Origin of the sequence: Vibrio sp. S234-5, assembly GCF_000960595.1 — a bacterium.
GTDB lineage: Bacteria > Pseudomonadota > Gammaproteobacteria > Enterobacterales > Vibrionaceae > Vibrio.
On record NZ_JZAM01000033.1, the window covers coordinates 115,344 to 173,014 of the forward strand.

The 57,671-nt window shown below is 47.6% G+C and carries 50 protein-coding genes and 2 pseudogenes (1 of these 52 only partly in view); 33 read left to right on the plus strand and 19 right to left on the minus strand.

Annotation, left to right across the window (positions count from 1 at the left end; translation table 11 throughout):
- The first annotated feature begins 194 nt into the window (after positions 1–194).
- Positions 195–749, plus strand: a complete 555-nt coding sequence (locus tag UF06_RS00595) for an outer membrane beta-barrel protein (RefSeq protein ID WP_045568706.1) — start codon at positions 195–197, stop codon at positions 747–749.
- A 218-nt stretch (positions 750–967) separates the two neighbouring features.
- Here UF06_RS00595 and phnR read toward each other — a convergent pair whose 3' ends face one another.
- The 3 genes and pseudogenes from phnR to UF06_RS00605 all read right to left on the minus strand — a co-directional run bounded on the left by phnR (position 968) and on the right by UF06_RS00605 (position 2,766).
- Positions 968–1,672, minus strand: a complete 705-nt coding sequence (gene phnR, locus UF06_RS00600) for a phosphonate utilization transcriptional regulator PhnR (RefSeq protein ID WP_045568707.1) — start codon at positions 1,670–1,672, stop codon at positions 968–970.
- Between the two features lie 37 nt (positions 1,673–1,709).
- Positions 1,710–1,893, minus strand: a pseudogene (locus tag UF06_RS23365) (putative 2-aminoethylphosphonate ABC transporter permease subunit); the annotation flags it as partial.
- Between the two features lie 3 nt (positions 1,894–1,896).
- Complete coding sequence (locus UF06_RS00605) at positions 1,897–2,766, minus strand: GyrI-like domain-containing protein (protein ID WP_045568708.1); 870 nt, start codon at positions 2,764–2,766, stop codon at positions 1,897–1,899.
- 132 nt (positions 2,767–2,898) lie between these two features.
- Between UF06_RS00605 and UF06_RS00610 the strand changes: the two genes are divergently transcribed.
- Both UF06_RS00610 and UF06_RS00615 read left to right on the plus strand, forming a co-directional pair.
- Positions 2,899–4,053, plus strand: coding sequence for a PLP-dependent aminotransferase family protein (locus UF06_RS00610; protein ID WP_045568709.1), 1,155 nt, complete (start codon positions 2,899–2,901; stop codon positions 4,051–4,053).
- Positions 4,054–4,124: 71 nt separating this feature from the next.
- Complete coding sequence (locus UF06_RS00615; protein WP_045568710.1) at positions 4,125–4,826, plus strand: lipoate--protein ligase; 702 nt, start codon at positions 4,125–4,127, stop codon at positions 4,824–4,826.
- Here the strand turns inward: UF06_RS00615 and yjjG are convergent.
- Complete coding sequence (gene yjjG / locus UF06_RS00620) at positions 4,823–5,497, minus strand: pyrimidine 5'-nucleotidase (protein WP_045568711.1); 675 nt, start codon at positions 5,495–5,497, stop codon at positions 4,823–4,825. The genes UF06_RS00615 and yjjG overlap by 4 nt on opposite strands.
- Before the next feature lie 112 nt (positions 5,498–5,609).
- Here yjjG and UF06_RS00625 point away from each other — a divergent pair, with 112 nt between their 5' ends.
- The 3 genes from UF06_RS00625 to UF06_RS00635 all read left to right on the plus strand — a co-directional run bounded on the left by UF06_RS00625 (position 5,610) and on the right by UF06_RS00635 (position 7,611).
- Positions 5,610–6,515: a LysR family transcriptional regulator gene (locus UF06_RS00625; protein ID WP_045568712.1), complete on the plus strand. Its 906-nt coding sequence runs from the start codon at positions 5,610–5,612 to the stop codon at positions 6,513–6,515.
- Between the two features lie 69 nt (positions 6,516–6,584).
- Entirely contained in the window at positions 6,585–6,896 is a 312-nt protein-coding gene (locus UF06_RS00630) for a hypothetical protein (RefSeq protein ID WP_045568713.1), read from the plus strand.
- 25 nt (positions 6,897–6,921) lie between these two features.
- Positions 6,922–7,611 (plus strand): YafY family protein, encoded by a 690-nt coding sequence (locus tag UF06_RS00635; protein WP_045568714.1) that lies wholly within the window; start codon positions 6,922–6,924, stop codon positions 7,609–7,611.
- Here the strand turns inward: UF06_RS00635 and UF06_RS00640 are convergent.
- Together UF06_RS00640 and UF06_RS00645 are read right to left on the minus strand one after the other, a co-directional pair.
- Positions 7,604–8,149: a sugar O-acetyltransferase gene (locus UF06_RS00640; protein WP_045568715.1), complete on the minus strand. Its 546-nt coding sequence runs from the start codon at positions 8,147–8,149 to the stop codon at positions 7,604–7,606. The genes UF06_RS00635 and UF06_RS00640 overlap by 8 nt on opposite strands.
- Positions 8,150–8,260: 111 nt before the next feature.
- Positions 8,261–8,659 (minus strand): OsmC family protein, encoded by a 399-nt coding sequence (locus UF06_RS00645; protein WP_045568716.1) that lies wholly within the window; start codon positions 8,657–8,659, stop codon positions 8,261–8,263.
- 145 nt (positions 8,660–8,804) lie between these two features.
- Here UF06_RS00645 and msrB point away from each other — a divergent pair, with 145 nt between their 5' ends.
- Positions 8,805–9,944: a peptide-methionine (R)-S-oxide reductase MsrB gene (gene msrB / locus UF06_RS00650; RefSeq protein WP_045568717.1), complete on the plus strand. Its 1,140-nt coding sequence runs from the start codon at positions 8,805–8,807 to the stop codon at positions 9,942–9,944.
- Between the two features lie 300 nt (positions 9,945–10,244).
- Positions 10,245–11,261 carry a GGDEF domain-containing protein gene (locus UF06_RS00655; protein ID WP_045568718.1) on the plus strand — a complete coding sequence of 339 codons (1,017 nt, stop codon included), beginning with the start codon at positions 10,245–10,247 and terminating at the stop codon, positions 11,259–11,261.
- 138 nt (positions 11,262–11,399) lie between these two features.
- On the opposite strand, the gene UF06_RS00660 is transcribed toward UF06_RS00655, so the two are convergent.
- Positions 11,400–11,975 carry a malate synthase gene (locus UF06_RS00660; protein ID WP_039441250.1) on the minus strand — a complete coding sequence of 192 codons (576 nt, stop codon included), beginning with the start codon at positions 11,973–11,975 and terminating at the stop codon, positions 11,400–11,402.
- A 183-nt stretch (positions 11,976–12,158) separates the two neighbouring features.
- Here UF06_RS00660 and UF06_RS00665 point away from each other — a divergent pair, with 183 nt between their 5' ends.
- Positions 12,159–13,679 carry a DUF3612 domain-containing protein gene (locus tag UF06_RS00665; RefSeq protein ID WP_045568719.1) on the plus strand — a complete coding sequence of 507 codons (1,521 nt, stop codon included), beginning with the start codon at positions 12,159–12,161 and terminating at the stop codon, positions 13,677–13,679.
- A gap of 576 nt (positions 13,680–14,255) precedes the next feature.
- Here UF06_RS00665 and UF06_RS00670 read toward each other — a convergent pair.
- A complete protein-coding gene (locus tag UF06_RS00670; protein WP_045568720.1) occupies positions 14,256–15,638 on the minus strand; it encodes a diguanylate cyclase in 1,383 nt (460 codons plus the stop codon).
- 143 nt (positions 15,639–15,781) lie between these two features.
- On the opposite strand from UF06_RS00670, the gene UF06_RS00675 reads away from it, so the two are divergent.
- The 3 genes and pseudogenes from UF06_RS00675 (at position 15,782) to UF06_RS00685 (ending at position 20,383) form a co-directional block, all read left to right on the plus strand.
- On the plus strand, positions 15,782–16,396 hold the full coding sequence (locus UF06_RS00675; RefSeq protein ID WP_045568721.1) for an alpha-ketoglutarate-dependent dioxygenase AlkB: 615 nt from the start codon (positions 15,782–15,784) through the stop codon (positions 16,394–16,396).
- A gap of 71 nt (positions 16,397–16,467) precedes the next feature.
- Positions 16,468–17,567: pseudogene (locus UF06_RS00680) on the plus strand (DUF3541 domain-containing protein).
- Between the two features lie 332 nt (positions 17,568–17,899).
- Entirely contained in the window at positions 17,900–20,383 is a 2,484-nt protein-coding gene (locus tag UF06_RS00685; protein WP_045568722.1) for a cache domain-containing protein, read from the plus strand.
- Between the two features lie 52 nt (positions 20,384–20,435).
- Here UF06_RS00685 and UF06_RS00690 read toward each other — a convergent pair whose 3' ends face one another.
- Complete coding sequence (locus UF06_RS00690) at positions 20,436–21,155, minus strand: UTRA domain-containing protein (protein WP_045568723.1); 720 nt, start codon at positions 21,153–21,155, stop codon at positions 20,436–20,438.
- A 220-nt stretch (positions 21,156–21,375) separates the two neighbouring features.
- On the opposite strand from UF06_RS00690, the gene UF06_RS00695 reads away from it, so the two are divergent.
- The 6 genes from UF06_RS00695 to UF06_RS00720 are packed head-to-tail and all read left to right on the plus strand — an operon-like array spanning position 21,376 to position 27,770.
- Positions 21,376–22,518, plus strand: a complete 1,143-nt coding sequence (locus UF06_RS00695; protein WP_045568724.1) for an HDOD domain-containing protein — start codon at positions 21,376–21,378, stop codon at positions 22,516–22,518.
- 10 nt (positions 22,519–22,528) lie between these two features.
- A complete protein-coding gene (locus tag UF06_RS00700; protein ID WP_045568725.1) occupies positions 22,529–22,894 on the plus strand; it encodes a response regulator in 366 nt (121 codons plus the stop codon).
- Positions 22,891–23,475, plus strand: a complete 585-nt coding sequence (locus tag UF06_RS00705) for a chemotaxis protein CheX (RefSeq protein WP_045568726.1) — start codon at positions 22,891–22,893, stop codon at positions 23,473–23,475. Before UF06_RS00700 ends, UF06_RS00705 begins: the two co-directional genes overlap by 4 nt.
- A gap of 11 nt (positions 23,476–23,486) precedes the next feature.
- Positions 23,487–24,797, plus strand: coding sequence for an ATP-binding protein (locus UF06_RS00710; protein WP_045568790.1), 1,311 nt, complete (start codon positions 23,487–23,489; stop codon positions 24,795–24,797).
- Positions 24,798–24,814: 17 nt separating this feature from the next.
- Positions 24,815–26,428, plus strand: coding sequence for an EAL domain-containing protein (locus UF06_RS23115; protein WP_052702481.1), 1,614 nt, complete (start codon positions 24,815–24,817; stop codon positions 26,426–26,428).
- A gap of 10 nt (positions 26,429–26,438) precedes the next feature.
- A complete protein-coding gene (locus UF06_RS00720) occupies positions 26,439–27,770 on the plus strand; it encodes an HD domain-containing phosphohydrolase (RefSeq protein ID WP_045568727.1) in 1,332 nt (443 codons plus the stop codon).
- Between the two features lie 35 nt (positions 27,771–27,805).
- On the opposite strand, the gene UF06_RS00725 is transcribed toward UF06_RS00720, so the two are convergent.
- The 4 genes from UF06_RS00725 to UF06_RS00740 form a co-directional block, all read right to left on the minus strand.
- A complete protein-coding gene (locus tag UF06_RS00725) occupies positions 27,806–29,353 on the minus strand; it encodes an ATP-binding protein (protein ID WP_226972211.1) in 1,548 nt (515 codons plus the stop codon).
- 87 nt (positions 29,354–29,440) lie between these two features.
- Positions 29,441–30,250: a phosphate/phosphite/phosphonate ABC transporter substrate-binding protein gene (locus UF06_RS00730; RefSeq protein WP_045568729.1), complete on the minus strand. Its 810-nt coding sequence runs from the start codon at positions 30,248–30,250 to the stop codon at positions 29,441–29,443.
- A 152-nt stretch (positions 30,251–30,402) separates the two neighbouring features.
- Positions 30,403–32,316: a bifunctional diguanylate cyclase/phosphodiesterase gene (locus UF06_RS00735; RefSeq protein ID WP_045568730.1), complete on the minus strand. Its 1,914-nt coding sequence runs from the start codon at positions 32,314–32,316 to the stop codon at positions 30,403–30,405.
- A gap of 3 nt (positions 32,317–32,319) precedes the next feature.
- Positions 32,320–32,814: a hypothetical protein gene (locus tag UF06_RS00740; RefSeq protein WP_045568731.1), complete on the minus strand. Its 495-nt coding sequence runs from the start codon at positions 32,812–32,814 to the stop codon at positions 32,320–32,322.
- Positions 32,815–33,018: 204 nt separating this feature from the next.
- On the opposite strand from UF06_RS00740, the gene UF06_RS00745 reads away from it, so the two are divergent.
- The 10 genes from UF06_RS00745 (at position 33,019) to UF06_RS00790 (ending at position 45,534) form a co-directional block, all read left to right on the plus strand.
- Entirely contained in the window at positions 33,019–34,086 is a 1,068-nt protein-coding gene (locus UF06_RS00745; protein ID WP_045568732.1) for an ABC transporter substrate-binding protein, read from the plus strand.
- A 13-nt stretch (positions 34,087–34,099) separates the two neighbouring features.
- A complete protein-coding gene (locus UF06_RS00750) occupies positions 34,100–34,906 on the plus strand; it encodes an alkaline phosphatase family protein (RefSeq protein ID WP_045568733.1) in 807 nt (268 codons plus the stop codon).
- Positions 34,903–35,805 (plus strand): ABC transporter permease subunit, encoded by a 903-nt coding sequence (locus UF06_RS00755; protein ID WP_045568734.1) that lies wholly within the window; start codon positions 34,903–34,905, stop codon positions 35,803–35,805. The genes UF06_RS00750 and UF06_RS00755 overlap by 4 nt, the downstream gene beginning before the upstream one ends.
- Positions 35,792–36,580, plus strand: coding sequence for an ABC transporter permease (locus UF06_RS00760; RefSeq protein WP_045568735.1), 789 nt, complete (start codon positions 35,792–35,794; stop codon positions 36,578–36,580). Before UF06_RS00755 ends, UF06_RS00760 begins: the two co-directional genes overlap by 14 nt.
- Positions 36,577–37,596, plus strand: coding sequence for an ABC transporter ATP-binding protein (locus tag UF06_RS00765; RefSeq protein ID WP_045568736.1), 1,020 nt, complete (start codon positions 36,577–36,579; stop codon positions 37,594–37,596). The genes UF06_RS00760 and UF06_RS00765 overlap by 4 nt, the downstream gene beginning before the upstream one ends.
- Position 37,597: 1 nt before the next feature.
- The gene (locus tag UF06_RS00770; RefSeq protein WP_045568737.1) at positions 37,598–38,257 is read left to right on the plus strand and encodes an HAD family hydrolase; all 660 of its coding nucleotides are present in this window, start codon (positions 37,598–37,600) and stop codon (positions 38,255–38,257) included.
- Positions 38,258–38,402: 145 nt separating this feature from the next.
- The gene (locus tag UF06_RS00775; RefSeq protein ID WP_045568738.1) at positions 38,403–38,843 is read left to right on the plus strand and encodes a PTS sugar transporter subunit IIA; all 441 of its coding nucleotides are present in this window, start codon (positions 38,403–38,405) and stop codon (positions 38,841–38,843) included.
- A gap of 11 nt (positions 38,844–38,854) precedes the next feature.
- Positions 38,855–40,258, plus strand: coding sequence for a fructose-specific PTS transporter subunit EIIC (locus UF06_RS00780; protein ID WP_045568739.1), 1,404 nt, complete (start codon positions 38,855–38,857; stop codon positions 40,256–40,258).
- 98 nt (positions 40,259–40,356) lie between these two features.
- A complete protein-coding gene (locus UF06_RS00785; RefSeq protein WP_045568740.1) occupies positions 40,357–42,777 on the plus strand; it encodes a GH92 family glycosyl hydrolase in 2,421 nt (806 codons plus the stop codon).
- A gap of 48 nt (positions 42,778–42,825) precedes the next feature.
- Positions 42,826–45,534 carry a GH92 family glycosyl hydrolase gene (locus UF06_RS00790; RefSeq protein WP_045568741.1) on the plus strand — a complete coding sequence of 903 codons (2,709 nt, stop codon included), beginning with the start codon at positions 42,826–42,828 and terminating at the stop codon, positions 45,532–45,534.
- Between the two features lie 107 nt (positions 45,535–45,641).
- Here UF06_RS00790 and UF06_RS00795 read toward each other — a convergent pair whose 3' ends face one another.
- Positions 45,642–47,507 (minus strand): fructose-specific PTS transporter subunit EIIC, encoded by a 1,866-nt coding sequence (locus tag UF06_RS00795; protein WP_045568792.1) that lies wholly within the window; start codon positions 47,505–47,507, stop codon positions 45,642–45,644.
- A 229-nt stretch (positions 47,508–47,736) separates the two neighbouring features.
- Between UF06_RS00795 and UF06_RS00800 the strand changes: the two genes are divergently transcribed.
- Both UF06_RS00800 and UF06_RS00805 read left to right on the plus strand, forming a co-directional pair.
- Positions 47,737–48,036: a PTS fructose transporter subunit IIB gene (locus UF06_RS00800; RefSeq protein ID WP_015727454.1), complete on the plus strand. Its 300-nt coding sequence runs from the start codon at positions 47,737–47,739 to the stop codon at positions 48,034–48,036.
- 8 nt (positions 48,037–48,044) lie between these two features.
- Entirely contained in the window at positions 48,045–48,824 is a 780-nt protein-coding gene (locus tag UF06_RS00805; protein WP_045568742.1) for a PTS sugar transporter subunit IIA, read from the plus strand.
- Here UF06_RS00805 and UF06_RS00810 read toward each other — a convergent pair.
- Positions 48,816–49,649 carry an AraC family transcriptional regulator gene (locus tag UF06_RS00810; protein ID WP_045568743.1) on the minus strand — a complete coding sequence of 278 codons (834 nt, stop codon included), beginning with the start codon at positions 49,647–49,649 and terminating at the stop codon, positions 48,816–48,818. The two genes, UF06_RS00805 and UF06_RS00810, sit on opposite strands and share 9 nt — an antisense overlap.
- 416 nt (positions 49,650–50,065) lie before the next feature.
- Here UF06_RS00810 and UF06_RS00815 point away from each other — a divergent pair, with 416 nt between their 5' ends.
- Both UF06_RS00815 and manA read left to right on the plus strand, forming a co-directional pair.
- Positions 50,066–51,967, plus strand: coding sequence for a fructose-specific PTS transporter subunit EIIC (locus UF06_RS00815; RefSeq protein WP_045568744.1), 1,902 nt, complete (start codon positions 50,066–50,068; stop codon positions 51,965–51,967).
- A 109-nt stretch (positions 51,968–52,076) separates the two neighbouring features.
- On the plus strand, positions 52,077–53,294 hold the full coding sequence (manA, locus tag UF06_RS00820; RefSeq protein ID WP_045568745.1) for a mannose-6-phosphate isomerase, class I: 1,218 nt from the start codon (positions 52,077–52,079) through the stop codon (positions 53,292–53,294).
- Between the two features lie 58 nt (positions 53,295–53,352).
- Here the strand turns inward: manA and UF06_RS00825 are convergent, their stop codons facing one another.
- Positions 53,353–54,969 (minus strand): NAD(P)/FAD-dependent oxidoreductase, encoded by a 1,617-nt coding sequence (locus tag UF06_RS00825; protein ID WP_045568746.1) that lies wholly within the window; start codon positions 54,967–54,969, stop codon positions 53,353–53,355.
- A 288-nt stretch (positions 54,970–55,257) separates the two neighbouring features.
- Here UF06_RS00825 and fdxA point away from each other — a divergent pair, with 288 nt between their 5' ends.
- Entirely contained in the window at positions 55,258–55,581 is a 324-nt protein-coding gene (fdxA, locus tag UF06_RS00830; protein WP_045568747.1) for a ferredoxin FdxA, read from the plus strand.
- A 111-nt stretch (positions 55,582–55,692) separates the two neighbouring features.
- Here fdxA and UF06_RS00835 read toward each other — a convergent pair whose 3' ends face one another.
- The 3 genes from UF06_RS00835 to UF06_RS00845 all read right to left on the minus strand — a co-directional run.
- Positions 55,693–56,427, minus strand: coding sequence for an RNA methyltransferase (locus tag UF06_RS00835; protein ID WP_045568748.1), 735 nt, complete (start codon positions 56,425–56,427; stop codon positions 55,693–55,695).
- Between the two features lie 68 nt (positions 56,428–56,495).
- On the minus strand, positions 56,496–57,269 hold the full coding sequence (locus UF06_RS00840; protein WP_045568749.1) for a siderophore-interacting protein: 774 nt from the start codon (positions 57,267–57,269) through the stop codon (positions 56,496–56,498).
- Between the two features lie 226 nt (positions 57,270–57,495).
- Positions 57,496–57,671, minus strand: partial view of a GNAT family N-acetyltransferase gene (locus tag UF06_RS00845; protein ID WP_045568750.1) — the end only. 331 nt of this gene lie beyond the right edge of the window; 176 of the gene's 507 nt are visible here — the last part of the coding sequence; the start codon falls outside the window, past its right edge — the gene reads right to left on this strand; the stop codon is at positions 57,496–57,498.

Genomic DNA, 57,671 nt, shown 5'->3' on the forward strand with positions numbered 1-57,671 from the left:
AATGCACAGCGTTCAAAATTTACCGCTTATGCTTTAAACCGTACAGGCGAGACGCTTTGGTGAGTTGACCGAAACATGGCTTTCATCATCAAGCCATTCGAAAAGGACAATCGGCAGTTATGCCAGAAAGCAACACAACGACGTGGACCCAATATACGCTGCACAACTAAATTATTCGAGAATTCGGAGATCTTATGTCTTACAAATACGCTTTCGCTGGTTTGCTGTCTGTCCTTTCCTTAGCGGCGCACGCTACGCCTAACAAACACGTGATTGGTGGCAGTTTAGGCTATGGTGACGTTAGCTATAGCACCAAAGTTGGCGACCAAGATGGCGATATGTTTCTTGGCGATATCTACTACCGCTACATGTTCAATGAGTACTTCGGCATCGAGCCAGGTTTAAAAGGGGCGTTTAATGGCATTGGTTCAACGCTGATAAGCCCCATTAGCGAAGTGAAAGATGTCAGCTATGGTGGAGAGAGAGTGAGTGGCTACGCCAGTTACCCACTGGGAGCCGGTTTTGAGCTCTACGGAAAAGGCGGCCTCACTTACTACACACTGAGCTACACAGTGAAAACCAGTGGTCAGAGCAACACAGAGTACAAAGAATCAAGCCTTGGTGGTGAAGCGGCGGCGGGGGTCGCTTGGGCCTACAAACACTTCGGCTTAAACCTCGAATACAACTACGCCAAAAACAGCGACTTTTCTTCCGGCGGGGTGATGCTTGGCGCTCAAGTGCGCTTTTAACCTGTTGTCATTCAGAGATCAGTGTCATTAAGAGATAGGCTAGGTAGCTCCCCATCTTCCCCCAGCGAGAGCTATCTGGCCATTTACAACCTGCTAGCCCAAACCAAGCGAGAGAAGAATTTCCAGCAGGATCAGTATCACGCCTCGGGTAAAAAATCCATTCAATCTCCTTAAACAAAAGGCTCCCAAACAGGAGCCTTGCTAACCCACCTTGGGTTCTATTGAGACAGTTGCGCTAACGATTCAATACACAATGCATCATGGCGCCAGTACTGAATATGGCAGTCAATCAACTCGCCTTGCTGGCTGTAGTTGACTCGCTCAACCACCATCGCTGGCGTACCCGATGTAGCGCGCAGCGCTTGAGCCACCTCGCCTAATAAACTGCTGGTGGTAATGCGGTAACGAATTTTCTGATACACCACGCCAAAGTGATCGCGGTAAATGTCCGTCAGCGATTGCGACAAATCGAAATCCAAAAGGTTAGGGAAGCGCTCTGGGCGCACATAATTGGTCACGTACGCCACTGGGCGATCTTCAAGATAACGCACACGATCAACACGATAAACATCGGAGAACGGCTGTAAATTCAGCAGACGTGAGGCCACTTTATTGGCCAAGATGGCTTTTGCCAGCAGCAGTTCGGTTTTCGGTTGGCGATTTTGCGCCAAAGCCATATTGGTAAAATTGAGTGTTTGCGTCGGGTCATAACGCAGCGGCGCAGGCGAGATAAACCAGCCTCGGCGATCTTCGCGGTAGATGCGCCCTTCCGCTTCAAGCAGGCCCAGCGCCTCACGCAAAGTCACGCGCGTGGTATCAAACGATTCCGCCAATTTACGCTCTGCGGGCAGTTTCTGCCGAGGTGATAACATGCCCGCTTCAATCTGCTCTACGATGGCATCTTTAATTTTTACGTATTGCACTGGGTGTCCTTATTTTTTCGCCATGGCTGCCAGAGCTCGTTTGACCTGCATCGCCCATATTTAATATCGACACAGAGACGGTAATAGTGTCGCTCCGCAGGGAATACTACCGCAGAAGTGGTGGCTAATGCATTAACAAACAAATAGCTAGCGATATCGAGCAGTGCTGGTAAACAAACGGGTTAGGTCACATTGAAAAACCGTTTGTACTGCGACAATCTGGCTTAGAAAAAGCTGATTGGCAGATAGAAATCGAGTTCAAACGCTTCGTTTTCATCGACAAAATGGTTGCGGTGATAGTGCACGTAAGCCGGGGTTGAGCGCAGTTTAAAGCCCGAATCGGGCAGCCATTTTTCCAGTACTTGACTGATTTGCGGCAGCAACTCCCCATACACACCGTGCAAACGAAAGACCGCATGCAGCCCGCCAGGAATGACCATCTGGTTGACGATACCTCGATATTTCAGCGGTTTATCGATGCCGATACAGGCAACATAGCGACATTTATCCAGTTCGACCCAAGCTGGATTGGAGTGATGTAAGCCAAATTGCGCCGCAAATGGCCGCCCTTCCGCACTCGCCCACGCTTTTAAAATTAGCCACGACTTCTTGATTGAACGGTTGTAGCCGACATGGCGCACATACGCAGCCAATCTTTGCGGCACCTCTACAATTTTCGGCTCAGGCAAACTGCGTTTCGCGACCCGATGGTAGCCCGCCGCCACTTCTGGATCTTTCAGGTAGGGTTTGTCCGAGACATGCGGATCGTGCCCTCGCCACTCCCCCGGAGCCATATGAAAAGTGGCTTTAAATGCGCGACTAAAAGAGGAAAGCGACGTAAACCCGCACTTATTGGCGATATCCAGCACCGATGAGCGCGTATCAAACATCAATTGATTGGCGGCGTATTCCATACGAGTGCGGCGAATATATTGGTGAATCGATTCACCCACCACCTGTTTAAACACACGATGAAAATGTTGCTCCGAATATGCAGCGATTTCGGCCAACTCGCGAGCAGACAGCTCACGGCTAATGTCTTGATGAATGTAGTAAAGCACATCATTGATGCGCGAAATGTGCTGTTTACTCATGACGAAAAGGCGGCCTTGTGAACGAAAATAGCATAAATGGACATATTCAACAGCATAAATGGACACACCATAAAACACAACCGGATGTACTATCAGTCGAATAACAAAATCAAAGCACAGACAGGAAACCCCATGGAAATCGCTCGCTCATTACAACAGATTCAATCTTCCTATATTCGCGAAATCCTCGCCGCTGCCAGCGACCCTAGTGTGATCTCTCTTGCTGGCGGTTTGCCAGACGAGCAGACTTTTCCAATCGAGCTAATGAAGCCGACCTTGGAAAAATTGTCTCAGATGCCTGAAGTGTTCCAGTATGGCGCAACGGCGGGTTATGCACCTTTGCTGCGCTTTCTCAAAACATACATGGCGCTGCCAGAGACACACATGGCGATGGCTTGCACCGGCTCGCAGCAAGGATTAGATCTGATCGCACGAGCTTACATCAATCCGGGTGACACCGTCGTGATGGAGGCGCCAAGCTACCTCGGCGCGATGCAAGTCTTTGGCTTAGTGAGCGCGAACATCGTCACCGTGTCGCAAAACGAATACGGGCCAAACCTTGATGAGTTGGCAGCCTGTTTCAAACAACACGCGCCAAAGATGTTTTACGCGGTGCCAGATTTCCACAACCCAACAGGGGTCTGCTGGTCACTCGAGACACGTCAGCAAGTGGCTAAGCTGTGCATTGAGCATAAAGTCGCCTTTATTGAAGATGCGCCGTATCGCGAGCTACGCTTCCAAGGGGAAGCTCTGCCGCTGGTATCGGACTTCTGCCCGCAAGATTCTATCGTGCTGCGATCTTTCTCCAAGATAGCCTCTCCGGGTCTGCGTATCGGTATTGTCACTGGCAAAACCAGCTACTTAGAGCCACTTATCAAAGTCAAACAAGGCGCAGATCTGCACTCCAGCGTACCAATGCAAGCTCTGCTGCTTGGCTTATTGCAGCATGAGCAGTTCCCTGAACATATGCAAAAAATCCGCACCCTGTACCACGCTCGCTATCAAGTGCTCGCGCAAGCGCTACAAGAGCAGCTCCCAGCAAACTGCCAACTGAAGCCCGTTGATGGCGGTATGTTTGTCTGGGTCACTTTGCCACCATGCGATACCTTCGCATTGGCTAAAGCGCTGCTAGGCAATGGTGTTGCCGTGGTGCCTAGCCCTGTTTTCTACCCTGCCGGACAAGCTGCACCTGCCGCGCTGCGTCTCAACTTTACTAACGCGACCCCAGAGCAGTTGAAAGAAGCCGTGACCCGATTGGCCGAAGGGCTTAAACTGGCCTTGGTTTAAGTCAATTCCATTAAAATACAGTGACATGAACCGCCTTCGGGCGGTTTTTTATACGCGCTAAAAGGTGACCTGTGGCAGCTAAGAACAAACTCATCCGCTATCTCAGCATCGAGGCTGACGAGCTTTTCCAACGCGAGGCGGCGTTAATCAAACAAGTGCAAACGGGTGAACTAGAGCAAGCGCTGCTGCTGTGGCAGGTCAAACAGCCAACGCTTGTCTTGCCAGCGGGGAACAAGTGGCCACAAACTGAGCAGTTACACCGAGAACTGGCCCAATTGGGCTGGCAACTGACGGCCAGAAAAACCGGTGGCGCGCCAGTGCCGCAAGTGCCCGGCATTATCAACCTTTCGCACCTCTATCATTGGCCGCACGATCAAGCATATGACATTCGCAGTGCGTACTTGAAACTGTGTGACATCTTACGCCACTTCTTTCTCCACTATGGCTTAGAGGTCGATGTCCACGCCACGCCGCGTTCCTACTGCGATGGCGATTACAATCTCAATATTGGCGGACAAAAAGTGGTTGGCACCGCACAGCGAGTGCTGCTGAAAAAAGAGGGCGGGCAAGTGATACTGGCGCAAGCGTGCATTTTGATTGATGCCGATATGGCGCGGATTGTACAGCCGGTACAACTGTGTAATCGGCTCAGCCAGCGTGACGTAGAGATCAAAGCCGACGTTCACACGCCACTCTTTTCTCATCTACAAAAAAAGCCCTCTATCGAGAGCCTGATGCAAACCTTAGCGGACTGTTTTCTGCGTTACGCTTAAGCGAGCAAAATGGCATGCAGTTCAGCCATGGAACTGACTGTATAGCTCGGCGCAATACGTTCATCGGCCGGGTTACCTTGATGGTTCAGCCAACACGTCTCGATGCCGAAATTCATGCCGCCGAGGATGTCGGAATGCAAGTTGTCCCCAACCATCAAGATCTTGCTTTTACACGGCTGCCCAGCCACTTGCAGCGCGTGATCAAAAATCGCCAGATCCGGCTTTGCCACGCCCACCTGCTCGGAGATCACCACCTTATCAAAATAACCCGCCATGCCGGTGCGCTCGAGACGAATCGCCTGCAACTCAGTAAAACCGTTGGTGATGATGCCCATTTTGACTTTACCGTTCAGCGCTTCCATTAGCTCCTTGACCCCAGGCAACAAGGTACAAATATCGGCCATGGCTTCAAGAAACGCACTATTGAGTTCCAACGTGGTGGTATTGAGTTTCTCGGCCCACTCCTTAAAGCGGCGATGTTTGATCTCATCGGCGGTGATTTTACCGTCTTGATAGTCGACCCACAGCGGCTTGTTGACTTTTTGATAGTGGTGAAAATCTTGCTCGGTAAAATCCACCCCTTTACGGGCAAACATCAACTGCATGCCTTTGAAAGCGTCAAAGTGAAAAAGGGTTTCGTCGGCGTCAAACCATATCCAATCGTATTTCATTTCTGTGTCCACTACTGCGTTTTATTACCGGGGTAGTTTAGATTGTTTTTAATATGAATATAATCTCTCTCAATAGAAAAACATTGTGTCCATCTGCTCAACAATTTTGCTTATGATCAATCAATTTGCCGATCTGCCCGTGTTCGTCACTGTGGTCGACTGTGGCAGCTTTTCGCAAGCAGCGAAACAGCTCAATCTGACCAAATCGGCGGTGAGTAAACGCATCAGCCATCTTGAAGATGGCTTGGGTATTCGCTTACTCAACCGCACCACCCGCAAGCTGAGCCTGACCGAAGCGGGACAACGCTACTACGACTATGCATCGCAAGCACTGAGCCTTGCCAAACGTGGCGTCGACGCCGTTTCTGAGCTGCATGGTTCTCCGCAAGGTCGTTTGAAAATCACCGCGCCGATGACGTTTGGTGTCTTACATGTCGCGCCGCTGATCAGCGAATTTCTTAGCCGCTATCCTGAAGTGGAAATCGATCTGCAACTGGAAGACAAAATGGTTGATCTGGTGGAGGGCGGTTTTGATCTCGGCATCCGTATCGGTCACTTGCCGGATTCCAACCTGATCGCCAAACGCCTTGCGCCATGTCGCACCGTTTTATGCGCATCACCGAGTTACGTCGCGAAGATGGGTGCGCCGCAAAAACCCGCCGATCTCGTGGATCACAACTGTCTGCGCTACAGTTATTTTCGCGGCGGCAATGAGTGGCTATTTCTCCACCAAGAGCAGGAATTTAAGGTGCTACCAAGAGGCAATTTCATCGTCAATAACAGCGAGGCCATTCGCCGCGCCCTCATCGCAGGCATTGGCGTGGCGCAGATGCCCACCTTTATTATTGGCAAGGAACTGCGCTCCGGGGCGTTGGTCAATCTTATGCCAGAGTATCGTTTACCAGAACATTTTCTCTACGCTGTCTACCCACAGCGTAAACATATGCCCTTGAAAGTAAGAATGTTTATTGACTTTCTCAGCGAGAAACTTGGCAGCGATACGCCGTATTGGGATTAGGCTACTGACATCTTCTGACAAAGCCACGCATTATGCTTTCCATGAACTCAGACAACAGGAGAGAATCTCATGGAACAAGTTATTGAAATGGTCAGCTTCAAACTGATTGAAGGTACGTCAGCACAAACTTACATCGCAGCCAGCGAGCAGAGCCAAGCTTTTGTCGCCAACCAACCCGGCTTTTTGTACCGCTCGCTGAGCCACGACGCTGCAAGCGACAGTTGGACGGATGTGGTTTACTGGCAAGATATGGAGGCAGCAAAAAAAGCGGGTGAACAGTTTAAGAGCCACGCGGACTGCCAACCGCTGATGGCGTTAATTGAACCAAACTCGGTCGACATGCGTCACCAATTGATCAAAATGAGCAGTTGCAACCTCTAAACGCAAAGACCAAAAAAGGAACCCCATGAGCAAATCGGAACGTCTGTTTGAACTGTTGACCTTGTTGCGCTCGAAGCGTTATGCGGTGACCGCCAAGCAACTTGCGGAAACCATGGACGTCAGTGAACGTACCATCTACCGCGACATTCAGTCGCTGCTCAGCTCTGGGGTTCCTATTTGCGGCGAGGCGGGGGTGGGCTATTTGCTGCAAAACGGCTCACACCTGCCGCCATTGATGTTTAGCGAAAAAGAGATGGTGGCGCTTGAACTTGGCATGCGCATGGTCAGGGCGTGGTCCGATGCCGAACTGGCTCAAGCCTCACACTCAGCGTCTGCCAAAATTCTTTCTGTGCTGCCCGACAAACTGAAACGGCAGGTGGAAGAGTTCCCTATCTTGGTGCCCGATTATCACATCCAGTCCGACACCGCCAAACGTGCTCTATTGCTTCGTCACGCTACCGACAGCCAGTTTATTGTCGATGTCGGCTATCAAGATGAAAAAGGGTCGATAACCAAACGCCGTCTGCATCCGCTCGGACAAATCTTTTGGGGAAAGCATTGGACTCTGGTGGCATGGTGCGAACTGCGCAACGATTATCGCCACTTTCGCCTCGATCGAATCGAATCGCTATCCGTCAGCGAAGAAACTTTTACCACCAGCGAGAGCAAATCTTTGTCTTACTATCTGGCACACTGCGTTCCCCCCACTAGTTGAGCACGCGGATCAATTTGGCTGGTGTTCCGCCATACAAACAATCAGGCGGTACGTCGTGATTCACCACCGAATTAGCAGCAATGACCGAACGGGCTCCAATGGTAACACCTTGATTGATGACACAGTTTCCGCCGATCCACACATCATCCTCGACCACAATTGGCTTGCAGAATGTTTCCCAGCGGCGGCGACTGCGGTAATCGAGCGAGTGAGATGCGGTATAGAACTGACAACTCGGCCCGATCAATACGTGATCGCCAATGGTGATCTTCGCCCCGTCAAGCATCACCACATTCATATTGATAAAAGTTTGTTCACCAATATGAATGGTTTGGCCAAATTCACACATGAACGGCGATTGAATAAAGCTCTCCCCTACATGGCCAAATAACTGCTGCTGTAAAATGGCGCGCTGATCGCCTTGTGTCGTCACATTCAAACGCAGTAAAAGCTCCATAGCCCGGCTGCGAATGGCATCAATCTCAGGGTCTGCCCCATCAAAGATCAAGCCGTTCATCATTTTTTCAAATTCTGTCATCAGATTCTTCCTATTCACCAACGGCTTTATCCTACTTGGCCCTATAAAGGAAAAAAGAGAAAAGCAGGCGCTTTTCTCTTCCTCTTTGTGATTTTGTGGCGAGCTTGGCGTTCAGACGATTTCCCAACTGTGAGTCATCTCAACACCAGCACCCAACATCAGGCAAACGGAGCAGTATTTTTGCAGCGAATCGGCGGTGACCTTTTCCACTAACGCAGGATCTAACGCTTCCCCAGAAACGCTAAAATGAATGTTGATCGCAGTAAAAATGCGCGGCGCGGTGTCACGGCGCTCAGTCGTCAGCTTCGCACTGCACGCGGTCACTTTCTGTCCTGCCGATTTCAGGCCATCGACCACACCCCCCGAGCTGCAACCGCCAGCAGCCATCAACACCATCTCCATTGGGCTTGGTGCTGTGGCACCACCATTGCCATCCATCACTACCGAGTGCCCCGATTGCGATTGACCCAGAAATTTAAAATCTTCAACCCACTTCACTTCAGCTTGCATGGCTTCCTCTTTTTTATCGTGACGTTACAAGGGCCTAATTTAGCTAGCTGGTGAGTGAAGGCAATGGAAATTTTCTTTTCGCTGTAATTTTTTTGCTGCCTCTTCGTTCTTATTACGTACAACAAGCGAAAACCTTGAGGTAAGTATGAAAAAGTTGACTAAGTTCATTTGGCTGGTGCCGATGATGTTTTCACTTCTCGTCATCGGCTACAGCAATATCGGCGTGGCCGATACGATGAAAAATGACGCCCACGGCAAACTGCAAACCGCCACACTGGCGGGCGGCTGTTTTTGGTGTACGGAATCAGATATGGAGAAACTCGACGGCGTCTACGATGTCATTTCGGGTTATTCGGGCGGCGATGTGGTCAATCCAACGTACCGCCAAGTCTCTTCGGGCAAAAGCGGCCATTTAGAAGTCATTCAGTTTCAGTACGATCCAAAAGTGGTGAGCTACGAAGCGGTACTGGATTACTTTCTTCGCCACATTGACCCCACTGACGATAAAGGCTCCTTTGTTGATCGCGGCCCACAATACCGTCCGGCCATTTTTTATCACAATGCCGAACAAAAGCGTATTGCGCAGCACTTCTTAAAAGAGGTCGATGAAGCCAACATCTATCCCGCGCCACTGAAAACCGAGTTGATTGAGTACAAAATCTTCTATCCGGCAGAAGAGTATCATCAGGACTACTACAAAAAGAGCAGCCTGAAGTACAAGTATTACCGCTATGCTTCTGGCCGCGACAAGTACTTGGACGAGGTGTTTGGTGATGAGCGCAATGAGCAGCCGAAAACGCTTCGCCAGCTGATTGATGAACAGCAGCAGATCAAAAGCGCCAAGCCCTACAGCAAACCGTCGGATGCAGAAATCAAAGCCAAATTGAGCGAGCTGCAATACTACGTAACGCAAGAAGACGGCACAGAGCGCGCGTTCCAAAATGAGTATTGGGATAATAAACAACCGGGTATCTATGTGGATGTGGTCACCGGAGAGCCACTGTTTTCTTCAACCGACAAATACAAATCAGGCACCGGCTGGCCGAGTTTTACCCAGCCGATCAATCCCGCTTATATTGTCACTAAAACCGACTACAAGCTGGTGTACCCACGCACCGAAGTCAGAAGCCGCTACGGTGATTCCCATCTCGGGCATGTGTTTGAAGATGGCCCAGCGCCAACGGGCTTAAGATACTGCATGAATTCGGCGGCGATGCGTTTTATTCCGGCAGCCGAACTCGAAGCAAACGGCTACGGAGAATACGCTGCACTGTTTGAAAAATAAGCCCTTTTGCTGAAATGGCAGAATAGCGGTCAGGCGCGTCTTTTATCGTTGCCTGACCGCCGATTTTCCCATTCGCTATGACAATGCTCGTACGGTAACTTATTGAACTCTTCTATCTCCGTTGCACATTTTGTCAAGGCAATGCATTACCTGTGCACAAAGTCATAAAATACATTGATTGACTCAGCAATATTTTTAATAATCGCTGTTCAAAAAATGGCAAAAACTCCAGCATCTCAATCGTTCATCCGCTAATCTTAGCAGTATGATTGTTTAGCTATCGTTAAAAGCATAATTAGAATGACAAGCGACGACTTTAAGAAATCCACCGCCAATCTCAAAAAAGCGGTCCCCTTGATGATTAAAAATCATGTAGCAGCGACGCCTGCTAATTACGCGCTTTGGTATACCTACGTCGACAATGCTATTCCCCAGTTAAACCAAGAGCTAGACACGGTGTTGGAAAACTTCGGCATCTGCCCACCTGCCACCAGCGAACAGCTCTACCACAGTTATGTGGCGAGTAAAACGGAAACCAGCCTGCGAGAGCTCAAAGACAGCATCGAGATCTTGCTCGGTGAGATCGCCAGCTCCATGTCGGATACTCTCTCCGATACGTCCTCTTTTACCGCCTTGGTGGACAAAAATTTCAGCAAGCTGGAAAAAGTCGAAGATGAGGGGCTGAGTATTGAAGAGGTGATGGGGGTGATTCGAGAACTGGTGTCTGAATCACGAGAAATTCGCCACTCGACCCGATTTCTTAGCAGTCAGCTCAATAACGCCAGCACTGAGATCTCACGCCTCAAAGAGCAGCTTGCCGAAGTGCAAAAAGACGCGCTATTTGATGGCCTGTCGAGCCTCTACAACCGCCGCGCATTCAATAACGATCTGCGTGCTTTGGTGAACGCTGAACAGAACATTAGTTTGATCTTGCTGGATATCGACCATTTCAAATCATTCAATGACAACTACGGCCATTTGTTTGGCGATACCGTGATCCGCGCCATCGCCAAACGTCTGCAAATGAGCTGCCGCGAAGGGATTACCGCGTACCGATTTGGCGGTGAAGAGTTTGCGCTGATCGTTCCTAACAAGTCGCTGCGCATCGCTAGACAATTCGCCGAATCACTGCGGCGCAATGTCGAAAAACTGAAAGTCAAAGATAAACGTTCCGGAAAGCAGGTGGAAAACATCACCGCGTCATTCGGTGTGGCTGAATGGAAAACGGGTGAAACGCCAGACGATTTTATCGATCGCACCGATAAACTGCTCTACGAAGCAAAACAGCTTGGCCGAAACCGTGTGATGCCACTTTAATCACATCACGGCTTTAATCGCGTTGCTACTTTAATTACGTCAGTGAAATAACGCTGCTCAGCACTCTAACCAGCGATTTTCTACTCAGACAAAAAACCCCGGAAAAGCACACTTTTCCGGGGTTTTCTCATTTTATACTTAGATGCTGTAGCAGTAGCTCAGAATGTAGTCTTCACCATTTTTCGCGGTGTACTCTTTATCTTCACTGCTTGCCATTGGCTTACCATTCACATCCCCTTTCACAAGGCTAATCCAGTGACGCATCGCGGTGGGGGCATCGCCAGTTAACGACGGGCTGAATGTGGTGCGCGTTTCCAGTTGGATGTCATCGATTTCAATCAATTCAACACAGCCTGTCCCTTTGTGACAACCCAGCATCACTTCCACATGGCTACCTGTTTCATCACGCAGCAGGATAGAGCAAGGATCTTCTTTTCCACCAGTAAAGGCGACAAAGTGCTTGGGAGAGCGCAAGCCACTGTGCGTACCGTCCGCAAAATAAGCCATCAGGTGGCGATAGTCGATCACGTAGCTGGTGACGTCTTGATGTGAACCATTTTCCAGCGGGAAAAGGCGATCAAGCAGTTGTTTCGCTTTCAGTTGCTTCTCATTTTGTTCGCTTGAGCTCACCGCTTCGACGGCAAAGACGGCTTCTGCGATAAATGGGCGGTGTTGTTGTTGGATATCATTTTTATCGAATCTAAGCATATTCATCGTCTTTCCCTCTTAGAAAATCTCATTCCTTTTTTGCTTCTGGAGCAAAAACTTTAAACTTGCGTTTGGTTTCTAACAATTCTGTGAAGTGGAAGGTTTTTTTCCTTGCCTGCTCACTATGTAGACTAGCGAATTTTTTACTACAATTTCACAACAAAAATTTTACAATGTGAATTTTACAAAATGTCTGTGTCAAAAAGCTTGATTCGCCAATCGCATTTTCTCGGAACCAAGATTAGGAACCTAAGAAAAAACAACCATTTAACTATGGAAGATCTCTCTGCACGCTGTATTCGCATCAATCCTGAATACGCGCCATCGGTCTCCTACCTCTCGATGATCGAGCGCGGTAAACGGGTTCCGAGCATCGATATGCTGGAAGTCATTGCCGAAGTGTTTCAAAAAGATCCCGCTTGGTTTTTGGATGACGAGCCCGAATTAGAAGCGATCACGCCCAACAAAGGTAATCGTGGCGGGTTAAGTGGCATGGCGCTTGAGCCCAGCTTTTTGTTCTCCAATGACATTTTACAAATCGCAATTCCGGAAATGCTCTCGCAAACGGGCATCACTGGGCGACAGTTTGCTCATCTGCTGATCCGCGCTCATCAGGAAGCGAACCAAAACCACTTCCCGGATCTGGAACGTGCCGCGGAAGAGATCGGAAAAAAACGCCTCAATATGTCGGTGGAAGATCTCATCGATATCGCCAAAAGCTTGGGAATGGACATCCGCTGGATAAGCCGCACGCCGAAAGATGTGGTTGACGAGCTGGGCGTTAACGCCAAACAGTTGGTGACTTCCTTTATGGAACCGCCGAGCACCATTTATCTCAACAGCATGATGAAAGAGTATCCAACTCGGCTAAAGTACGATTTAGCGGTGTACATAGGTCATCGCATTTTGCACAGTGCCGACAGCGTGAAAAGCGTTCTCTCAATTGGTCATCAAAACCACTGGGACCAAGCCGACGATCTCTCTCCGACATCCGACCTCAACTCCCAAGATATTCTGCTGGCGTGGCGTGATTTTGAATCCAGCTTTTTTGCAGGAGCGCTGCTCTGCCCGAAAGTACCGTTTCGCCAATTACTCGATCGGAGCGGCTATGAAATCGACGTGCACAAGAAGGCCGGGGTTTCTCCCTCTGTTGCCATGCGCCGCATGACGGTAGTCTCGCCTTATCCTCATTGGCATTATTTCGATGCGTATGGCCCCGGTAAACTCAAAGCGGTGTATCGCGGTAACGGCATCCCGCTGCCTTGGGGAAACATGCGCACGGTAAACGATCCGTGTCAGCATTGGGCGGTGTTTCGTAAGCTGTCTGAATCACAACCGGGGAGCTCTGCTCAGCTTTCCATTCTCAATGTTGGCAATGAGCCTAGGTTGTACTGCTGCGAATCGGTGAATGTGGTTGATCCTGCTGGCAATAATCGCGTGCTTTGTGCAGGCATTGATCTCAACCCGGCGATCAACGCACAGGGTGGCGATGCGATTGAAATCGCAGAAGAGTTAAAGCGTTTGTGCGTTAACCATGGTGGCAGTAGCGAAGTGCCCTACCATATAAAGAAAGATCTGACGACGATTGCCAAAATACTCAATATCAAGTGGATAGAACGAGGTATCAACGCACCCGCTCGCTTGATCTGCTCCCGCGGAGCGGTGTGCCCGCGCCAACCAAGCTGCTACGCAAAATGTGGTGAGGAATAATTTTAAGCAAATCGGCAAATTGCAGATAAAAAAGAGGCCAAACACAAGCAAGGTGTTTGGCCGTTTATACGTGTGAACAATCTGTGTCCACTAACAACGTCAGTTGGCTAGGTGACCCTCGGCTTAATAAGGGTCATACTAGGTAAAGCACGATGCGTGCCAAAAAAATAATTGTCTAAAAGGTCTATTTTTGTGCTGAATATCGTTGTTTTACAGATATTATTTGCATATCGCATTCTCAATTTGCAAAGACAGCGCATTATGCCATCGAGTGCATTGTTAATAGTTAAAATTATTAGTTAATCGTATTATTATGCTCGTCTTATTTCATTCTGGAAATGTGTGACATTAACGACGTTCTCCCTTGTCCAGACACAACAGCCTTTTAACGTCACCTTTACTGACTAGGCAGGTCAAAATTCACCAATCGGCTTATTAATCAATAACAGAGAATGCCTTGCTGCCAGGCGAATGGCTTGAATGAGATAGTGAAAGGGTATCAATCTGAAATGCAGGAGATGCAAACTCAGCTCAGCGCGTTCAAGCTTTAGTGGCGTAACAAGCCAAAGCTCGCTTTTAGCTCACCAAAGAACTGGCCGCTTCACGCTGCAGCTTCTTCTCCAGATACATACGATCATCCGCTTCTTTGAGCATGTCATCAAAGTTACGCAAGTCGTGGTGGAAAAAAGCATAACCAATACTGACGTGCAGGTAGATCAACTCACTCTCATATACCACCGGGTTGGCGCAAAGAGCGGATTTCAACTTTTCAATCAGTTGTGCAATGTCTTCCTGCTTTTGCACTCGCGGCAAAATAATTAAAAATTCGTCGCCACCAATCCGGGCAATAATATCGGTGGAACGCAATGTGCTTTTTACTCGCTCGGCACAGGCAAGCAACACTTTATCCCCCGCCGCATGACCAAACGTATCGTTGATGTGTTTAAAGCGATCTAAGTCGAAATTGATCACCGCAAAAGTCTCATCTTTACCCAATTTTTGCGCGTGTCTGAAATAGCGATCCAGTGAATACATGAAGTAACGCCGATTGGGTAACCCTGTCAATTCATCGTGCAGGGAGCGAATGCGAGCAATGTCGTACAAACGATAAATGGTGATGAAAACCAGCCCAAGTAAAAGCAGAATTGGATAACCCAGCAAACGAACAATATTCAGCTGATACCATGGTACGCCCGCCAAGAATTGCTCATTTTTCGCCACAGCCAAAACCCAGCCACCATACGGAAAATTCACTTTTTCGCGAACAAACGCTAAGTCGTAGGTCTCTTGCTCTCCCCAGAAAATATCGCCATCCGCCCCTTGGCTATCGTAGCCTTTGATCGCCAATTTGTACTTGTAAGCAAAACTCACTAAGCCCACATCGGTGAAAAGGGAATCGAGGTTTAAGACTGCACTACACACCCCCCAGTACTGCGTATTGAGCGGCGGATCGCTAAAGATGGGCACTCTGGCTATCAAGCCTCTGCCACCTTGAACCAAGTTCACTGGACCAGCAATAAAGATCTCAGCGATGTTTTTTGCTTTCAAAATAGAGGCCCACTGCTTGGGCACCGTATGATAATCAAGGCCAAGCACTTGCTCGTTGCCAGACAGAGGATAAACGTAATTCACCACGTCATCTTTGGCTAACACGACGTTTTTGAGGTGGCGTCCTTTACGAATGATTTTGGAAGACGCTTCGTTGAGCGCCTGAACATTACTGCTAGGATGAAGTGAAACCAACGTCGCTAAACTACTAACAATATAAATGTCAGAAACAATCGTCGCTTCCAGCTTAGACCGAATCGCTGAAAGTTGATCTTTTGCTTCTCGCTGCAAATGATCTTCCAACACTTGCAACTGATTGCGATTGAGTACTTCAACCACACCTGCTGAGAGCACAACAAAAAGAAAAAACAGCAGTTTTATGCCCCACTGTTTATCGAACGTGTACTTCATCTAAGCCCCTGTCCACGCCTAAGAGATAGGTATAATGATCAATAAATCGTTATTATTGTTAAAAAAGTTACTATGTATAAGAATAAACCAATCTGGTTAATAATAGTAAGCATATTTCACGAGTTTGAATTTTCGGACAACTTATGACGCAGCAACCCTCTCTGTTCCATCACGATAAATGGTTTGCCATTCGATCTGCTGGGCTTTTGTACTGGGATCCGCAATTCCTTTCTCCTAGTCAGGCACAGCGCTATTTTCATCGGTTATACACTGAGCTCCCTTGGGCCCAAGAAGCGATCACTCTGTTTGGTAAACAAGTGCTCCAACCTCGTCTGCAGGCTTGGTGTGGGGATGCCGTCTATCGTTATTCCGGTTTAACCATGCAACCCTCCCCTTGGACGGATGGTCTTCTAGAACTCAAACAACGCTGCGAGTTGGCATCTGGGGCGCAGTTTAATTCCGTACTCGCCAACCTCTACCGCAACGGTCAGGATTCCATGGGCTGGCATCAAGATAATGAACCAGAGTTAGGCAAACACCCGATTATTGCGTCACTGACTTTGGGCGAATCACGCCGTTTCCTACTGCAACACATCGAGACCAAAGAAAAAATCGAGTTTGAGCTGCAAGCGGGTTCTTTGCTTGTTATGGCAGGCACAACACAAACCTATTGGCGTCATTGCGTACCGAAAACGGCCAAATCCAAGGCGGAACGCATCAACCTGACGTTTCGGCACGTCAATCCTACCGTTTATTGACCAAGCAATTACATTAACCCAAACCATAGCTGCTAGAGTTCAATTTATCAAAGTGATAACAGGACAAGGTTATGCGTTTTAAAATCGGATATTTGGCTGTGTTGGTATCGGCCTGTGCTGCATTCCACACCAACGCGAGTGAAGAAGTTACTCCACTGAGTTTTGAACAATCAGCACAGCAGATCAAAACAACCTACGAAAGCCAACTTTATACCTTACCCGCTTATGCCGAAGGCCATTACGGTCAGCGTATGTTTCGCCAAACCTTAGACAGCAAATACGCTGCCGCGGTTTGGAGCGATTTAGCCAGAGTGGCCAGTCGGCTCAACTACTTTGCCGCAGAGGTGCACAAACCTGAGCAAATTATTCTCTATGCAGAGAAACGTTTGACTGGCTATATGGACGAAACCGATGAGCGCAGCAGATTACGTTATACCGCAACCAAGCATATGCCAGAGTATCTCTATCTTGGCGTCGATCTTATCGGCTCAATGGCTCGCGCTGACGAATATGGATTAGCTCACCGACAAGACGACAAACTGCGTGAAGTGATCCGCCGCTATGATTTTAAGAAATATGCCACCGACTCAGACATGATTAAGGCTTGGGCTGCGCAGCTAGCAAATCAAGTTTACTGGTTAAAGCAGCTTGGTGAGCAAGATGTGGTGAATGATTTTATTCAAGCATTTCGCCGTACTTACCCAGATGCAAGCGATAAAAACTCACGCCTCAGCAATATGGCAACAAGTTGTATGGCATGACGCACATTATTTTTGCCGATTCTGAATATTACCAACATCAAGTCGATGAGAAGCAGCATCAGTGGATTTACGACTATTTTCGCGACAATATTGATACCATTTTGCTCCGGGTGAAAGAGGATATCATCGCCGAAGTCGGTATCAGCTTTCTGCTCGCTGGCCTCGAAAATGACCCTGTGGTCGAGAAGACCCGCCAAGCGATTCAAGCATCAATAAATCGCGAGAAGGGCATGATTCCCTCAGTTTCCGGTGAGTTCGACCTAAAAAGTGGTGAGCATCGCAATGTGTTGGCCATCATGCTGCTGGATTGGCAGCAAGTGAATGCAGCACCAACGGTGACGAGCAATCCAAAAGTATTTTCCTCCATTCCCTACGGTTTGGTCGCGAACAAAGAGAAAGCCAAACCTTAAACATCGCTTTCGTTCCACACCAGCAAGCGAGTTGGTGTGGAGCGATTGAATCGACTTTATCGATACCTACTTCAGCAAAAGTCTGCTCGATATTCCTCATCGCCAACTTCAAATAAATGAATGGTGATTCATCACCTTAGACATTCATCCATGAAATAAGTATGTGCAAAATTGCCTACACTAGTCGCACACTACTCACTGTAATAAAATGTATTTATTGAATAAAAACTGGATCTTAACGACTTTGAAGCGAATATTTTAATTATTAATAACGCATTTTCTAATCACTTTGTTAATATGACTCACCCGCTTTGTTGAGATAAGGATGGTACATGGCAGAGCTCACGGATAAAAAACTGCTGACCCTCATCACTTATGCCCCCGCCGCCATCGTCGCTGTTTTTGCCTTGCTATGGACGGCATTGTCCGTTCGCGATGTGATGTTGCATTCCGAGCAGGAGTTAATTTCTCTGCGCGCCGATTTCCAACAGCGACAAAGCACTCAGCTCACCAGTCAGGTCGAATACGTTGCTCAGCAAGTCGACTATGCGCGTGAACTGACTGAAGAGCAGTTGGAAAGTACCATCCGTGAACGCATTTACGAAGCGCACAAAATTGCCACGCGCATCTACGAAAGCAACCGCCATCTCCCTGAAGCCAGCGTGACGAAAATGATCACCGACGCACTGCGTGATATTCGCTTCAATCAAGGCCGTGGCTATTTTTTCATCTACAAAATTGACGGCATGAGCATCATGCACCCGCTGCTGCCTAAAGTTGAAGGCACCTCTTTGTGGGATTTTAGAGACGTGCGTGGCAGCTACATCGTGCGTGAAATGGGTGAGCAGGTAAAGGCGAATGACGAAGCCTTTTACCGCTGGTGGTTTGTCAAACCCGACAATAAAAACCACGAGTTTGAGAAAATCGGTTTTGGCAAGTATTTCGCGCCTTATGACTGGTTCATCGGTACCGGCGATTATGTGGTCGATGTGGAAAACGACATCAAAGCCACTGTTCTCAAATGGATAAACAACCTACGCTTTGGTGATTACGGCTACGTGTTTGTGATGGACGAAAAAGGCACTGTCTTGTCGCACATCGACCCGAACATTATTGGTCGTAATGCCCTGCAAGGGGAGAGCGAAGCAAGCCCATCGGATGCTGCGCGTCTTGCCAAAGCCGACCACCAATTTGTTACCTATCAAGCGGCCTACTTGCCATCGGGTTTGGATGATCAAACCAAAACCAGTTACGTAATTAAAATCCCAGCATGGGGCTGGACCATAGGCTCCGGCGTGTATGAGCAAGTCAGCCAAAACTACCTCAAGCAAAGAGAGTTACAGGCGAAAAGTGAAGGGCAAAGTACCTTTAGGCAAATGGCGACTCTGGGCAGTGCTACCATTGCGATTGTTGCGCTGTTTTCACTGGGGTTAAGCCGTGTGATAGCCAAACGCTTCCAGCGTTTCCAGCGGCGTATCAATCAAGATTTCAAACAGTTGAAACAGACCAAAGACCAACTGGAATACATCGCCCGCCATGATGAATTGACCGGGCTGCCAAACCGTTCTCTGCTCCATGAGCGCATTCGTGAAGGCATTGAGAAATCAGAACAGCAATGCTGTCAGTTGGCGGTGATGTTTGTCGATCTGGATGATTTCAAGAAAGTGAATGATTTGTACGGCCACTCGGCAGGCGATCGCTTGCTCAGTGAAATTGGCAAGAAATTTGAGGCGTTCCTCGAACCAGGCGATTTTGTCGCACGTTTTGGCGGCGATGAATTTATTTTCTGTTTCCCTTGTCTTGACAACTTGGCGCAAACCCAACAAAAAGTGGAAAAAATCAAACAGGTTTTTCGTCAGCAGTTCGTCATTGACAATAAAGTCCTGTTCACAAGTTGTTCGATTGGCGTTGCTGTGTACCCGTCCGACGGCCACGACCCTGAAGAACTGATTTCCAAAGCCGATATCGTGCTCTACAAATCAAAAGCGCGGCAAAAAGGCGATGTACTGTTTTTCGATAGCAGCATCAACTTGCAAGTCCAACATGATTTCTTACTTGAGCGTGAATTGCGTGGCGCAATCGAACGCGGTGAACTGTATGTGGTTTATCAACCACAAATCGAGACCGAAAGCGGTAAGTTACATGGCGTGGAGAGTTTACTCCGCTGGCACAACCCTCAACTAGGACATGTTTCGCCGATTGAGTTTATCTCGCTGGCTGAAGAAATTGGCCTTATCAACCAATTAGGGCAATTTGTCATCCATCGCGCCTGCGAAGAGATAAGCCAGCTCTTTCCGGATGGCGATTCTGACTTAACCTTGTCGATCAACATCTCGCCGATGCAACTGATCAACGACGCTTTCGTCACACAGTTGACCGAAGCCGCAGCGCGTTACCAAATTGCCAACCATCGTATTACGCTGGAAATTACCGAAAACGTGCTGATCAACGACATGCCAAAAGTGAAACCGATCATTGAGCAGCTAAAAGAACTCGGGTTTACCATCTCACTCGACGACTTTGGTACCGGCTACTCCTCACTCAGCTATCTGAGTCACCTCACTCTTGATGAAATCAAGGTTGACCGCCTGTTCATCGACAAAATGCTCAATTCTGAGCAGAGCGATTCTTTAGTGAAAGCGATTATCGCCATCGCTCGTTCTTCTGAAATGAGAGTGGTTGCCGAGGGGGTAGAAACCGAGGCCCAGCGCCAAAAGCTCAAAGAATATGGCTGCGATATTTTGCAAGGCTATTTGATTGAAAGGCCAATCAGTGCGCAGCTGCTCGCTGAAAAATACACCACACCCGCCAAATAGAGCGAGAAGAGTTCCAAGTGTGAGTTTTCGTGGTAACACTTGGACTTCGCCACTACTCATTCAGACTATCAATGCGAATCATCACCGCATCAGGTCGCCAATATTCAAATTCGCAGTCGATTAACTCACCATCTTGCTTGTAGTTAACTCGACATATCTTGAGTACAGGCTGCCCTTGGGCCAAATTGAGCGCTTTGGCTACGTGGGCTGGTGCTGAAGTCGGAACCACCTCAAAGCGTGAACGGTGAGTCTCGTAACCATATTTCTGCCGATAAAGCCCCGTCAAGGAGCCTGTCAGATTCTCCTGCAAGATGGCGGGGAAGAGCGCTGCTTTAAGCACATTTTCCACAAACAGCACCACACGTCCATCAATAAAACGTAGCCGTTCAATCACATAAATTGGTGTCGTTGCCTCTATTTCAAGCACGTTGGCGTACTCACCACGCGCCATTTCGCGGCTCACATGCAGCAAACGGGTTTCAGCAATACGATGCTGATCTCGCACCATTTGATGAAAATGCGAGCGGGAAAGAGGGTTGTAACAAATTCGCTCCGGTGAGACATACCAACCGCGGCGCTCTTCACGGTATATCAGCCCTTCCGTTTCCAGTGAGACCAAAGCGTCTTTGATGGTGATACGCGTGGTAGCAAAGAGTCCACTCAATTCGCGCTCTGAGGGCAACTTTTGCCCTTGAAACCATACGCCAGCGTTGATCTGTGCGCGAATGGTGCTTTTTATCCTGCCTAGTTGAGTGGTTTGTTGAGTGCTCATTGCTGATCGAGTCCATTGCGTTTTTCTTTAACAAGGTAAAGCGAGCAGATAACAGAAATATGACGCTGGGTTAAGTTGGGCAATCACCGTCGTTTCGCGTCTGACCTCCATACAGATTTCACAAATGTGATAATCATTTTCTCAACCGCTCAATTTGTAGTCTATTCTAAAAGTAATGCACGGCTTATCTGTATGATAATCTAAGACTTTAGAGGTGGTAATGAGTGGTTCGGCCTTACACGTGATGTTCATTGACGACGATGAGCTGATGCTAAAAGCAGCAGGTAGGATGCTGCGCCGTCTCCGGCCAGATTGGCATTTCACCTTGGTCAACGACCCTCGATGCTGGCAAGAAGCCGCCGCAGAAGTCGACCATCAACCCGAGCTCATCATCAGTGATCTGCTGATGCCAAACCTTCAGGGCGATGAGCTGTTAAAGCAAGCAAGCCAAATCTACCCAGATTCCATCCGAGCGTTAATCACCGGTGACACCAGCAAAGAAGCCAGTGTTCTGCTCAATTCTTCGGTACATTTCATGCTTCCCAAGCCCTTTTCGGAGGAAGACTTCGTTCATGTGCTCAATAGTGCCGAACGGCTCAAACAGATGCCCTTTTCCACTGCGTGCCGGGCCAAGCTTGCTGAGATAGAAGATCTGCCTGTGTTGCCTCGCACTATTTTGCAAATTAGACAATGCATTCTCCGCCCGGAAGCATCGATACAGGACGTGTCAGATCTAGTAAATAGAGAGCCACCATTGGCAGCAAGGCTGGTACAACTCGCCAATTCGGCCTATCTCGGTTTTCAGGTCAGAACAAGTTCACTCACTGAGTCTATCAGACGCCTTGGCTTGGCGATGGTCGAAGCGGTTGCCAACATAATGCTCACGCAGAAAAGCTTTAAACAGCTCGATCCGCTTATTCATCAACAAATCGTCAACCGCTATCTCAACGCCGCAGAAAAAAGCAAAGCCTTATCTGAACGTCTTCATCTGCCTACCCGAGAGCAAGAAAAGATCTATCTCATGACGCTATTCTGCTCGATTGGAGAGTTGGTATTGCTAGAAAAAGGTGCTGCACCCGATCAATTAGAAGAGTTTTACTCATTTGAATGCGGCTACAAAGACAGCCTCGTGATCTGCAGCTATATACTGATATTGTGGGGCTACAGCGTTGATATGGCGGAGAGCATCCTTCGCATTGGTCGAGAGCAAGATCTTTCTGGCAAGAATATCGATAGCCAAGTTTTATTGCTCGCCATGCGCTGGATGGAGTCAGAAACGAGCAACAGTATGGAGACATTTCTGCGCTCCTTACCTGAACAAAATAAAAATGTCATTGAATCGATTTTAGCCGATACGCCTTAAGGAGAGTGATATGTCGATATCTGTAGCTGTGGTTGATGATTCAAAAATGTCGAGAAAGGCGGTTATCCGGGCACTGCCCGAGCAATTTAAAGAGAATCTTCATGAAGCGCAAAATGGCGAAGAAGCAATTCAACTTTATAAAGATGGCAAAGCCGACGTGATGTTTTTGGATCTGACGATGCCCGTGATGGATGGGTTTATGGTGTTGGCTGAACTGAAAAAAATTGCCGCGAGAAATTTTGTTTTTGTCATTAGTGCCGATATACAGCCGACCTCTCAGCAAAAGGCGCTGGAGCTGGGCGCGGTTAAATTTCTCCAAAAGCCTCTAGAGGCACCAGAGCTGGAGTCTGTTCTAAAGGAGGTCGGTTTACTATGAATCATGCATTTACACCCGACCATGAAGATTCGCTAAAAGAATTTCTCAACATATCGATGGGCAAAGCGGCCAATAAATTGGCCAACTTACTCAATTTGCACGTTACGCTCACGGTGCCCAATATCAGCATTGCCTCTCATGAAGAGCTCAACAACATTCTAAAGCAAAACCAAGAGTACTATTACACCCAGCAATCGTTTTTTGGCCAAATGCAAGGCGAGGTACTGACCCTTCTCAGCCGAAAAGGGGGCAAGGAACTGGCAAAAAATATGTGGCGTCTTGATGATAACGATGCCCTTTCCGATAACCTCCTCGCCGACTGCCTTTTGGAAGTATCTAACATCCTTTCTGGTGCCAGTATTCAAGGGTTGTGTAACCAGATCGAACTGAAAGCCAGAGTTCAACCACCGGTTCTCTTGGATCCTGACGATTTCACTCTACCAAAAGATAAATGGCAGCATACGATTATTTTGCAGGTCTCGTTTCTCATTGAGTCCTTTGAGTTCGAAACCAAAACCGTGATTTGCTTTGCAGACAGCGGCTTTAGTCAAGTGATTGAAAAGCTAGATGCATGGATATAGCAGGGAAAAACATGTCGAATATCAAGCCAAAATTGATGCTTTCTGATCTGGTCAATCAGCTCTCTGTCGCGATTTGCATCGTTCGTCGTGATTACACCATTGCCATGGTCAATGAGTACTTTGTCACGCGATCGAAAGCGACAACTAGCGAATTAGTCGGCCAAAATCTGTTAGACAAATATCCAGAATCGCAGCATTTCCTCAAACGGAAAATTGACACTGCCTTTATGATTGAGTCACCCACTTTCTCATCTTGGGAGCAGGCTCCTCATGTTTTGCCTTTTTACACTTCGCGGCCAATTTCCGGTTCTGAAGACCGAATGTTTCAGAATATCGAGGTTCTGCCTATTCACAACGACGACGGCTCATTGGAACACGTCTGTCTTTGTATCCATGATGTCACCCTGCAAGCCGCTCAGCACCATTCCCTAAAAGAGTTGACCGTCAAGCTGAACAATGAACAGCATCAACTCGAAGATGCCTTAAATAAGCTAAAACTGGCACAAAGCCAGTTGCTACAATCAGAAAAAATGGCCTCGATTGGTCAACTCTCTGCGGGAATAGCGCATGAGATCAATAATCCAATCGGCTTTATTACTTCTAATTTACAGACATTGGAGGATTATTTTTCGACGGTAAAAAATCATATTCAACAGCTAAACACATTGATAAATAATTGTGAGAGTGAAACGATTATCGAAAGCAAAGAGAAAGCAGAAAAGAAAATTAATCTTACCTATATTCTCGATGATCTTTCGGATCTTATTCAAGAATCTTTGGAAGGTTCGGGCCGGGTCATGGCTATTGTTAAAAACCTCAAAGAGTTTTCTCATATAGACAGTTCTGAGTGGAATTACAGCAATTTAGAACACGGACTAGAGTCGACACTTAAAATCATAAATAATGAAGTAAAGTACAATATTGAGGTAGAGAAACACTTCTCGAAAGGCGTTCCTGAAGTATATTGCCAACCAATGCAAATAAATCAAGTCTTCCTCAATATACTTGTCAACGCCTGTCATGCGATCGAAGGGAAAGGGAAAATATCTATTTTCCTCGATAAACACGACGATGATTCTGTCTCGATTAAAATTGCCGATACAGGCAGTGGAATTCCACAAGAAATTCTAAGTTCCATTTTTGATCCTTTTTTCACCACTAAACCAGTTGGCTCTGGCACAGGATTAGGGTTATCCGTCTCTTACGGCATAGTCGCCAAGCACAAAGGGAAAATCGAAGTTGAGAGTGAAGTAGGAAAAGGTTCAACCTTTACGATTCTGCTCCCTATCAATCAAAAACCACAGCAGGACACTTCGAAGTAGAAGATGGATGGACACTTATGATCGATTATGCAGAAATACTCCTTGTCGATGACGAACCGCTGATCCTAAAGTCTTTGGAACGGCAATTGCGACGAAAAGTTGGGCATATCTACACTGCTCAGTCAGGGGCTGACGCCATTAAGATTTTAATGCAAAATCAAAATATTAATCTGGTGATTACCGATTTTAGAATGCCTGAAATGGACGGTTCAGAACTGGTGGCAAGAATAAAATCTGACTTTCCTGAAGTAGCCACCATCATGCTCTCTGGGCAAGCAGATTTCGAGCGGGTGACCAATGCCTTTAATACTGGTGCACTGACACGATATTTAGGAAAACCTTGGGACAACGATGAACTAACCTCGGTTATCGAAAATGTGCTAGATATCCAAAGTAAAACACGAAACCGAGACAGACTCACTCAACTTAAAAATATTTTTGCTTTAAATAACCATATTGAAAAAATAAAAGAGTACCGTTGCAAACCTTGGCTTTTAGTGATGCTGGATATTCAATCCATGCGAAAATTTAATGACCAGTATGGCGTCATGGAAGCAAATGACTTTATTCATGATATCGCCAAGGCCATCCCTAAATCAGAAAAACTCGTGTGGTATCGCTATGAAGATAAATTTTTCACCTTTGTTGAATACCATCACTCTGGTTACGAGTTAATATTCAATCTAGAGGAGTCGAGTTTTGCATCATCAAAAATTGAAACACGTATTCAGGTTAGTATTTACCTAAGCGATGCCTACTCGTGGAATACGATTTGTGCGGAAGAAATTGCCCGAAGAAAACTCGACGCATCACCTATCGATAATCATACCTATTGGCTAAACGATCAATTACCGAACCAAAACGTTAGAGAATTTTCCGAATTATCACTAATTATCAAAGATCTTCGCTCAAACAATTTCGTCGCTTATTTTCAACCTCAATTAAATCTGGCAACCGGTAAAATTGATTGCTGTGAAGCACTCGCCCGCCAAAAGGGAGAACATGGGAAGATCTTAAACCCCGCACAATTTTTACCTTTGATGGAAAAATATGATTTATTGGATAGATTAACCGAGCGCATGCTTAATCAGTCGCTACAGTTAATCTCACGGCTCAAACAACAACAGCTTTCAATCCGTGTTAGCGTGAATGTCACTGCCGCACAAGTTGAGTCCGGCTATGTAAAACAGTGTCTGCACAATGAAAACGGTGAGTGGGTTATAGGGATAGATCTGTTAGAACTTGAAATTCTAGAGACAGAGAAAATCGTCTCTTTTCCTAGGATGAGTGAACAGATCAAACTGCTGAAAACCGCTGGCGTGCGCTGCGCAATCGACGATTTTGGCACGGGTTACTCTGGTTTTGAATCGCTAAAAGAAATCCCTTTTGATGTGGTTAAAATTGATGGACGCTTCATCCGCTGTTTAGGAGAGAGTGAGTCCGATGACGTTATTTTGAAATCCATCACAGATAGCGCAACTTCGCTAAATATGTCTATCGTTGCCGAGTGGGTGGAAAATAAATTTCAGTATAATTATTTAAAAGAGCATGGCTGTACTCGAATACAAGGATATTGGGTTAGTCCTCCACTACCTTGTGACGATTTTTTAACGTTCCTCGCTAGTTATTAAGGAATCATCTATGAACGATACGGCAGAAAAAGATCCCCTTGATAGTGCGGAAGAGAGCACGAAGCTGTCTATTCTGCTGGTCGATGACGAAGCAGACATTCTCAAATCCCTCACACGGGTGCTGAGATTCGATTACGACGTGGTGAGTTTTACCAGTGGCGTAGAAGCGCTCGCTTATCTTGATCAAGACCATCCCCCGATCATCATTTCTGACATGCGCATGCCTGAAATGGACGGCGCCGAATTTCTTCGTTTAGCACGTGAACGTAGCCCTGATTCGATCCGCCTTTTACTGACGGGTTACAGTGATATGGAGTCTACGGTAAGAGCCGTCAATGAAGGCGGCATACACACCTATCTTTCCAAACCTTGGGACAATCAGCTACTTAAAGAAACCATCGCAAAAGCAGCCGAATTATTTCAGTTGAAAAGAGAGAAGCGAGAGCTGACGGCTGCATTGGCCGTGAAAAATGTTGAACTAGAGGAACTCAATCAAAGCCTTGAAGAAAAGGTGAAAGAGCGGACAGAAATGTTGGAATTAGCCAACAAGAAATTACAAGCGCTGCTCAATAGTCGCACCCAAACCTTTAAAGATATCTTAGCGACGCTCTCAGCGATTATTCAACGAGCAACGGGCAACAATAACGAACACAGCTTACGCATCGCTGAAATATCGCGAGCAATCGCCAAAAAGCTCCATCTCAGCGACAGTGAAATCTCGCATATCTATCTCGCTGGTTTACTGCATGAGATAGGCTTAATTCGCTCCGTTGAAGAGGAGCCTATGGAGCTCAACTTAGAACAAAATGAAGAGCAAAATAAAGAGCTTCCCCACCTTCCGCATTGCAACCCAGTGGTCGGAGCCGAGCTCATCAGTCAGATAAAACGTTTTCAACCTCTCGTAGAGATCATACGCCATCAAGACGAACACTTTGATGGGACAGGCACGCCAGATCACCTGAAGGCGAACGCAATTCCTGTCGGCGCACGCATCTTGAAGATAGTGAAAAGCTATGATTTTCTCGTCGCCAATATGCGTAATCCCCATCGGATGAAAACCAAAAGTGCGAGACTATTTATTAAAAGCCAAGCGGGTGAAATGTTTGACCCAGATATCGCGGATCTGTTTGTCAAATTCGCTGAGAAGCAGATGGCTGATATTGATATTGATCGCTGCGTCAGCCTAGAAGAACTCAAAGTGGGCAGTGTTTTGAAGGAAGATTTATATCTGCCTAACGGCAAGTTGATGCTCACAGCAGGCAGCAAAATTACATACCATATGCTGGAAAAATTAAAAGAGATCGAGAAAGAAACTCACCTGCCTTTAGCCATCTTTATCTAATTTTTACTAATTCAGGGCAATATTGATCAGTTAGGTTATTGGCTGATTTTCGTCGCAGCAACACAGGGAAGAGTGAGGGTAACAACAGCACCATGCTCTTCCCTATTTTTAATCTCAATTTCACCTTCATGATGCTTAATAATATCGTAACAATAAGTTAGCCCCAAGCCCATCCCATGCCCAACTTCTGCTGTGGTAAAAAAGGGATCAAACAAACGCTTCAACCACTCGCGTTTTATTCCGACACCATTGTCTTCAATATCGACAAGGCAGAAATTGCCTATCTGCTTTGCCTTAATCTGAATATGTCCATTTCTGTCTTTCAAGCAAGAGCACGAATTAACCGCATTTTTGATCAGCTCGATAAAAAGTTTAACCAATTCACTGTTTGACCCTAATACGAGAGGCGCTTTAGTCACCGATGAATGAATATTTATTTCCACATTCTTTGCAACTTGTATGTTTGACAGTGCTTGATGAACTAACTCAAACAGCTCGATTGGTTGAAAGTCTGTGCTACCTTCATGACTATTTGCTGAGTATTTCTGCAATGCATCGACCAAACCTTTCACTCTATCAACGCACTGTTTGGTCTCCAAAAGACACTCTTTAAAATCTTGGTGAAGATATTGTACATGATGGTTCTTTTCCCATTGTTTAAGTACTTCGAAATCAACCATTTTATCCTGCTCTTTCAGTAAAGCGATCCAATTTTGATAAACGGAAAGATATTCAAGGCTCACTTGCAAATTGCTATTTACAACCCCAATGGGGTTATTAATTTCATGGGAAAAGCCCGCCGCCATAGTACCAATTGAGGCCATTTTTTCCGACTCCACCAGCTTCTCTTGTGTCGATTTAAGTTCTTGATTCAACTTTGTTAACTTTCTATTCGACTCAAGCAAGGCTTGCGTTCTTTGCGCTACTTTGCTCTCCAAGGATTCGTTGGCTTGCTCAAGTTGCTGTTGGTATTGAACGGTTTTCTTCTCCGAAATGGCGAGCCTTTCCACCATATTGACAAAGGCTTGAGATACAGTAGATACCTCATCTTTACCCGCAATATTCAAATCGACTTCTCTGTGACCATTAGCGATCTGGTCTGCGGCATCTCTCAATTGTGTCAAACGCTTAGTTAAATAAGCCCCCAAAATATAGGAAAACAAGGCGACCAACGACATTTCACCCAAGACAATAATAGCTGTCCACTTCTGCGCTTCCTTGATCTGGCTATTCAGTTTCGTCATGTCAAAGCCAAGCCAGACCGAACCAAAGGTGATTCCCGCCTCTCTAATGTCTTGTTTTACATCAAATATGCCATCTTTTACCTGTTTGGAGGACTCTTCTAAAATTCGCACACTGTAGCCACTTGGGGTTTGACCTTGCTCTGAGAGCAGTTGTCCTCCCTCGCCAAATACCGCGACATAGACAATGTCACTTTCGGTCACCAGCTCTTGGGTGAGCGATTCAATGGTCGCTAAGTCGTATGACAACACCGCATTCTTGACGGTGTATTCCAGCAAGCGCGTCGTTGATATAACCCGTTGATTGAGGCCGTCATAGTTCGTGGTTTTCAAATAGTTCAAGGTCAAGGATACCAAGATCGCTAGTGAGATTGCCTCAATCAGTGCAACACCTATGATCGTTTTCAACCTGAGTGACATCTTGACCTTCTAGTTGATTAAGTGTTCTAAAGAGGTGATGTTGAGGGCGCGGACATCGTCCCAATCTTGATCTTTTGCAGCTGCGATGCCGCTGAAATTGATCGCCTTTAACAGCATGGCGCCCTCTTCTGTATTGGCCAATTCAATGAGCGCGGTTTGAATCTGCTGCACAACGTCTATCGATAAATTCGGATGATAGGCAAACGCGTGGGGGGTGTAGGCTTCACTTCGCCATAGTACCGATAGCTGCTCTCGCACCTCTGGCTGAATATTATTTAGTGTTCTCTCTATACCACCACCCGCCTCAACCACACCCCTGGCAACATTGAGGTAGACCGAATCGTGTGAAGAAACATACATGGGTTTCACTTTAATGCCGCGTTGTTCTAACGCCGCTTTCGGCAGCACACTGGCCGCAAAAGCGGCTGGCGAAGGAAAAGCGACCGTCTTGCCATTCAACTTGCTGATGCTGTCTAACACACTGCCTTTTTGTACCACGATCAAACCTCGAATCATTTTGTCTTTCTGTTTAGCAAACGCTTGGTAACCGGGCGTTTGATGAAAGAGGGTGTAGTGGTAAGGGTTCATGTAAGCGATGTCAAACTCGCCCTTGAGCAGCTGTTTTTCAAATTCCGGGATGTCTTTAGTGGTACGAAACACAATCTCATGGCCTGTCGATTCTGAAACCGCTTGTAATATCGGCCCCCAGCGCTTCGCTAACGTGGTTGCCGATTGCTGGGGAACAATGCCAAACGTAATCTCTTCAGAGCAAACGGAAAACGGTAAAAGCACACACATTAAAAGGAGCTTAACATTCATCGAGAACATCCACTTTCTACCTGATTTATCTATTAAATGTAGGATATTTATGAAAATTATCCATTTTAATCGCTGTTATTGTTAGCGAGATCAGAACAGGCAAGATACAAATGAAGCGATGACAAAATACAAAACTCATTCCACCTCCCTTTTCAGGACAAGGTTTGACGGGATAATGGCTCAATATCGAAGTAAGCGGTGCAAAAAACAAGGAACTGTTCAGCATCAATCGGTTTTGCAAAATGATAACCTTGAAACTCATCAACCCCCAGCTCAACAAGTTTCAACCATTGCTCTTGTTGCTCTACCCCCTCAGCAACCACTTTTATCCCAAGTTGGTGAGAGAGTGTAACAATGGAGGAAACAAAGTATTGTTGATTCTCTTGCGTTGCTATCTCTCTGACAAACGATTTGTCTATTTTTAATTTATTGAAATTTAATTGATTTAAAGTACTAAGTGATGACCAACCAGTCCCAAAATCATCTAGTGAAAGGCGAACTTCTAATTCGGATAGAGATTCAATGATTCTCTGACTTCTGTTGATATCATCCAGTGTCATGGTTTCAGTTATTTCTAGAATAATCGATTTGAGATAGTTGCGATCTTTTGCGAAAATTCTTTTCACCGCCAAGATTAAATCCTCATCAAATAACGAATCTGACAAATTGATCGCCACCTCCAAGCGAGTGTTAAATTCTACCCATTGCTTATCCAAGGCGATATAAACCTGCTGCATAATCCACTGGCCTAATCTTTTGGCTAATCCGGACTCTTCTGCAATTTTAATCAGATATTCTGGATGGATGAATCCAAAAGTAGGATGATTCCAACGAATGAGCGCTTCACAGCCAAGGCGCTGCTTGTCTCTCAAGATGATTGGCTGATAAAGCATGTAGATCTCACTCTGCTGATCTCTTTTTAGCAGTGCAAATAGATCTTCTGATAACCGTCTTTTCTTACGATGCTCAATAGCAATTTCCTTCTTGAAAAAAATCAATTTATCCAACTTACTTTTCTTGGCGATATTTAAAGCGACGTCTGCATTATTGAGTGTTGTACTAGAAAAGCCCGTTAAACTTTCGTTTATCGATGTAGTATCAAGGCTATTCGCTATCCCCATGGAAATTTTTGTTCTCTTCGACGGATCAAGCTTTGATATGAGATAGTTTAAATCATCAAGTAGTAATTTAGCGTAAGTTTCAAGATTTACATCAGATTTGGTAATCACAATAGAGAATTCATCTGCACCGATGCGAACACATTCAATATTCTTGGATTTTTTGTACTTTTTTAACAAGGAAGATAAAGTAATAAGAACTTGGTCTCCATAATCGTAACCAATAGCATCGTTGATTTCTTTAAAATTGTCGATATCTAATAGTATAATCGTATGTTCTACATTTGAATCTCTATATTCATCTATATTTTTCAATAGATAGTTTCTATTTTTTAGCTTTGTTAACGGATCATACCAAGCAATGAACTCTTGCGCTCTAGCATCCCGATAAAGTTTGTATGTTAGAAAAATTATGATTATCATTATTACCATCAAATTGAAAACAACACTAGATTTATTTTCTTCTAGCACAGCTAGCTTTTGTATTGAGCTTTCTCCGGTAAAATTTGCAATCATAAGATTTCTTATTTCAGGAGTCATACTGTCCAATTCGTCACTCAGACGGCTAAGATTATCCATATTCCCTGTTAGTATAGCATTTTCATATTTTTTTAAAGAATTAAAAGCATTAATAACCACACGTTCAGAGTCATATAAGCTTCTAATATCTTTAGTTTCATCACTAGTCAAAAATGTTTCATATCGACTCCATAAAATATCGTAGCGTAAGTTGAGCTCGCTTCTTGATGAGTCTTTTTTTATCAGAAAAATGTTTAGCTCATTAATAAATTCTAGTGTTTCTATCTCAAGTTGTGCTAATGCCCAAGCAGATAATTGTGTATGCTTGGTCATCATACTAAACGTGTCATTAAACTTAACAAAAGCCGAGATAAAAAATCCTGACACGCCTAAAATTATCACTATGAAATAAATAATGCCCTTAGTCATAATTTATTTTTCAATATCAATTTTATCAACTTGCCATACCATTCTACTATGTAGAACCTCATTTTTTTCTTCTTTGAAATCACTTAATGGGTAGATAACCCATACAGGTCCTTTGTCACGAACACTCATTAATTTATCATCTTTCCTTATCGCTAATATCGGATTATATTTATCTATATCTTCGCTCGGGATCATTGCCCAGTAATTATTCAATGCAGTGACTTTCAAGCTTGCTTTTGATTCGCCAATAATCTTGAGTAGTGTTGCTGCTGATATTCCTTCAAAAACCGTATTTTCTCCTGTCCAAGGGGTTGTTGTTATAATTTTACTCTTCGGCAAGTCGTCAAGATCTTGCATGGTAAAATGGTGTGTCTGCTCTCCATTCACGATGCTTAATACAACACGCTCTGCCGAGTAGGCATTGACCCCAAAGAGAATAATAATGGAAATGACAGCATACGATGAATATTGGATAACCATTCTTTCTATCAATTTCATGTTCTAAATTCCTTTTAAATGAAAGCAGTGAATCTCTTCAATAAAGATAGAAACACTTTGTTTAATCCGCAAACACAGTTGGTTTAAAGTCCTCTGGCGCAACCGAAACGACACAAAACTGTCAAACAACTTGCGCTAAATCGTCACACTCCCTCCCTAGGATAAAAAACGAACTTACTGACCTAGTCCAAAAGGATGGAGACAATGAAAACTTTGCTTAGTCGTTCTACCGCTGTTTCTTTCACGTTGATTGCCACTGCGCTTTCTACCCAAGTAATGGCAAAACAGGCGGATCTGCAATCTCTGATTGAAGCCGCGCAAAAAGAAGGGGCGGTGTACAGTGTCGGGATGCCAGACAGTTGGGCCAACTGGAAAGGCACTTGGACAGACTTAAAGGCCAACTATGGTTTGAAGCATCAAGATACCGACATGAGCTCAGCGCAAGAGATCGCCAAGTTTGAAGCAGAGAAGAAAAACGCCACCGCGGATATCGGTGATGTCGGTTTTGCTTTTGCTCGTGTTGCGGTCAAAAAAGGCGTGACTCAGCCCTACAAACCGACCACTTGGAGCGACATTCCGAACTGGGCGAAAGACAAAGATGGTCACTGGGCTCTGGCTTACACCGGCACAATCTCTTTTATTTCCAACAATAACTTGGTTAAAAATGCCCCTAAATCTTGGGATGATATCCTGAAAGGGGATTACAAAGTGACGGTTGGTGATGTAGGCGTAGCAGCGCAAGCCAACAACGCGGTATTAGCGGCGGCGTTTGCCAACGGTGGTGACGAAAGTAACCTCAAACCAGCACTGGACTTCTTCGCGAAGCTGGCAAAACAAGGCCGTTTATCGTTTACCGACCCAAGCATTGCCAACCTTGAAAAAGGCGAAGTGGAAGTGGCCATTTTGTGGGACTTCAACGCGCTCAACTACCGTGACCAAATTGACCGCTCACGCTTTAGCGTAAACATTCCACAAGACGGTTCGGTTATTTCTGGCTACACCACCATCATCAACAAGTACGCAAAAAACCCGAATGCAGCCAAGTTGGCACGTGAGTACATCTTCAGTGATCAGGGCCAGATCAACCTTGCCGAAGGCTACGCACGCCCTATTCGCAGTAACGTCACTCTACCAAAATCGGTGCAAGATAAACTGATTGCGAATGACCAGTACAGCAACGTGCACCCGGTAAAAGATTTCAATGCGTGGGAAAAATCGGCACGTAAACTGCCGCGTCAATGGCAAGAAAGCGTTCTGATCCACCAACAATAAGAGACCATCTTTCATGAACAGCAAAGTGATCTTGGTTGTTCTAGATGGACTCAACTATCAGGTAGCCCATGACTGCATGGGCTACCTGAATGGCCTGATAGAACAGCAACGCGCAACGCTCTATAAACTGCACTGTGAACTCCCGTCACTCTCTCGCCCGCTCTACGAGTGCTTACTTACTGGCGTTCGCCCTGTCGACAGCGGCATCGTGCATAACCAGATTGTGCGCCTTTCGCAGCAGGAATCGATTTTCAGCTTGGCGAAAAATCAGGGCAAAGTCACCGCAGCGGCGGCTTATCACTGGGTCAGTGAACTGTACAACCGCGCTCCTTATGATGCTGTGCGCGATCGCTTCACCGACGATGACAACCTCAACATCCAGCACGGCTGTTTTTATCATTGGGATCACTACCCCGATGAAGCCTTGTTTCTCGATGGCGACTATTTGCGCCGCCGCTATCAGCCCGATTTCTTGTTGATCCATCCAATGAATATTGACGACATGGGCCACAAGCATGGTTTGGATTCACGCCAATACCGCAACAGTGCGCGCATGGCCGACGGCTATCTCTCCCATTATCTCGATACTTGGCTCACCGAGGGCTATCAAGTTCTCATCACGAGCGATCACGGTATGAACAACGACCTCTCCCACGGTGGCATTTTGCGCGAGGAGCGTGAAGTTCCTTTATTTGTGCTTGGCAAGCACTTTAGCCACCGCGAGTGTGACATCCAACAAACCGAGCTTTGTGGTGCCGTCTGCCAGTTACTTGGCCTTGATCACCAAAAACCTTATCCACAGGCACTATTAGCACTATGAGCAGTTCTGTTATTCCTCAGAGTAAATCCGCCACCAAGCACACCACGCTTCGCCGATTTTCTCGTTTTAAACCCGCATTATGGTTGGCGCCATTTGCCCTGTTTTTCTATCTGTTCCAACTGGCCCCGATGGTTTGGGTGCTTTGTAACAGCTTTATTTACGATGAAAGCCTCTCGTTAGAGAACTATGTTGAAATTCTTGATTCGGCGTTCATGCGTCAGGCCTTTAGCAATAGTATCTGGTTGGGGTTTTGGTCAAGCCTGATTGGCTTAACCATTGCCACTCTTCTGGTTTCCTCGCTGCGCCGAGTCAACAGTGTGCTACGCGATGGCGTGATCGCCTTTACCAATATGAGCAGCAACTTTGCTGGTGTGCCACTCGCCTTCGCTTTCATCATTATTCTCGGCACCAACGGCGCGCTCACTTTGCTATTGAAACAATATGGTTTGCTGGGCGAGTTTGACTTATACGGCAAATGGGGTTTGCTGGCGATTTACATCTACTTTCAGATCCCTTTAGCCACCTTGCTGCTCTACCCAGCCTTCGACGCACTGAGCGACGATTGGCAAGCTGCAGCCGCTCTGCTGGGAGCCAAAACTTGGCAATATTGGCTCAAAATAGCGCTGCCTGTCCTATCTCCTGCGCTGCTGGGCACTTTCATCATTTTGATCGCCAACGCGATTGGCGCATACGCCAGCGTTTATGCGCTCACCTCTGGCAACTACAATTTGATCACTATCCGCATCGCCAGCTTAGTGTCGGGCGATCTGTTTCTTGAGCCCAATCTCGCGGCGGCCATTTCGGTCCTAGTGATGGTGCTTTTAGCGCTGATTACCATCATCAATCAGTGGTTGATCAGCAAAAGTTACCTAGGGAGAAAGCAAGATGCCAAAGCATAACCGCACTTTTGACCAAGCCGTCGTCACCACTATCGTCGGTTTGATGCTGATCCCGATTGTCGCGACTTTGGTGTACTCGCTTTCATCACGCTGGGGCGCGACCATTTTGCCCGATGGATTTACCTTGGACTGGTACATCAAGCTGCTCAGCGATCAGCGTTTTCTCGATGCTTTTGGCCGTTCGCTCTTTATCTGTCTCTTGGCATTACTGTTGAGCGTGGTGTTAGTGTTGCCCGCGATTTTCGTGGTGTTCTACTACTTTCCTAAACTCGACAAGGTGATGAATATGCTCATCTTGCTGCCTTTTGCTGTGCCTCCGGTAGTCTCTTCTGTCGGTCTTTTGCAGCTTTATGCGGACAGCGAGATTGCACTGGTTGGCACGCCTTGGATTTTAGTGGGCACTTACTTCACCATTGCGCTGCCTTTTATGTATCGCGCCATCGCCAACAATTTCGCCGCTATCCATCTGCGCGATCTGATGGATGCCGCGCACCTGCTCGGTGCAAGCACCACCCAAGCGTTTTTGCTGGTGGTGTTGCCAAATCTCAAGAAAGGATTAATGGCTTCGCTGTTTCTTTCTTTTTCATTCCTGCTGGGGGAATTTGTCTTTGCCAATATTTTGGTGGGCACCCGCTATGAAACCTTGCAGATTTATCTTTACAACATGCGCCAGACTAGCGGCCATTTTACCTCCGCGCTGGTGATGACCTATTTCCTATTTATCTTTTTACTGACTTGGCTCGCCAGTCGTTTTAGCCGAGGAACTCACTCATGAGCTACGTTACCGCCAATCAACTCACCAAATATTTTGCTGACAACAAGGTGTTTGAGAACATTCAGTTTCAGATTGAACAAGGCGAGTTTGTCACTCTGCTTGGTCCTAGTGGTTGTGGTAAATCGACCTTGTTGCGCAGCCTGGCTGGCTTAGAAAGCCTGGATGATGGCGAGATCTGGGTCAATGGAGAAAACATCACTCAGCAAACACCGCAGCAACGCGGTATCGGCATGGTGTTTCAATCCTATGCGCTGTTTCCCAATCTGACTGTGGCTGGCAATATCGCCTTTGGCCTGAAAATGAAGAAGATGCCTGCTGATGCTATCCAACGTGAAGTGGCGAAAGTGATTGAGCTGGTGGAGCTCAATGGCAAAGAGCAACACTACCCGCATCAACTCTCTGGTGGGCAGCGTCAACGCGTGGCACTGGCGCGCGCCTTAGTAGTGAAACCACGTATTCTGTTACTCGATGAGCCGCTTTCTGCGCTGGATGCGAAAATCCGCAAACATTTGCGCCAACAGATCCGCGATATTCAGAAAGAGATGAACCTGACCACCATTTTTGTCACTCACGATCAAGAAGAGGCGATGATCCTCTCAGACCGCATTTTCCTAATGAATAAAGGTGAGATAGTTCAGGCAGGCACGCCGGAAGCGATTTACACCCATCCGGTCAATGAATTTGTCGCCGGATTTATGGGCCACTACAATCTGGTTGATGCCAACCAAGCGAAACGCCTGTTTAATCTCGACACCGAATGGAAAGTGGCGATTCGCCCTGAGTCGATTTATGTTAGAGAGCCCGGCCGACAGTACGGCCAACACATTTCTGCGCCGCAAGTTGGGGTAATAAAAAGCCACCAGTTGCTCGGCAATGTGATCCGCTATCAGGTGAACGTCAACCAATGTGAGCTCACGGTCGATTTGCTCAATCGCTCATCAGAACGACTACTGGCCAGCGGCAGCCAACTGGAACTGCTGTTCAACCTTAACGAAATTCAACCAGTGAGAGCTTAAAATGGCCAACCCTTTGTACGTATTTGACCTCGACAAGACCTTGATCAATGGTGATTGTGCCATGATATGGAACGCCTTTCTGGCAGAAAAAGGCATTGCCACCGAAGCCAATTTTGTCCAAGAGGATCAAAGGCTCATGGCGCTCTACGACCAAGGCAAAATGAACATGGCGGATTATCTCGCCTTCACCATCGCCCCACTCACCCACTTACCGATTGAACAAGTTCACGCATTGGCCGCAGAGTGTGTCGAACGCGACATCTTGCCAAAGCAGTTCTCGCAGGCCAAAACGCTGATCGCCCAGTTACAGCGTGAAGGCATCGACATGCTCATCATCTCTGCGTCCGTCTCTTTTTTAGTTCAAGCGGTCGCACAACGTTTGGGGATTCAACAAGCCATCGGCATCGATTTACAACTCAACGGCGATCGCTACAGCACACAAATCAGCGGCATACCCAGCTATCGAGAAGGTAAGGTGACACGTCTAAAAGCGTGGCTTAAAGCCGAAAATAGAAGTGACGTGACAATCCACTTCTACACCGATTCGATCAACGATCTCCCTTTGTGCCAATACGCTGACGTCACTTATCTCGTCAACCCTTGCCCACAGCTCAAAGCTTACAGTGAACAAACCGATTGGACAAAACTCAAGTGGGATTAAGCATAAGAACAGTGTTGATATTGAACCTCATCACACTTAATTCGGTGTGATACAAAAGTATAGCGACTGAATTATTTTTGCTATTTCTCTTACCTAAAGAATAAATTATTTTTAGCTCATCCGTTATTTACGTCATGAGCTAAAAATGATCACAGAACTCACCAATGCCAATTTAATTAAAGGCAATCTCCAAGCGAACAATAAAAAAGAAGTTTTTGCAGAACTAGCACAAATGCTATTTGAAAATAACCGCGTCAGTAGCAAAGAGGCTTTTTTAACCGACATAGAAGCACGTGAAGCGTTGAGCGTGACTTCAATGGACGGCATCGCTTACCCACACGCAAAAAGCAAAGCAGTAATAGAGCCTGCCATCGCTGTTGGCGTAAAGCACGAAGGCATCGAGTATGGCGACGAAGAGGGAGTCAAACCGACCGTATTCTTCATGATTGCCTCACCCGATAACGGTGCCGATCACCATATTTATGTTCTTCAAGAATTATTCGGAAAATTTAGCGAAGAGTTTATTGAAGATATTCATAACGCAAAAAATGAACATCAAATCCTTAATATTTTAATTCAATCATAAGGCGTGAAATTATGAGTACCCTAACCGATCAAGCTACCAATAATAGTAGCGATTTCAAAAAACTCCTCAGTACCATGAAAGGCCACCTTTTATTTGGCACCTCACATATGTTGCCATTTATTGTTGCTGGCGGCGTATTATTGGCACTTGCGGTCATGGCATCCGGCAAAGGTGCCGTTCCCGCCGATGGCTTACTGGCGGATATTTCCAATATCGGTATTAAAGGTCTGGTGCTGTTCCCAATTATTCTTGGCGGCTTCATCGGTTATTCCATTGCAGACAAACCCGCACTTGCGCCAGCGATGATCTCTTCTGGCATCATGGCGGATATGGGCGGCGGTTTCCTTGGTTGTATCGTAGCGGGCTTCATCGCCGGTGGTGTGGTATTCCAACTTAAGAAGATCCCTCTTTCTGCTAACATGACGGCGCTCGGCGCTTACTTTATCTACCCTCTTATCGGCACGCTTATCTCGGCTGGCATTGTACTATGGGGTATCGGTGAGCCCATCAAGCTCTTCATGGCTTCGATGAACGAGTTCCTCGCGTCTATGGCTGGCGCTTCTAAAGTAGTTCTCGGCACGATTCTTGGTGGTATGACGGCATTCGATATGGGCGGCCCGATCAACAAAGTCGCAACGCTATTCGCTCAAACTCAAGTGGACACTCAACCATGGCTAATGGGTGGTGTGGGTATCGCAATCTGTACGCCTCCTCTCGGCATGGCGCTAGCCACGTTCCTGTTCAAGAAAAAATTCACCAAACAAGAACAAGAAGCGGGTAAAGCAGCAGCAATCATGGGTTCTATCGGTATCTCTGAAGGTGCTATCCCATTCGCAGCAAACGACCCAATGCGCGTGCTTCCTTCAATCGTTGCTGGTGGTATCGTTGGCTGTGTGTTCGGCTTCCTAACAGACGTACTACTACACGCACCATGGGGCGGCCTTATCACAGCGCCGGTATCAAGCAACATCCCAATGTACGTGGTGGGTATCGCACTAGGCTCACTAACAACCGCCGTTATCGTTGGCTTCTGGAAACCAGTCGCTGAAGAAGAAGCAGAAGACGAAATCGCAGAAGCAGCACCGACGCAAACACAAGCGGCTCCAGCAGCCGGCGAAGGTGAGTACGACATCGTCGCAGTCACCTGTTGCCCATCTGGCGTAGCACACACCTTCATGGCAGCAAAAGCACTTGAGAAAGCAGGCGCAGCCGCTGGCATCAAGATCAAAGTAGAAACTCAAGGTCAAAACGGTATCCAGAACCGCATTACTGACCTAGATGTCGCAAACGCGAAGCTGGTTATTCTCGCTCACGACATCCAAGTAAAAGACGCACACCGCTTTGCCAACGCGAAAATCATCGAATGTTCGACCAAGGAGGCAATGAAAAAAGCCGCCGAACTTATCCAAGCTTAAACCTTAAGCTCCTCCCCCAGAGCCCTTTCCCCCAAGGGCTCTTTTTTTAGCAACGATCGCTCACTCATTTTTTAATCCAAAACGTGAAAGGCATAATAATGAAACTTAAACCAACACTTCTTGCTTGTGCTGTTCTAACCGCCCTAATTGGGCTATCTGGCTGTAACAATGAAGAAACACGCCCAGAAGTCAAACCACAGAAACCGACAGTGGATCTCTCGGTATTAAGATACGTCGATCCAATGATCGGCACTGCAGCTTCTGGTCATACATTCCCGGGCGCGACGGTCCCGGCAGGTATGGTTCAACTGTCTCCAGATACCTTCATCGGTTCTAACACTGACCACGAATCTGGGCTTAACCCTTGGCATTCGGCTTCCGGCTACTGGGATTCATCCAACTACGAAACTGGCGAAGTGATTAACACTGACGTTCCGCTGTACGGCTTCTCCCATACTCATCTTTCAGGTACAGGCGCAACGGACTTAGGCGACATCTTGGTTCTGCCATACGCAGACATGGCGAACACACAGCTGAACTTCTTCGACAAAGCCAATGAAGAAGCAAGCGCGGGTTACTACAAAACCAAGCTGAACCAAGGTCAAATCGAAGTGGAACTAACCGCAACCAAACGCGTTGGCTTGCACAAATACACCTTTGCTGATGGCGCGGACCGCAACGTGAAGTTCGATTTGGGTCATACCCTAATGAACAACAACGGCAAATCTTTAAAGAACAAAGTAGAAGTGGTGGACGAATACACCATTCGCGGTCGTAAAACATCAACAGGTTGGTTCCAAGGGCAAGATCACCAAGGTCAGGACATCTTCTTCTACGCGAAATTCAACCAACCAATCGCCAAAGCACTTTTGGGTGAACAAGACCTAGAACCAACGCGCGAAATGCGTAATGGTGCGGTTTACTCAGGCGATGATCTTACCGCTTACTTAAATTTCGGCACAGGCGAAGAGCCAATTGAAATCCGCGTCGGTATCTCTCCAGTTAGCTGGCAAGGTGCACAGAAAAACTTAGAAGCGGAAGCACCAAGTTTCGACCTTGCAAAAGTGAAAGAAAACGCGGAATACGCATGGGCTGAGAAGCTAGCAAAAATCAAAGTCGAAGGCGGCACAAACGCAGAGAAAACCAACTTCTACACTGGCATGTACCACATGATGATCGCGCCAATCGAGTTCTATGATGTGGATGGTCAATACGTGGATATGCTTGGTACGGTGCGCACACTAAAAGCTGGCGACACACCAAACTACTCGATTTACTCAACGTGGGATACGTTCCGCGCGGTTCACCCAATGTGGACCATCATCGACCCAGATCAAGCAACGCTATACGTGAAAGACTTGATTCGTAAATCCAACGACGAGTTTGGTCTATTGCCGAAATGGGAAGGCCACGGCTCAGAGACTGGCACCATGATCGGCTACCCCTCGGCAGCGATTTTGGGCGATGCCGTAACCAAGGGCTTGATTGATGCAGAACAAGCTTACACAGCGTCAGTGAAATCAGCGCGTTACACACCACATGAGTACCCACAGATTCATGATGGCATCCTAAGCTCACTCATGGCAGGTCAGCTCAACTACCACGAGAAAGAACAGTGTGTTCGTTACCCGAACTGGAACTCAGTGTCGTACTCGTTGGAATTCTCATTCTACGATTGGACAATCGCTGAAATGGCGAAAGCCGCTGGTGATATGGACGCGTATGAAGAGTTCAAAGCTCGTTCTTACAACTCTTTGAAACACTGGGATGCACAAGCAGGTAACGAAGATGGCACAGGCTTCTTCGTACCGACGGAACTGAAAGAAGGCGACCCATGTGCGCTGAAATACGCTTCAACTGATTTCGACCCTTACAAGTCTGACGCGTTCTATTACACAGAAGGTAACGCTTGGCAGTGGCAATGGGCGTTCATGCAAGACTTGGACAAGCTGACTGAAATCATGGGCGGCACGCAAGGTCTGAACGATAAGCTGAACAACCTATTTACCGCCGATCCAAATGGCGGCGAAGCGCACCAAGACATGACAGGCTACATCGGTCAGTACATTCACGGTAACGAACCTTCGCACCACGTTATCTACTTGTACAACCGTACTGAAGAGTCTTACAAGGCGCAGGAATACCTAGACCAAGTTTACGACCAGTTCTACAAACCGACGCCAGACGGCATCATCGGCAACGAAGATGTGGGTCAAATGTCGGCGTGGTACTTGATGTCAGCACTGGGCTTCTACCAAATCTCGCCAACCGATCCAACCTACAGCATCGGTCGTCCAATCTTCGACAAAGCGACGGTAGATATTGGCTCTGGCACCTTCACGGTAACCGCTGAGAACAACGGTCCAGACAACATGTACATCAAAGAAGTGACCATCAACGGCAAGCCTCTGGATGTGTACAACACCTTCCAGCACAGCGAATTCAAAGCAGGCGGCGAACTGCACTTCGTGATGACGGCTGACAAGTCTGAAGCAATGCAAGCCAATCTAGGCAAATAATGATTTTAAGGGGACCTCGTGTCCCCCTTTTCGCGTGGAATAAAAACAATGAAACTAAAAAGAACCCTACTCTCTACCGCAGTGTTAACCGCCATGCTTGGCCTTGCTGGTTGTGGCAGCGACTCTGGTCCTGAAACTCCTGTTATCTCTACCCCTACTTTGGAATTCGTTGATACCTTGATCGGCACTAAAGGTCTTGGCAACGTCAACCCATCGCCAGTCATGCCAGAAGGTATGATTCAACCATCACCAGATAACTTCGATCCAAACGGTTGGAATGGCAAAGGCTCGCCTGTCGAATACGATCCTGTGCACAGCCTGCTTTCTGGCTTCTCAATGACGCACATTTCTGGCGCAGGTAAAGGCGACCTAAACGACTTCGCTTTCTTGCCATACACAGGCTTTAATACCGATGCCGTGACCATGGATAAAAGCTCGGAAGTGGCAGAGGTTGGCTACTACTCGGTTGACCTTGTAGAAACTGGCGTAAAAGCGGAACTGTCGGCAACCGACCGCGTGGCGTTCCAACGTTATACCTTCAAACCGGGTGAAGACCGCAAAGTGCGTATCGATCTTCAACACGAACTGTTGGAGCAATACGGCAACCACTCTCGCAGCATCTACTACAAACGCGTTAACGACACCACCGTGGTAGGCGCACGTACCTCAAACGAATGGGGTCAATGGCAAACCGTGTTCTTCGCGGCACAATTCTCTGATCCAATCATTGAAGAGAACCTGTACACCAAGCTGGCTTCTGACAGCAAACTGACCCCAACTGACGCAACCGAAGTCGGCTTGGAAGATTACCGTGGTTACGCAGAGCACAAGCCAATGCTGGGTGAACCAGAACCTGACCCAGAACGTTTGGCAAAACGCGCAAACGATGTCCTGACTCATTTGAACTTTGGTAAGAGCGATGAGCCACTGGTGGTCAAAGTGGCGATTTCTGGCACTGGTGTTGACGGTGCACTGAAAAACCTAGAAGCAGACACCAACGGTTGGGATTTCGATAACGTCGTACAACAAAACCGCGTGGCTTGGGAAAACATCCTTGGCAAGTTTGAACTGGAAGGTGGCAGCAAAGCCGACAAAACCATGTTCTACACCTCGCTCTACCGTACATTTGTTGCTCCATTCCTATACCAAGATGTGGATGGCAAATACCGTGGCATGGATGGCAAAGTGCACCAAGCAGAAGATGGCTTAGTGAACTACTCAGTGTACTCAATGTGGGATACCTTCCGCGCCGCACACCCACTGAAAACCATCATCGATAAAGACCGCGCGATTGAACACGCACGCGATCTGTTGAACAAATACCAAACGGGTGGCGTGCTGCCAAAATGGGAACTGCACTCGGATTACACCGGTGAAATGGTCGGTCACCCTGCGGTCTCGGTTATTGCCGATATCATGGTCAAACACCCAGAAGCCTTTACTGCTGCCGAGTTTGATTTGGCACTGAAAGCCGCTGACGAAACGGTCAACTTTAACCTTGATAAAACCGAAAGCTGGGTGCCTTATCAAGACGCTTGGAACGGTGACAAACGCTTCACGGTCATGACACGTCATAACGACTACCAAGAAGATGTCGGCTTTATTCCAGCTAACACCAAATGGGCACCGGACTCTGGTGACAAACCGGGTTACGTGGAAGGCTTGAAAGTCGATAAGTACGACGAGCTCGTGAACGAATCGGTGTCTTACGGTCTTGAGAACGCTTACTACGACTGGTGTATCGCTCAGATCGCTAAACTTGCGGGTAACGACCAGCAGTACCACCGCTACATGGCTCGTTCTGAATCGTTCAAGAACTACTTCGATTACAACCCAGCACAATACGGCAAACTGCAAGACACCAAAGGCAACGTATTGGGTGCAACGGGCTTTATGCGTCCGGCTTACATGAACAGCGGCAGCAAGGTTTGGGCAAACAACCTCAAAGCAGAATGTTTGGATGAGAACATGGCGCTGTCTATCCCAGACGGTATGGACTACAACGCCTGTAAAGAACGAAAAGCACTCAACGAAAGCGATGTGTTCTGGCCTTACCGCGCCGAGCACCGTGGTGAAGACTTTACCGAAGGCAACACATGGCAATGGACATGGTTTGCACCACACAACTTGAACGGTCTCGCCAACGTGATGGGTGGCGAGCACATCGACCGCACTGACTTCTCTCTTCCAGAAAACGTGACTGAACAAGGCAAAGCGGCATTCTTAGCCAACTTGAATGCGCTGTTTAATGCGGATTCCAACGCCGATACGAGCCAATCACACGACATGTCTGGCTACATCGGTCAGTTCGTGATGGGTAACGAGCCTGATCACCACGTGCCTTACCTATACAACTGGACGGCAGAGCCTTGGAAGACCCAAGAAATCGTCAACCAAGCGATGAACGAGTTCTACCACCCAACCCATGAAGGTCTGATTGGTAACGAAGACGTCGGGCAGATGTCGGCGTGGTATGTGATGTCTGCATTGGGCTTCTACCAAGTCACACCGGGCGAGGCAAGCTACACTATCGGTCGTCCTCTGTTCGACAAAGCCGTGATTCCAGTCGCGGACGGTAAATTCACCATCACCTCAGAAAACAACAGCCGAGAGAGCATCTACGTCAAGTCGGTGAGCATCAACGGCAAGCCATTGAGTGACAATTTCAGCTTTGCGCACAGCGATTTGAAAAACGGGGGTGAACTGCATTTTGTGATGACTTCAGACAAATCTGAAGCGATGAAAGCGCCTCAATAAACGTCTATCACTCTTCCTCCTTCAAAGGTCAGTTCGTAAGAGCTGACCTTTGATTTTCAAAGAAAAATTTCAGCTTTGGGTTCACCTAAAAACAGCCGTGTCGTTGGCTACTTTTTCATCTGCATCAATGCCGCGGCATTTAAAATCGCGTCTTTGGTGGTGACGTCGATAACCTTGATGTGCTTGAAACGTTCGGGTTCTTTGATGGCGACGTCGTGGGCGAAGATCACAAACTTGGCCCTTTGAACATCTTTAGCGGTAATTCGATTAATGATGCCGTTGGCACCTTGCGTTTCCACTTTGATTTTCACCCCGAGTAGGCATGCCGCCTTTTCCAACGATTTCGCTGCCAAGAAAGTATGCGCCACACCAGAAGGACACGAAGTGACGGCAAGAATATCGGCTTGACCTTCCCCTACCACCGAAGAATATGCCAGTGTATCGCCTGGCGAATTCTCGTCTTCATTGACGGTTTTCTTTAGAGCAATCGTGATCAGGGCTGTGGTCATAGCACCGGCCAGCGTGCCGACAATATAGCCCAATTTTCCATCGACAACAGGAAGTACAATCCAGCCGCCCCAAGGCGCATGATTGAGCACTTGGAAGAGAAAACCAATCACGTTGCCGACAATACCGCCAGCAACAATCGCCGGCAGCACACGTGCGGGATCCGCCGCGGCAAACGGAATCGCCCCTTCACTGATACCAATCATGCCCATAATGCCGGCCGCTTTGCCCGCTTCACGCTCATCACGCTTGAATTTGCTTGGTGACAACAGCGTGGCCAGCGCCATCCCCAATGGTGGGGTACAAATTGCGATGCCGACTCCGCCCATCAACCAAGGTTGGGTGTTCACTTGCGTTTGGGCAAACAGCGTGGCGACTTTGTTGATAGGCCCGCCCATATCAAATGCGGTCATCGCCCCGAGCACCGCGCCTAAAGCAACTTTGCCAGAATCGGCCATCGAGGCCAAAAATTGATTAAGCCATAACATGCTGCTGGCGATAGGAGAACCAATCACCCACATGATCGCCCCACAGGTAATAAACGTTCCGAGCAGAGGATAGATGAAAATGGAACCGAGCGAGCTCATGCTGTCGGGCAGCTCGATCTTTTTCAGCTGACACACCACAAAACCCGCCCAAAAGCCCACAATGATCGCACCTAAAAAGCCCGTATGGTATTGGTTGACCGCAATCCAAGTGCCAATCATCCCCGGCGCTAAACCCGGTTTGTCTGCCATGGAATAGGCAATGTAGCCGCCGAGCACCACGGTAAACAACGTCAGGCCAGCAATGCCCATTTGCGCGATATCCGCCAATACGCCCTGCTCTGGCACAGCGCCATGGCCAGAGATCATCACAGAAAGTGACAGTAGCACCCCGCCCGCGACAATAAACGGCATCATATGAGAGGTGCCAAACAGCAAATGTTCCTTAATGCGCGCGACGCGTTGCGCCATTGGGCTAAGCGGCTGATGAACAAACTCGCCCATGCCATGCCCTTGCGGGGTATCTGCGCCGTTGTGGCCGATAAACAGCGCTCGCGCCTGATCGATATCTTCCGCAGCTTTGAGCTTCTCAACAAAACCCTCTTCAATCAATTTACTGGAGATTTGTGCCAACACTTCAATGTGGTGATGATCTTCACCATCGGGGGAAGCGAGCATAAAAAACACATCGGAAAGCTGACCATCTTCCGCGCCATAATCAATTCCTTGGCGACTGATCCCCACCACCACTGCAGGTAAAGCGACGGCGCGACTTTTGGCGTGAGGAATGGCAATCCCCTCTTCAAAACCGGTATTGCCAATCTCTTCCCTTCGCCAAATATCTTTTAAAAATTGCTGTTTATCGGTCAATTTCCCTGCTTTATCCAGCATCTCTACCAATTCAATCAGCACGTCTTCTTTGCTGTTGGCTTTCAGATCTAAGCAGATGACTTCGGGTTCGATCAGGTTGGTCATATCCACGATGGCTTTACCTTGCGTTGTCCATACTATTGAGGCGTAGGTCGGTTCGCGCACACGCGCGTAGGGGCTAGAGTAACCAGCCAAACGGTTTCAAAACATAGGACGAAAGATGCAATAACTGGATTTTTGTAACATCAAAAGCGAACTGTGAACTGGGTCTGCTGCTAAAAAGCCGCATTTGCCTTACGCTGTGCTACTATCCTGCCAAACGTTACCATGAGATAGTCCGATGAAAGTTGTTGCGGTCACCGCTTGCCCAACGGGCATTGCGCACACCTACATGGCGGCCGATGCATTAACCAAAGCCGCGCCGAAGTATAATGTGCAGATCAAAGTCGAAACTCAAGGTGCGATGGGGATCGAAAACCAACTGACGCCTTATGATGTGGCCCATGCGGATAAGGTATTGATTGTCTCGGATATCGAAATCGAACAGCCTGGACGCTTTGAAGGCATGAACGTGGTGAAACTCTCCATCGAAGATGTACTGCTCAACGTCGACAAAGTGTTTCTTGTCCACTGCCGCTAAACACCAGCATGATGCATGAATATCAAGTCACCTTCTTGGTGAACGATGTTAACGCCAGTGCCCATGTGGCCCAACCATTGTCTCGTGTTGCGCGAAAGTTCAAAAGCACCCTGCGCATCATCAATATCACGCAAAATCGCAGCGCAGAACTCGCAAAATCACTCGCGGTGCTGCAAGTAGGCTTACAAGAAGGGGATTTTTGCCAAATCACCGCCATTGGCATTGATGCCGAACTCGCCTGCTTTGTGGTTAAAGACATGCTGTCGGACCACTTCACCGTGGTCGGTTCAAAGATCAACTATGAGTTCTCCAGCCATCTGGCAGAGCGTCTAGCGCGAATTTGTCCACCAGCCGAGGTCAAATGGCACTATGCCAAAGCACACACCGAACTCACCAAATTCGAGTGTTTGAAAGGGTTAGCGCAACTGATTTACCCCGTTTCGCCCGATGAACTGATTTTGGCGTTTATCAAGCGAGAAGAGCGCTCTTCCACCTGCGTAGCCCCCGGCATCGCGATTCCTCATGTGATGTTTGAAGGCATTGAACACATTGCTGTGGCGGTGATCAAAAACGACGAATCGATGGATTGGGCTTCCAAAATGGGCGACGTGCATTTAGCCATTGCTTTGGTGATGCCGAGCAAGCCCAACCGAGAACAGATCATCGCTGCGACCAATTTAACGCGCAATTTACTGTGTGATCAGATGGTTGAGCGCCTACTGCGGACTCGCAGCGGCGTTGATCTGCAAGCGCTGCTGATGTACGCCATGTCACGCCTGCTAAATTGAGGCGCGGTAATCGGTTGGTGTGCGCCCCGTGCGATTTTTAAACACGCGGCAGAAGTAGTTCACATCCTTAAACCCACAACGCAGCGCCACTTCATTGAGCTTAAAGTTATACTTCTTGAGCATAAACTTGGCGCGGTCCACCCTTACCCAAGTGATGTAGTCAGCCAACGTCATATGCCCTTGCTGGCGAAACAGCCGCGATAAATGATTGGCGGAGATGCTAAAACGCGATGCAATGCTTTCGCGGGTAATTGGCCGATGGAAGTTCTCTTGGATATAAATGCAGATCCCTTGATAGAGATCTTGTACACGGTTATGCGACTGCTCAGTAGGGGCCATAGTCTGGGTGTATTGCAATAGAGCTTGCAGCAACAGCTCATCCATCGGCTTTTTGTGATTTTCACGCGCCAATGAGCTCAGAGCTTCTAAGATGTTGTCGATGGCAAAGCCTGAACGGGTTTGGATGCTGTGTTTTTGGATATCGTAAAAGTTGGCTTCGCCTTTGCGTTTACTCACCAAACTGAGCCCCAACTGACGACGCCCAAACAACATACTCAGCACCGAGCAATCGGTATCCCAGTTCGGCTTATTCCAGCAGTTCGAAGGAATAAAAATCGCATCACCCGCTTTGGCGACAATTTTGCTTACTTTGCGATCGTGGCTTTCCATTTCATTAATGTATTCCCCATCCAAGACTAACTCCAAACGGGGAAAGTTAACCTGATAGCTAAATTCCGGTGGCGTATGAAAATCGCCAGCGAACCAAATGTGATGAAAGGACTCACGTTCATTTAGTACCGATGAAATCAAATCATCAAAAATCATCTCTAGGCTCTCATCGCATTATTCAATTCGTAACAGCGTAAGGTATACAACGATTCTTACCATGGCTCATTGAACAAAATCACACTCCCGCCCAAATGATACAAAAATCCAGTCACAGCACCAATTCTCTAGTGTTCTTTTTCTTATTTAAAAACAACAAACATACTTTAAATTAATGAAATAACTGCAATTTAACTTTGATGGTGAGAATTTTAGAGGCAAAGGCAGTCACCAAATCTCATAGCGATCCAAATCACATTCAACCCATACCGATACAATTGTCCAGTAAATGTACCATTTCTTCACTACTCGCTCGATCCGCAAAATTAAACAATATCTCTGACAGATACCCAGGCCACTTGGCGCAGCAGCGTGAGGTCGGCGCGGGATAAAAAATACAAAGCACAGAGGTTTCTATGATCAACCAACTGATTAATGCCCATTTAATTCAGCTTGATCTGCAAGCAAATAACAAACAAGCCGTTTTTGAGGAGCTGATTGATATCCTGCATTCGCAAGGACGTATTTCAGATAAAGCGGCCTTCCTACAAGACATCCAAGCGCGTGAAGAGTTAGGCAACACCGGATTTGAAGACGGCGTCGCGATCCCTCATGCGAAAAGTGCCGCCGTTACCCAACCTGCCGTCGCCATTGGCGTGAGCAAACAGGGCATCGACTATGGCGCAGAAGACGGTTTGCCTTCCAAACTTTTTTTCATGATCGCGTCACCCGATGGAGGCGATAACCACCATATTGAAGTGTTGGCTGAACTCTCTTCCAAACTGATCGAAGAAGGTTTCATCGATGCATTCCTCAATGCCGAAAACGCCGAGCAAGCACTGCAACTACTGCTGAAAAAGGCCGAACCTGCGCCAGCCACTCACCCATCGGAGAGCAAAGGATTGATCATTGGTGTGACGGGTTGCCCTGCCGGCATCGCCCACACTTACCTCGCGGCGGAAGCACTGGAAAAAGGCGCGGCGGCGTTGGGCTACGAAATCAAAGTGGAAACCAACGGCTCGATTGGAGTGAAAAACAGCCCAACCGCAGAAGAAATTGCACGTGCAGAGGCGATCGTTGTGGCGTGCGATAAGCAAGTCGACATGGCGTGCTTTGCCGGTAAACGTGTCGTCAAAACCAACGTCAAAGCACCCATTCGCGACGCTCAGAAGCTGATTAACGAAGCGTTAAACGCGCCAAGCTACCAAGCCGAAAGCGCCAACACGCAGTCGGTGGCGAACAAAGCGTCCCAAGCACGCTCTGATCTCTATCGTTTCTTGATGAACGGCGTGTCTCACATGATCCCATTCGTGGTCACGGGGGGCCTTCTAATTGCCTTAGCCCTTGCGGTCGGCGGCGAGCCAACCGAAGCCGGCATGGCGATTCCTCCAGGCAGTATGTGGAACCAAATTCTAGAAGTGGGCGTGGTCGCCTTCACGTTGATGATCCCGATTTTGGCAGGTTACATTGCCTACGCGATCGCAGACCGACCAGCACTGGCTCCGGGTTTAATCGGTGGTTGGATTGCCAACAACGGTTCTTTCTACGGCGCTGAAGCAGGAACAGGCTTTATTGGTGCCATCATCGCAGGCTTGCTTGTTGGCTACTTCGTTAAGTGGATCACCTCCATCAACTACCACAAATTCATTCAACCACTTGTTCCGATCATGATCGCACCCATCACCGCATCGCTGTTCATTGCTGGTCTGTTCATCTTCGTCATCGGTGCACCCATCGCCAGCCTAATGGACGGTTTAACCGCACTGCTCACCAGCATGAGTACAGGTAACGTGATTCTGCTGGGCATTGTGCTGGGTGGTATGGCCGGCTTTGACATGGGTGGCCCATTCAACAAAGTGGCGTTCTTGTTCTCTGTCGGCATGATTGCCAGTGGCCAAACCCAATTTATGGGCGCGATGGCGTGTGCCATTCCGGTTGCACCACTTGGCATGGCGCTCGCCACCGCGATGGGTCGCAAGCTCGATTTGTTTGAATCGTCAGAAATTGAAGCGGGTAAAGCAGCAGGCGCTATGGGCTTAGTCGGTATCTCGGAAGGGGCGATTCCATTTGCGGCACAAGATCCGATGTCGGTGATTCCTGCCAACGTATTGGGCTCTATGGTTGCAGCGGTAATGGCGTTTTCTTTCGGCATCACTAACAGCGTGGCGCACGGTGGTCCTGTTGTAGCGCTACTTGGCGCGATGAACTACCCGTTATTGGCGCTAATTTGCATGGCTTCAGGCGCTGCGGTTACAGCAATCACTTGTGTGACGCTGAAGAAAATCCGCGCACAAAAGCTGGCGGCCGCAACCGCCTAACTTCCCCCTCTTTTCACCGTATGGCTTGGGCGCACGCTCAAGCCATCTTTCCGATGGTGACTTTTCTAAAGGTCACTTTTTAAAGGTAACTTTTCTGAAGGCAAGAAAGATGTCTGAGATCCTAGCTTCGCAAGCAACCCTGCCGCTGGCGGTGTTCTTCCCGATGACCAACCCGATACAAAACTATGCGTGGGGCAGCAAAACCGCCATGCAGCAACTGTTCGCGATCGAAAATCCAACCAACGAACCCCAAGCCGAGTTATGGATGGGGGCGCATCCCAATGGTTGTTCATGTGTCACGATGGCAGGCCAACAAGTTAAATTGTCTGACTTTATTGCGCAAAATCCATCGCTAGTTTTAGGTGAGCAGACCGCCGCACAGTTTGGTGAGCTGCCTTATCTATTTAAAATTCTTGCCGCTGAAAATGCGCTGTCGATTCAGGTGCATCCCAACAAGCAGCAAGCAGAATTAGGCTTTGCCCGAGAAGAGCAGCAAGGTATTGCGTTGACCGCAGCCAACCGCAATTACAAAGACCCAAACCACAAGCCAGAGCTGGTTTACGCACTAACAGAATACCAAGCGATGAACGGTTTTCGCGCTATCGGCGAAATTCTCAATGTCTTTGCCGAACTGGCGATTGACGAGTTGAGCCCATTTGTTGATGCCCTCTCAAGTAACCCAACCGAACAAGGGTTGAGTGACTTTTTCTCCGGCTTACTTTCATTGCAAGGTGAAACGAAAAACAACGCCGTAGCGGCTTTGATCCACCAAGCAAAACAGATTGATTTGCCGCTCTTTGCCTTGATTGTTGAATTGGAAAAGCAGTATCCCAACGACATCGGCCTCTTCGCACCATTGATGCTCAATGTGATTACCTTGCAACCGGGTGAAGCGATGTTCTTGCAAGCCGAGACACCGCACGCCTATTTGCATGGCACGGGCTTAGAAATCATGGCCAACTCCGACAACGTGTTGCGCGCGGGTTTAACGCCAAAATACATGGATATTGATGAGTTGGTGGCATGCACTCAGTTCAAACACAAGCCGTTTGAACAACTGCGCCTTGAGCCAAACCTGAGTGACGGCAGTCTGCACTACCCCATTCCTGTCGACGACTTTAAATTTGCGATTTTACCGCTCGCAGAGAAGCTGACGATCAACGTAGCCAGCGCGGAAATCTTGCTGCCTTTGGATGGCGTTCTCGAACTCAGCCACGCCAATGGCGAACGTTGTTTAGTCCAAAAGGGCGAATCGGTTTTCATCCCCGCTTACAGTGAACAGTACACCATCACCAGCCAAGGCCGAGTAGCAAGAGCGTTTAGTTAAGCTTTGGTTTGGACAAACAAAAAGGGCTCTTGCGAGCCCTTGATCAATATCGTATTAATTACGCGCTTTCTAGCTGTGCGACGATATCACGAGCCACCGCTTCGGCCACTTTAATGCCGTCGATGCCCGCAGAGAGGATACCGCCTGCATAGCCTGCACCTTCACCCGCTGGGTAGAAACCTTTGAGATTGATGCTTTGGTATTCTTTGTCGCGCTTGATGCACACAGGAGAAGAGGTACGCGTTTCCACACCAGTGAGCAACCCGTCTTCAGATGCAAAGCCTTTTATTTGCTTATCAAATGCTGGGATTGCTTCGCGGATCGCTTCAATAGCGAAGGGTGGTAACGCCTTCTCAAGGTCCGTCAGTTTGATACCGGGCGTGAATGATGGCTCCACGTCACCAAGAGCACTTGGATCGCGACCTTTTAGGAAGTCACCAATTTTCTGTGCTGGTGCATCGTAGTTTTCACCGCCAAGACGGTAAGCATTAGATTCAAGCTCGCGCTGGAAACGGATACCCGCCAGCGGATCCCCCGGGTAATCCACCTCAGGAGAGATGCCCACCACAATCGCACTGTTGGCGTTACGTTCGGCGCGCGAGTATTGGCTCATGCCGTTTGTCACAACGCGGCCTTCTTCAGAGGTTGCCGCCACCACCGTGCCACCCGGACACATACAGAAGCTGTAAACCGTGCGGCCATTCTTGCAGTGGTGCACCAGTTTGTAATCTGCCGCGCCTAGAATTGGATTGCCCGCGTTTGGACCAAAACGCGCTTCGTCGATCATCGACTGTTTGTGCTCAATACGGAAACCGACAGAGAACGGTTTAGCTTCCATATAAACACCGCGCTCGTGCAGCATTTCAAAGGTATCGCGCGCACTGTGACCGACTGCGAGCACCACATGGCGAGATTTCAGCTCTTCACCGTTAGACAGCGTCACGCCGGTGATTTGGCCATCTTGCATATGGATATCGTCAACACGCGTGCTAAAGCGGATCTCACCGCCGAGCTCAAGAATTTTCGCGCGCATTTTTTCGATCATCGTGACCAGCTTAAAGGTACCGATGTGCGGCTTACTCACATAGAGGATCTCTTCTGGCGCGCCCGCTTCAACGAATTCGGTGATCACTTTGCGGCCGTAGAAATTGGGATCTTTCACTTGGCTGTAAAGTTTACCGTCAGAAAAGGTGCCCGCACCGCCTTCACCAAACTGGACGTTTGACTCCGGATTCAGCGTGCGCTTACGCCAAAAACCGAAGGTATCTTTGGTGCGCTCACGCACCTCTTTACCCCGTTCAACAATGATTGGGTTGAAACCCATTTGCGCCAACACAAGGCCAGCAAACAAGCCACAAGGGCCAAAACCAATCACGATTGGGCGCTCAGTGAGGTTGGCTGGCGCTTTGGCAACATACTTATATTCCATGTCCGGCGTTTCGCGAACATGTGGATCTTTACTGAACTTCGCCAACAACGGCTCTTGGTTCGCCACTTCAATATCAAGCGTGTAGATCAACTGGATATTGGTCTTTTTACGAGCATCATAGCCACGTTTAAACATGTTAAAAGAAAGAACCTGATCGGCCGGAATGGAGAGCTTGCTGGTTATCGCGTCTAGAAGCGCGCCTTCCTCATGATCAAGCGGAAGTCTAATTTCAGTTAAACGTATCATTGGATGTCTCGTTGCAATTGGTGTCTTAGCCTTGCTGGATCATTTCCTTTTAGAGAAAGCAACCAGCGCAGCTCACAATGGCGCGCATTTTACGAGAAATTGCTTTCTATGTCATACAAAAAGCAGAACTGGGTCATACTAAAAACCAGAACGAGGCAAAGTTCACCAGAACAATCGCCGTCACCAATGTTGAATTTTGCCTTGGGATCAGTATCATCCCCCTTCTTCATTTTTGACCGCAACGTGTCATTGAAGAATGTGTTTCACTGAACTAAAGAGCGCTATGTCATGGCATTTGTGGTAACTGATAACTGTATCCAATGTAAATACACGGATTGTGTCGCCGTTTGCCCGGCGGATGCCTTTCACGAAGGGCCAAACTTTATGGTGATCAACCCCATCGAGTGCATCGACTGTGGTTTGTGTGTGCCAGAATGTGATGCAGCGGCAATTTTCCAAGAAGATGAGCTGCCAGAAGATCAAGTGATCTACAAAGAGCTAAATGCGGAACTGGCCGAGCTCTGGCCTGTACAAACCGAAGTAAAACCAGCAATGGACGAAGCAGAAAAGTGGAATGGCGTGCCAAACAAGTTGGACATGCTCGAAAGATAAGTTTTCCCTCCGAATCGATGGGTTAACCAGATTCGATAAAAACGGATTCAATAAAAAAGCGTCGTATTCCACGACGCTTTTTTGCTATTTAACAGCAGCAAAACACTACGCTTAACTGTTCTGACGGCGAATATTGTCGAGAATAATGCCCGTTGCCATCGCCACATTGAGTGACTCTGCCCCACCAAACGCAGGAATGGTGATCTTGTTGGTGACAAACTTTGACGCTTGTTCACGAACACCGTGAGATTCACTGCCCATCAGCAAAATGCCTTGCGCTGAGAACGCCGTTTTGTGCACACTTTCCCCTTCAAGAAACGCACCGTAAATTGGCAAGTTTGCCTGCTCCAAGTAACTTGGCAGATCAACCAAGCTCACCTGCACACGGCCAAAACTGCCCATGGTGGCACTGATGGTTTTCGGGTTGTATGGGTCAGCGCAATCGCTGCTGGCAATAATGTGTTTGATGCCGTACCAATCCGCCACGCGGATGATGGTGCCAAGATTGCCGGGGTCAGACACGCCATCTAAAGCAATCATCAAGCCTTGCGCTGGCGGAATTTCAACACGCGGGATCTCAACCACGGCAATGGCGGCATTGTTACTCACCAAGGTACTTGCTTTGGTTAAATCATCCAACGAGGCTTCAACGCACTCAAAGTTCGCCAACTCCTTGCCATACTGTGCAAGAAATTCCTCAGTGGCAAAAATCTGCTGAACCGCGAGAGCACTCTTCGCTAGTTCAAGAACGTTTTTCTCACCTTGCACTAAAAAAAGGCCATGCGCTTTACGCTGTTTCTTTTGTCCTAACGCACGCAGGAGTTTTAATTGGTTTTTCGAAATCATTGATCTTGTCCCAGATGAAAGCGGGCCGATTATAGAGCAAACCCGCGATCAGCTAAAGAGCGACACCGTTAGTCGGCGTGACTTTCTGCATCCTCACGTTTAAGGACTTTGTGACCATCTTCCGATACACCGTTTTTCCAATAGCTGCTGATGTAGATATGCTCACGCCCAACCGCTCGTTCATTGCGAAAGTACTGACGCAGTTGGCGCATGGAATCGAACTCGCAGGCGCACCAAACTGATGCTCTGCCCGCCAACCATGGCAAGCGAGTCACTTTCTGTGCCAACGTCTCTTCGCCGGTTAGCCAAATCAGCTCCATATTGGCAGGCAACTCAAGCGTCTGTTGGTCAGAGGCTTCGGTAATTTTGACCACAGCGTATCCTTTTGCCTCTTTTGGTAACCGTGCCGCTTTGGCCGAAAGCGCGGGTAACGAGGTCATATCTGCCACCATAAAAAACCAATCTGCGTCGGTGTTTATCGGCGCTATTGTGCCCGGACCGACCATCGAAATAGTGTCACCGACCTGCGCAGCCATCGCCCAGCGCGCAGCAAAGCCGCAATGCGCGTCCAAGGTAATATGGCGCACAAAATCCACTTCGATTGCACCACGCTTGGCATCAAAGCGGCGAATGGTGTAAGTGCGCATTACCGGACGCTCACCTTCCGCAAGCTGGCTTAAATCGGTGTTGCCGCTGGTATCAAACAGCAGTTTGATATAGCCGCCTTCGCACTCTTGCGGAAATTGCTTGAGAAAGTTACCTTCAAAAACAATGCGTTGCATATTTGGTGTCAGGGTTTGCGTCGATACGACAGTCAGTACTTGTGGCGCGGGTCTATTCATTTCTCTACTCGATAATCATTCTCTTTTGCATTTATACTAGCAACCTCCTAGTAAAGCGCCTAGCCTCTTTAAGCAAATTTACATTGAAATTGCCTTTCTCGGCTTTTGGCCAAGCACGATCGGCGGTGGGTGTATTCACGCCAGCGTATTGCGAAATACCTGAGCGTTGAAGCAATCTATCAGCACATCTCTGGATGAGATCTCAATGCTGGTTCGCTGAAAATCGTTAATCACATCGACGACGTGGATGGGTGAGCGTCTGCATGATTGCCTCAGCGTTCAATCCATCAGCTAAGGTCATAAAATACCAAGCAAATTTTAGCCCGCTGTTACTCAGGCTATAAAACCATCCGTAACGGACAAAACCGTGCTGCACAAGATTGTTCGCCGAAGCCTCGTTAT

What these genes read in the sequence shown, in the direction of transcription:
- UF06_RS00595 (WP_045568706.1), top strand. Translation starts at nt 195, where the DNA reads ATGTCTTACAAATACGCTTTCGCTGGTTTGCTGTCTGTCCTTTCCTTA.
- UF06_RS00605 (WP_045568708.1), bottom strand. Translation starts at nt 2,766, where the DNA reads ATGAGTAAACAGCACATTTCGCGCATCAATGATGTGCTTTACTACATT.
- UF06_RS00610 (WP_045568709.1), top strand. Translation starts at nt 2,899, where the DNA reads ATGGAAATCGCTCGCTCATTACAACAGATTCAATCTTCCTATATTCGC.
- yjjG (WP_045568711.1), bottom strand. Translation starts at nt 5,497, where the DNA reads ATGAAATACGATTGGATATGGTTTGACGCCGACGAAACCCTTTTTCAC.
- UF06_RS00625 (WP_045568712.1), top strand. Translation starts at nt 5,610, where the DNA reads ATGATCAATCAATTTGCCGATCTGCCCGTGTTCGTCACTGTGGTCGAC.
- UF06_RS00630 (WP_045568713.1), top strand. Translation starts at nt 6,585, where the DNA reads ATGGAACAAGTTATTGAAATGGTCAGCTTCAAACTGATTGAAGGTACG.
- UF06_RS00635 (WP_045568714.1), top strand. Translation starts at nt 6,922, where the DNA reads ATGAGCAAATCGGAACGTCTGTTTGAACTGTTGACCTTGTTGCGCTCG.
- UF06_RS00640 (WP_045568715.1), bottom strand. Translation starts at nt 8,149, where the DNA reads ATGACAGAATTTGAAAAAATGATGAACGGCTTGATCTTTGATGGGGCA.
- UF06_RS00645 (WP_045568716.1), bottom strand. Translation starts at nt 8,659, where the DNA reads ATGCAAGCTGAAGTGAAGTGGGTTGAAGATTTTAAATTTCTGGGTCAA.
- msrB (WP_045568717.1), top strand. Translation starts at nt 8,805, where the DNA reads ATGAAAAAGTTGACTAAGTTCATTTGGCTGGTGCCGATGATGTTTTCA.
- UF06_RS00655 (WP_045568718.1), top strand. Translation starts at nt 10,245, where the DNA reads ATGACAAGCGACGACTTTAAGAAATCCACCGCCAATCTCAAAAAAGCG.
- UF06_RS00660 (WP_039441250.1), bottom strand. Translation starts at nt 11,975, where the DNA reads ATGAATATGCTTAGATTCGATAAAAATGATATCCAACAACAACACCGC.
- UF06_RS00665 (WP_045568719.1), top strand. Translation starts at nt 12,159, where the DNA reads ATGTCTGTGTCAAAAAGCTTGATTCGCCAATCGCATTTTCTCGGAACC.
- UF06_RS00670 (WP_045568720.1), bottom strand. Translation starts at nt 15,638, where the DNA reads ATGAAGTACACGTTCGATAAACAGTGGGGCATAAAACTGCTGTTTTTT.
- UF06_RS00675 (WP_045568721.1), top strand. Translation starts at nt 15,782, where the DNA reads ATGACGCAGCAACCCTCTCTGTTCCATCACGATAAATGGTTTGCCATT.
- UF06_RS00685 (WP_045568722.1), top strand. Translation starts at nt 17,900, where the DNA reads ATGGCAGAGCTCACGGATAAAAAACTGCTGACCCTCATCACTTATGCC.
- UF06_RS00690 (WP_045568723.1), bottom strand. Translation starts at nt 21,155, where the DNA reads ATGAGCACTCAACAAACCACTCAACTAGGCAGGATAAAAAGCACCATT.
- UF06_RS00695 (WP_045568724.1), top strand. Translation starts at nt 21,376, where the DNA reads ATGAGTGGTTCGGCCTTACACGTGATGTTCATTGACGACGATGAGCTG.
- UF06_RS00700 (WP_045568725.1), top strand. Translation starts at nt 22,529, where the DNA reads ATGTCGATATCTGTAGCTGTGGTTGATGATTCAAAAATGTCGAGAAAG.
- UF06_RS00705 (WP_045568726.1), top strand. Translation starts at nt 22,891, where the DNA reads ATGAATCATGCATTTACACCCGACCATGAAGATTCGCTAAAAGAATTT.
- UF06_RS00710 (WP_045568790.1), top strand. Translation starts at nt 23,487, where the DNA reads ATGTCGAATATCAAGCCAAAATTGATGCTTTCTGATCTGGTCAATCAG.
- UF06_RS23115 (WP_052702481.1), top strand. Translation starts at nt 24,815, where the DNA reads ATGATCGATTATGCAGAAATACTCCTTGTCGATGACGAACCGCTGATC.
- UF06_RS00720 (WP_045568727.1), top strand. Translation starts at nt 26,439, where the DNA reads ATGAACGATACGGCAGAAAAAGATCCCCTTGATAGTGCGGAAGAGAGC.
- UF06_RS00730 (WP_045568729.1), bottom strand. Translation starts at nt 30,250, where the DNA reads ATGAATGTTAAGCTCCTTTTAATGTGTGTGCTTTTACCGTTTTCCGTT.
- UF06_RS00735 (WP_045568730.1), bottom strand. Translation starts at nt 32,316, where the DNA reads ATGACTAAGGGCATTATTTATTTCATAGTGATAATTTTAGGCGTGTCA.
- UF06_RS00740 (WP_045568731.1), bottom strand. Translation starts at nt 32,814, where the DNA reads ATGAAATTGATAGAAAGAATGGTTATCCAATATTCATCGTATGCTGTC.
- UF06_RS00745 (WP_045568732.1), top strand. Translation starts at nt 33,019, where the DNA reads ATGAAAACTTTGCTTAGTCGTTCTACCGCTGTTTCTTTCACGTTGATT.
- UF06_RS00750 (WP_045568733.1), top strand. Translation starts at nt 34,100, where the DNA reads ATGAACAGCAAAGTGATCTTGGTTGTTCTAGATGGACTCAACTATCAG.
- UF06_RS00755 (WP_045568734.1), top strand. Translation starts at nt 34,903, where the DNA reads ATGAGCAGTTCTGTTATTCCTCAGAGTAAATCCGCCACCAAGCACACC.
- UF06_RS00760 (WP_045568735.1), top strand. Translation starts at nt 35,792, where the DNA reads ATGCCAAAGCATAACCGCACTTTTGACCAAGCCGTCGTCACCACTATC.
- UF06_RS00765 (WP_045568736.1), top strand. Translation starts at nt 36,577, where the DNA reads ATGAGCTACGTTACCGCCAATCAACTCACCAAATATTTTGCTGACAAC.
- UF06_RS00770 (WP_045568737.1), top strand. Translation starts at nt 37,598, where the DNA reads ATGGCCAACCCTTTGTACGTATTTGACCTCGACAAGACCTTGATCAAT.
- UF06_RS00775 (WP_045568738.1), top strand. Translation starts at nt 38,403, where the DNA reads ATGATCACAGAACTCACCAATGCCAATTTAATTAAAGGCAATCTCCAA.
- UF06_RS00780 (WP_045568739.1), top strand. Translation starts at nt 38,855, where the DNA reads ATGAGTACCCTAACCGATCAAGCTACCAATAATAGTAGCGATTTCAAA.
- UF06_RS00785 (WP_045568740.1), top strand. Translation starts at nt 40,357, where the DNA reads ATGAAACTTAAACCAACACTTCTTGCTTGTGCTGTTCTAACCGCCCTA.
- UF06_RS00790 (WP_045568741.1), top strand. Translation starts at nt 42,826, where the DNA reads ATGAAACTAAAAAGAACCCTACTCTCTACCGCAGTGTTAACCGCCATG.
- UF06_RS00800 (WP_015727454.1), top strand. Translation starts at nt 47,737, where the DNA reads ATGAAAGTTGTTGCGGTCACCGCTTGCCCAACGGGCATTGCGCACACC.
- UF06_RS00805 (WP_045568742.1), top strand. Translation starts at nt 48,045, where the DNA reads ATGATGCATGAATATCAAGTCACCTTCTTGGTGAACGATGTTAACGCC.
- UF06_RS00810 (WP_045568743.1), bottom strand. Translation starts at nt 49,649, where the DNA reads ATGATTTTTGATGATTTGATTTCATCGGTACTAAATGAACGTGAGTCC.
- UF06_RS00815 (WP_045568744.1), top strand. Translation starts at nt 50,066, where the DNA reads ATGATCAACCAACTGATTAATGCCCATTTAATTCAGCTTGATCTGCAA.
- manA (WP_045568745.1), top strand. Translation starts at nt 52,077, where the DNA reads ATGTCTGAGATCCTAGCTTCGCAAGCAACCCTGCCGCTGGCGGTGTTC.
- UF06_RS00825 (WP_045568746.1), bottom strand. Translation starts at nt 54,969, where the DNA reads ATGATACGTTTAACTGAAATTAGACTTCCGCTTGATCATGAGGAAGGC.
- fdxA (WP_045568747.1), top strand. Translation starts at nt 55,258, where the DNA reads ATGGCATTTGTGGTAACTGATAACTGTATCCAATGTAAATACACGGAT.
- UF06_RS00835 (WP_045568748.1), bottom strand. Translation starts at nt 56,427, where the DNA reads ATGATTTCGAAAAACCAATTAAAACTCCTGCGTGCGTTAGGACAAAAG.
- UF06_RS00840 (WP_045568749.1), bottom strand. Translation starts at nt 57,269, where the DNA reads ATGAATAGACCCGCGCCACAAGTACTGACTGTCGTATCGACGCAAACC.